At 65.8% G+C, this 55,291-nt stretch carries 57 protein-coding genes (2 of these 57 only partly in view); 17 read left to right on the forward strand and 40 right to left on the reverse strand.

What is annotated here, in order from left to right; translation table 11 throughout:
* On the reverse strand, positions 1–220 hold the 5' portion of the coding sequence (locus tag HW466_RS20465; RefSeq protein WP_151006351.1) for a right-handed parallel beta-helix repeat-containing protein. The gene continues 1,100 nt to the left of window position 1, outside the view; 220 of the gene's 1,320 nt are visible here — the first part of the coding sequence; the start codon lies at positions 218–220; the stop codon falls past the left edge of the window.
* A gap of 558 nt (positions 221–778) precedes the next feature.
* Positions 779–1,663: a LysR family transcriptional regulator gene (locus HW466_RS20470; RefSeq protein WP_174905609.1), complete on the reverse strand. Its 885-nt coding sequence runs from the start codon at positions 1,661–1,663 to the stop codon at positions 779–781.
* A gap of 76 nt (positions 1,664–1,739) precedes the next feature.
* On the opposite strand from HW466_RS20470, the gene HW466_RS20475 reads away from it, so the two are divergent.
* Positions 1,740–3,041 carry an aspartate aminotransferase family protein gene (locus tag HW466_RS20475; protein ID WP_151006349.1) on the forward strand — a complete coding sequence of 434 codons (1,302 nt, stop codon included), beginning with the start codon at positions 1,740–1,742 and terminating at the stop codon, positions 3,039–3,041.
* A 92-nt stretch (positions 3,042–3,133) separates the two neighbouring features.
* Here the strand turns inward: HW466_RS20475 and HW466_RS20480 are convergent, their stop codons facing one another.
* Positions 3,134–3,883 carry an SDR family oxidoreductase gene (locus HW466_RS20480; protein ID WP_151007097.1) on the reverse strand — a complete coding sequence of 250 codons (750 nt, stop codon included), beginning with the start codon at positions 3,881–3,883 and terminating at the stop codon, positions 3,134–3,136.
* A 41-nt stretch (positions 3,884–3,924) separates the two neighbouring features.
* On the opposite strand from HW466_RS20480, the gene HW466_RS20485 reads away from it, so the two are divergent.
* The 3 genes from HW466_RS20485 to HW466_RS20495 all read left to right on the forward strand — a co-directional run bounded on the left by HW466_RS20485 (position 3,925) and on the right by HW466_RS20495 (position 6,366).
* Positions 3,925–4,902 carry an AraC family transcriptional regulator gene (locus HW466_RS20485; RefSeq protein WP_059808919.1) on the forward strand — a complete coding sequence of 326 codons (978 nt, stop codon included), beginning with the start codon at positions 3,925–3,927 and terminating at the stop codon, positions 4,900–4,902.
* A 154-nt stretch (positions 4,903–5,056) separates the two neighbouring features.
* On the forward strand, positions 5,057–5,914 hold the full coding sequence (locus tag HW466_RS20490; protein WP_174905608.1) for an AraC family transcriptional regulator: 858 nt from the start codon (positions 5,057–5,059) through the stop codon (positions 5,912–5,914).
* Positions 5,915–5,958: 44 nt separating this feature from the next.
* The gene (locus HW466_RS20495; RefSeq protein WP_060297348.1) at positions 5,959–6,366 is read left to right on the forward strand and encodes a DUF2000 family protein; all 408 of its coding nucleotides are present in this window, start codon (positions 5,959–5,961) and stop codon (positions 6,364–6,366) included.
* A 117-nt stretch (positions 6,367–6,483) separates the two neighbouring features.
* On the opposite strand, the gene HW466_RS20500 is transcribed toward HW466_RS20495, so the two are convergent.
* From HW466_RS20500 to HW466_RS20525, 6 genes are all read right to left on the reverse strand, one after another.
* Positions 6,484–7,185 (reverse strand): ABC transporter ATP-binding protein, encoded by a 702-nt coding sequence (locus HW466_RS20500; RefSeq protein WP_151004863.1) that lies wholly within the window; start codon positions 7,183–7,185, stop codon positions 6,484–6,486.
* Positions 7,185–7,958 (reverse strand): high-affinity branched-chain amino acid ABC transporter ATP-binding protein LivG, encoded by a 774-nt coding sequence (livG, locus tag HW466_RS20505; RefSeq protein ID WP_059447698.1) that lies wholly within the window; start codon positions 7,956–7,958, stop codon positions 7,185–7,187. The genes HW466_RS20500 and livG overlap by 1 nt, the downstream gene beginning before the upstream one ends.
* Positions 7,955–9,226, reverse strand: coding sequence for a high-affinity branched-chain amino acid ABC transporter permease LivM (locus HW466_RS20510; protein WP_059791362.1), 1,272 nt, complete (start codon positions 9,224–9,226; stop codon positions 7,955–7,957). Before HW466_RS20510 ends, livG begins: the two co-directional genes overlap by 4 nt.
* A gap of 11 nt (positions 9,227–9,237) precedes the next feature.
* Positions 9,238–10,164, reverse strand: a complete 927-nt coding sequence (gene livH, locus HW466_RS20515; protein ID WP_034204313.1) for a high-affinity branched-chain amino acid ABC transporter permease LivH — start codon at positions 10,162–10,164, stop codon at positions 9,238–9,240.
* 194 nt (positions 10,165–10,358) lie between these two features.
* Complete coding sequence (locus HW466_RS20520; RefSeq protein ID WP_059447700.1) at positions 10,359–11,477, reverse strand: branched-chain amino acid ABC transporter substrate-binding protein; 1,119 nt, start codon at positions 11,475–11,477, stop codon at positions 10,359–10,361.
* Positions 11,478–11,916: 439 nt separating this feature from the next.
* The gene (locus tag HW466_RS20525; protein WP_170296672.1) at positions 11,917–12,300 is read right to left on the reverse strand and encodes a hypothetical protein; all 384 of its coding nucleotides are present in this window, start codon (positions 12,298–12,300) and stop codon (positions 11,917–11,919) included.
* Here HW466_RS20525 and HW466_RS20530 point away from each other — a divergent pair.
* Positions 12,292–12,912 (forward strand): hypothetical protein, encoded by a 621-nt coding sequence (locus HW466_RS20530; RefSeq protein ID WP_151004865.1) that lies wholly within the window; start codon positions 12,292–12,294, stop codon positions 12,910–12,912. The two genes, HW466_RS20525 and HW466_RS20530, sit on opposite strands and share 9 nt — an antisense overlap.
* A 142-nt stretch (positions 12,913–13,054) precedes the next feature.
* On the opposite strand, the gene yfiB is transcribed toward HW466_RS20530, so the two are convergent.
* The 8 genes from yfiB to HW466_RS20570 form a co-directional block, all read right to left on the reverse strand.
* Entirely contained in the window at positions 13,055–13,564 is a 510-nt protein-coding gene (yfiB, locus tag HW466_RS20535; protein ID WP_059447702.1) for an outer membrane lipoprotein YfiB, read from the reverse strand.
* A gap of 82 nt (positions 13,565–13,646) precedes the next feature.
* Positions 13,647–14,915 carry a diguanylate cyclase DgcN/YfiN gene (gene dgcN / locus HW466_RS20540; RefSeq protein WP_059868036.1) on the reverse strand — a complete coding sequence of 423 codons (1,269 nt, stop codon included), beginning with the start codon at positions 14,913–14,915 and terminating at the stop codon, positions 13,647–13,649.
* On the reverse strand, positions 14,912–15,619 hold the full coding sequence (gene yfiR, locus HW466_RS20545) for a regulatory sequestration protein YfiR (protein WP_059769092.1): 708 nt from the start codon (positions 15,617–15,619) through the stop codon (positions 14,912–14,914). The genes dgcN and yfiR overlap by 4 nt, the downstream gene beginning before the upstream one ends.
* 223 nt (positions 15,620–15,842) lie before the next feature.
* Positions 15,843–16,568, reverse strand: coding sequence for an SMI1/KNR4 family protein (locus HW466_RS20550; protein WP_151004867.1), 726 nt, complete (start codon positions 16,566–16,568; stop codon positions 15,843–15,845).
* A gap of 33 nt (positions 16,569–16,601) precedes the next feature.
* The gene (locus tag HW466_RS20555; protein WP_059504126.1) at positions 16,602–17,903 is read right to left on the reverse strand and encodes a PAAR domain-containing protein; all 1,302 of its coding nucleotides are present in this window, start codon (positions 17,901–17,903) and stop codon (positions 16,602–16,604) included.
* Positions 17,900–18,685: a DUF1795 domain-containing protein gene (locus tag HW466_RS20560; RefSeq protein ID WP_170296756.1), complete on the reverse strand. Its 786-nt coding sequence runs from the start codon at positions 18,683–18,685 to the stop codon at positions 17,900–17,902. Before HW466_RS20560 ends, HW466_RS20555 begins: the two co-directional genes overlap by 4 nt.
* A gap of 77 nt (positions 18,686–18,762) precedes the next feature.
* A complete protein-coding gene (locus tag HW466_RS20565) occupies positions 18,763–19,329 on the reverse strand; it encodes a hypothetical protein (RefSeq protein WP_151006888.1) in 567 nt (188 codons plus the stop codon).
* The gene (locus HW466_RS20570) at positions 19,304–22,150 is read right to left on the reverse strand and encodes a type VI secretion system Vgr family protein (RefSeq protein ID WP_174905607.1); all 2,847 of its coding nucleotides are present in this window, start codon (positions 22,148–22,150) and stop codon (positions 19,304–19,306) included. Before HW466_RS20570 ends, HW466_RS20565 begins: the two co-directional genes overlap by 26 nt.
* Here HW466_RS20570 and HW466_RS20575 point away from each other — a divergent pair.
* Positions 22,149–22,649, forward strand: a complete 501-nt coding sequence (locus HW466_RS20575; protein ID WP_174905606.1) for a hypothetical protein — start codon at positions 22,149–22,151, stop codon at positions 22,647–22,649. The genes HW466_RS20570 and HW466_RS20575 overlap by 2 nt on opposite strands.
* An 84-nt stretch (positions 22,650–22,733) precedes the next feature.
* Here the strand turns inward: HW466_RS20575 and HW466_RS20580 are convergent, their stop codons facing one another.
* Positions 22,734–22,967: a hypothetical protein gene (locus tag HW466_RS20580; RefSeq protein WP_151007077.1), complete on the reverse strand. Its 234-nt coding sequence runs from the start codon at positions 22,965–22,967 to the stop codon at positions 22,734–22,736.
* A gap of 152 nt (positions 22,968–23,119) precedes the next feature.
* On the opposite strand from HW466_RS20580, the gene HW466_RS20585 reads away from it, so the two are divergent.
* Entirely contained in the window at positions 23,120–24,361 is a 1,242-nt protein-coding gene (locus tag HW466_RS20585) for an NAD(P)/FAD-dependent oxidoreductase (RefSeq protein WP_174905605.1), read from the forward strand.
* Between the two features lie 10 nt (positions 24,362–24,371).
* On the opposite strand, the gene HW466_RS20590 is transcribed toward HW466_RS20585, so the two are convergent.
* The 9 genes from HW466_RS20590 to HW466_RS20630 all read right to left on the reverse strand — a co-directional run bounded on the left by HW466_RS20590 (position 24,372) and on the right by HW466_RS20630 (position 33,593).
* On the reverse strand, positions 24,372–25,133 hold the full coding sequence (locus HW466_RS20590; protein WP_151006158.1) for a FadR/GntR family transcriptional regulator: 762 nt from the start codon (positions 25,131–25,133) through the stop codon (positions 24,372–24,374).
* A 71-nt stretch (positions 25,134–25,204) separates the two neighbouring features.
* The gene (locus HW466_RS20595) at positions 25,205–26,095 is read right to left on the reverse strand and encodes an L-fucono-1,5-lactonase (protein ID WP_059808934.1); all 891 of its coding nucleotides are present in this window, start codon (positions 26,093–26,095) and stop codon (positions 25,205–25,207) included.
* A gap of 43 nt (positions 26,096–26,138) precedes the next feature.
* Positions 26,139–27,080: an ABC transporter substrate-binding protein gene (locus HW466_RS20600; protein ID WP_151006159.1), complete on the reverse strand. Its 942-nt coding sequence runs from the start codon at positions 27,078–27,080 to the stop codon at positions 26,139–26,141.
* A 76-nt stretch (positions 27,081–27,156) separates the two neighbouring features.
* Positions 27,157–28,194: an ABC transporter permease gene (locus HW466_RS20605; RefSeq protein ID WP_059447715.1), complete on the reverse strand. Its 1,038-nt coding sequence runs from the start codon at positions 28,192–28,194 to the stop codon at positions 27,157–27,159.
* 30 nt (positions 28,195–28,224) lie between these two features.
* Positions 28,225–29,775, reverse strand: a complete 1,551-nt coding sequence (locus HW466_RS20610; protein ID WP_059950403.1) for a sugar ABC transporter ATP-binding protein — start codon at positions 29,773–29,775, stop codon at positions 28,225–28,227.
* Between the two features lie 12 nt (positions 29,776–29,787).
* Positions 29,788–30,564, reverse strand: coding sequence for an SDR family oxidoreductase (locus HW466_RS20615; protein WP_151005914.1), 777 nt, complete (start codon positions 30,562–30,564; stop codon positions 29,788–29,790).
* A 74-nt stretch (positions 30,565–30,638) separates the two neighbouring features.
* On the reverse strand, positions 30,639–31,916 hold the full coding sequence (locus HW466_RS20620; RefSeq protein ID WP_059504143.1) for an L-fuconate dehydratase: 1,278 nt from the start codon (positions 31,914–31,916) through the stop codon (positions 30,639–30,641).
* Positions 31,917–31,939: 23 nt separating this feature from the next.
* On the reverse strand, positions 31,940–32,782 hold the full coding sequence (locus HW466_RS20625) for an ureidoglycolate lyase (RefSeq protein WP_059769078.1): 843 nt from the start codon (positions 32,780–32,782) through the stop codon (positions 31,940–31,942).
* A gap of 46 nt (positions 32,783–32,828) precedes the next feature.
* Entirely contained in the window at positions 32,829–33,593 is a 765-nt protein-coding gene (locus tag HW466_RS20630; RefSeq protein ID WP_059447720.1) for an SDR family oxidoreductase, read from the reverse strand.
* Between the two features lie 675 nt (positions 33,594–34,268).
* Here HW466_RS20630 and HW466_RS20635 point away from each other — a divergent pair.
* The 3 genes from HW466_RS20635 to HW466_RS20645 all read left to right on the forward strand — a co-directional run bounded on the left by HW466_RS20635 (position 34,269) and on the right by HW466_RS20645 (position 36,207).
* Positions 34,269–34,559 (forward strand): DUF3331 domain-containing protein, encoded by a 291-nt coding sequence (locus HW466_RS20635; RefSeq protein ID WP_044847789.1) that lies wholly within the window; start codon positions 34,269–34,271, stop codon positions 34,557–34,559.
* A gap of 143 nt (positions 34,560–34,702) precedes the next feature.
* A complete protein-coding gene (locus tag HW466_RS20640; RefSeq protein ID WP_174905604.1) occupies positions 34,703–35,689 on the forward strand; it encodes an oxidoreductase in 987 nt (328 codons plus the stop codon).
* 215 nt (positions 35,690–35,904) lie between these two features.
* The gene (locus tag HW466_RS20645; protein ID WP_059447722.1) at positions 35,905–36,207 is read left to right on the forward strand and encodes a DUF4148 domain-containing protein; all 303 of its coding nucleotides are present in this window, start codon (positions 35,905–35,907) and stop codon (positions 36,205–36,207) included.
* Positions 36,208–36,398: 191 nt separating this feature from the next.
* Here the strand turns inward: HW466_RS20645 and HW466_RS20650 are convergent, their stop codons facing one another.
* The 7 genes from HW466_RS20650 to HW466_RS20680 all read right to left on the reverse strand — a co-directional run bounded on the left by HW466_RS20650 (position 36,399) and on the right by HW466_RS20680 (position 43,442).
* Positions 36,399–37,595, reverse strand: coding sequence for a TauD/TfdA family dioxygenase (locus HW466_RS20650; protein ID WP_059504149.1), 1,197 nt, complete (start codon positions 37,593–37,595; stop codon positions 36,399–36,401).
* Between the two features lie 22 nt (positions 37,596–37,617).
* A complete protein-coding gene (locus HW466_RS20655) occupies positions 37,618–38,574 on the reverse strand; it encodes an alpha/beta hydrolase (RefSeq protein ID WP_174905603.1) in 957 nt (318 codons plus the stop codon).
* 43 nt (positions 38,575–38,617) lie between these two features.
* A complete protein-coding gene (locus HW466_RS20660; protein WP_059447725.1) occupies positions 38,618–39,106 on the reverse strand; it encodes a thioesterase family protein in 489 nt (162 codons plus the stop codon).
* A 6-nt stretch (positions 39,107–39,112) separates the two neighbouring features.
* Positions 39,113–40,078, reverse strand: a complete 966-nt coding sequence (locus tag HW466_RS20665; protein ID WP_151003603.1) for an L-carnitine dehydrogenase — start codon at positions 40,076–40,078, stop codon at positions 39,113–39,115.
* Positions 40,079–40,165: 87 nt separating this feature from the next.
* Entirely contained in the window at positions 40,166–41,095 is a 930-nt protein-coding gene (gene cdhC, locus HW466_RS20670) for a 3-dehydrocarnitine:acetyl-CoA trimethylamine transferase CdhC (protein WP_059504157.1), read from the reverse strand.
* Positions 41,096–41,198: 103 nt separating this feature from the next.
* A complete protein-coding gene (locus HW466_RS20675) occupies positions 41,199–42,152 on the reverse strand; it encodes a choline ABC transporter substrate-binding protein (RefSeq protein ID WP_151003601.1) in 954 nt (317 codons plus the stop codon).
* A gap of 318 nt (positions 42,153–42,470) precedes the next feature.
* A complete protein-coding gene (locus HW466_RS20680) occupies positions 42,471–43,442 on the reverse strand; it encodes a LysR substrate-binding domain-containing protein (protein WP_059544296.1) in 972 nt (323 codons plus the stop codon).
* A gap of 135 nt (positions 43,443–43,577) precedes the next feature.
* Between HW466_RS20680 and HW466_RS20685 the strand changes: the two genes are divergently transcribed.
* From HW466_RS20685 to HW466_RS20710, 6 genes are all read left to right on the forward strand, one after another.
* Positions 43,578–45,878 (forward strand): NADP-dependent malic enzyme, encoded by a 2,301-nt coding sequence (locus HW466_RS20685; RefSeq protein WP_151003597.1) that lies wholly within the window; start codon positions 43,578–43,580, stop codon positions 45,876–45,878.
* 125 nt (positions 45,879–46,003) lie between these two features.
* Positions 46,004–46,732, forward strand: coding sequence for a transporter substrate-binding domain-containing protein (locus tag HW466_RS20690; RefSeq protein WP_151003595.1), 729 nt, complete (start codon positions 46,004–46,006; stop codon positions 46,730–46,732).
* A 15-nt stretch (positions 46,733–46,747) separates the two neighbouring features.
* A complete protein-coding gene (locus tag HW466_RS20695; protein WP_151003593.1) occupies positions 46,748–47,008 on the forward strand; it encodes a hypothetical protein in 261 nt (86 codons plus the stop codon).
* A complete protein-coding gene (locus HW466_RS20700; protein ID WP_151003591.1) occupies positions 47,005–47,562 on the forward strand; it encodes a DUF6891 domain-containing protein in 558 nt (185 codons plus the stop codon). Before HW466_RS20695 ends, HW466_RS20700 begins: the two co-directional genes overlap by 4 nt.
* A gap of 290 nt (positions 47,563–47,852) precedes the next feature.
* On the forward strand, positions 47,853–48,056 hold the full coding sequence (locus HW466_RS20705) for a hypothetical protein (protein ID WP_151003589.1): 204 nt from the start codon (positions 47,853–47,855) through the stop codon (positions 48,054–48,056).
* A gap of 35 nt (positions 48,057–48,091) precedes the next feature.
* Positions 48,092–49,516 carry a radical SAM/SPASM domain-containing protein gene (locus HW466_RS20710; protein WP_151003587.1) on the forward strand — a complete coding sequence of 475 codons (1,425 nt, stop codon included), beginning with the start codon at positions 48,092–48,094 and terminating at the stop codon, positions 49,514–49,516.
* A gap of 235 nt (positions 49,517–49,751) precedes the next feature.
* Here HW466_RS20710 and HW466_RS20715 read toward each other — a convergent pair whose 3' ends face one another.
* Together HW466_RS20715 and HW466_RS20720 are read right to left on the reverse strand one after the other, a co-directional pair.
* On the reverse strand, positions 49,752–50,879 hold the full coding sequence (locus HW466_RS20715) for an aminotransferase class V-fold PLP-dependent enzyme (protein ID WP_059447756.1): 1,128 nt from the start codon (positions 50,877–50,879) through the stop codon (positions 49,752–49,754).
* Between the two features lie 188 nt (positions 50,880–51,067).
* A complete protein-coding gene (locus HW466_RS20720) occupies positions 51,068–51,304 on the reverse strand; it encodes a hypothetical protein (RefSeq protein ID WP_151003585.1) in 237 nt (78 codons plus the stop codon).
* Between the two features lie 171 nt (positions 51,305–51,475).
* Here HW466_RS20720 and HW466_RS20725 point away from each other — a divergent pair, with 171 nt between their 5' ends.
* Complete coding sequence (locus HW466_RS20725) at positions 51,476–53,263, forward strand: SulP family inorganic anion transporter (RefSeq protein ID WP_151003583.1); 1,788 nt, start codon at positions 51,476–51,478, stop codon at positions 53,261–53,263.
* A gap of 248 nt (positions 53,264–53,511) precedes the next feature.
* Here HW466_RS20725 and HW466_RS20730 read toward each other — a convergent pair whose 3' ends face one another.
* The 4 genes from HW466_RS20730 to mauD form a co-directional block, all read right to left on the reverse strand.
* Positions 53,512–53,949 (reverse strand): c-type cytochrome, encoded by a 438-nt coding sequence (locus HW466_RS20730; protein ID WP_147957369.1) that lies wholly within the window; start codon positions 53,947–53,949, stop codon positions 53,512–53,514.
* Between the two features lie 89 nt (positions 53,950–54,038).
* The gene (locus tag HW466_RS20735) at positions 54,039–54,542 is read right to left on the reverse strand and encodes a c-type cytochrome (RefSeq protein ID WP_151003581.1); all 504 of its coding nucleotides are present in this window, start codon (positions 54,540–54,542) and stop codon (positions 54,039–54,041) included.
* The gene (locus HW466_RS20740; protein ID WP_059447743.1) at positions 54,539–55,084 is read right to left on the reverse strand and encodes a methylamine dehydrogenase light chain; all 546 of its coding nucleotides are present in this window, start codon (positions 55,082–55,084) and stop codon (positions 54,539–54,541) included. Before HW466_RS20740 ends, HW466_RS20735 begins: the two co-directional genes overlap by 4 nt.
* Before the next feature lie 38 nt (positions 55,085–55,122).
* Positions 55,123–55,291: the 3' portion of a methylamine dehydrogenase accessory protein MauD gene (gene mauD, locus HW466_RS20745; protein ID WP_059504176.1), read on the reverse strand. The gene runs 467 nt beyond the window's last position; the window shows 169 of its 636 coding nt (coding positions 468–636); the start codon falls outside the window, past its right edge — the gene reads right to left on this strand; the stop codon is at positions 55,123–55,125.

Consider the following 55,291-nt stretch of genomic DNA (forward strand, 5'->3'; position numbering starts at 1 on the left):
CGGCCTGCAATGCATCGGTCTGGTCACTGCCGTCGCTTGCCGGCCTGATCGTCACGGGCGCCGGCGCGGTGATCGCCACCGGTCGCGATCGCGCATGTGCGATACGCCATGGCGCGGCGTAGCCGGCAAGCGTCGCCGCGCGAACCTGAACCTGGAAGCTGGCAGCCCAGCATGCGAATGCGACCACCCCGGCGCTGATGATACGAAATGACCTGGTCATGATGACCTCCTCGATAGACGTCCGCCCGACGCAGCGCGATGCGACGGCACCCGGTCGCGACGCGTCGACGGTCGACCAGCGAGCCGGCACGACACGTGTCGAACATCGGAGCAGAACGATTTCGTGCGGAAGCAGTCGGGCAGCGCCTCATTTCAGGCGAGTGCCCGCTCGTCTGCCGAAACGGACGGGCCGCTCCCCCGAGAGCGGCTCGACGTCGACGGTGCCGGCAGCATGCGACCGTCGAGCGACATAGCGAAGCCCTTGCCAGAGCAATTCGGGCCGGGCGGCTTCGTGTCCGGGCCCATACGATGATTTCGCTCGATTGGAAGTCTATTTCGCCGTCGGCACGCGTAAATCGGACATAAGCCCCGCGACGTCGCGGGACAGGTCGCGAGCCCTGGTCGCATCCGCGATATGGACCGGCTTACGACTGCATGTGGCCGTAGCGGGACGCCGCACCGCGAACGTGGATGCGTTCGAGCGACGAGCCTCGCGTCGATAATTCGGATTACCGATTACCTATGTCGCGCGAACGCACATCGCCCCCCGCGCCGTGCGTCAAAGCAACGGCAGCATGAGCCGAATATGCTCCGCGAACGCCGCCGTAAGATGCGAAGGCCGCTTCCGATCGAATCGCAGCGTGATACCGACCGCCGGCAACGACGGCAGCCCCCGGTCCGCGGCGAGGATCGCCAGATCCGCCGGCACCGCCGTTTGCGTCATCACCGCGAATGCCTGCCCGGAGCGCACGAGCGCGATGAGTCCGGCGAGACTGCTGCTCGCGTACGCGACGCGATAGTCGCGCCGTGCGCGCGTCAACGCGTCGCGAGCCGCGATGTGATCGAGCGTATCCGGATCGGACAGCGCGAGCGGCAACGGCTCGAACTGCGCGGCATCGAGCCCCGGATAGCCGATCCAGACCAGTTGCTCGCGGCGGATGAAATCGTCGTCCGAAGCATCGTCCGGCACGGAAATCATCGCCAGGTCGACCGCCCGCTTGTCGAGATGCTCAAGCAACCGCGGCGTCGGTCCGCACACGACCTCGACGATCGCCTGCGGATGCTGCATCGAGAACTGCCGCAACAGCGAAGGCAGAAACACGGCCGCGTAATCGTCCGGACAGCCGAACCGGATCGTGCCCGACAATCCCGTGCCGCACAGGTCGGCCATCGCCTCGTCGTGCCGGCGCAGGATGCGCTGCGCATGCACGAGCAGCCGCTCGCCGGGATGCGTCAGCACCACGCCGCGGCCGGTGCGCTGGAACAGCGGCTGGTCGACGCTTTCCTCGAGCCGCCGCATCTGCTGGCTCAGCGCGGACTGCGTGCGGCCGACGCGCGCCGCCGCGCGGCTGAGCGAGCGCATCTCGGCGATGACGACGAACGAGCGCAACAGGTCGATTTCGAGCGAACGTCCCAAGGTATTAGCTCCTTTTCTACCTTGCATAAGAACTATTCGTTTCCATAAGACCAGACCGGCGCCTAGACTGCAAGCGATCGCCGCCCTTGTCCGGAGAAGCCCGATGTCCCTGAACGACGACGCAACCTTCTGGCACAACGCCAGGCAGCACCTGATCCGCTACGGCGGCACGTTCGAGCCGATGATCGTCGAGCGCGCGCAAGGCAGTTTCGTCTACGACGCCGACGGCCGCGCGATCCTCGACTTCACGTCGGGGCAAATGAGCGCGGTGCTCGGGCACTGCCATCCGGAGATCGTCTCCGTCATCGGCGAATACGCGGGCAAGCTCGATCATCTGTTCAGCGGGATGCTGTCGCGTCCGGTCGTCGATCTCGCGACGCGCCTCGCCGACATCACGCCGCCCGGGCTCGATCGCGCGCTGCTGCTGAGCACCGGCGCGGAATCGAACGAAGCGGCGATCAGGATGGCGAAACTTGTCACCGGCAAGTACGAGATCGTCGGTTTCGCGCAGTCGTGGCACGGGATGACGGGCGCGGCGGCATCCGCCACGTACAGCGCCGGGCGCAAGGGCGTCGGTCCGGCCGCGGTCGGCTCGTTCGCGATTCCGGCGCCGTTTTCGTATCGGCCGCGCTTCGAGCACGACGGCAGCTACGATCCGCTCGCCGAACTCGACTACGCATTCGACCTGATCGATCGCCAGTCGAGCGGCAGCCTTGCCGCGTTCATCGCGGAGCCGATCCTCAGCTCGGGCGGCATCATCGAACTGCCGGAAGGCTACATGGCGGCGCTCAAGCGCAAGTGCGACGAGCGCGGGATGCTGCTGATCCTCGACGAGGCGCAAACCGGTGTCGGACGCACCGGCACGATGTTCGCGTGCCAGCGCGACGGCGTGACGCCCGACATCCTCACGCTGTCGAAGACGCTCGGCGCGGGGCTGCCGCTCGCGGCCGTCGTCACGTCCGCGCGGATCGAGGAGCGCGCGCACGAACTCGGCTACCTGTTCTATACGACGCACGTGTCGGATCCGCTGCCGGCCGCGGTCGGCCTGCGCGTGCTCGACGTGGTGCAGCGCGACGGCCTCGTCGAGCGGGCGAACGTGATGGGCGCGCGGCTCCGGCGCGGGCTGCTCGACCTGATGGAGCGCTTCGAGTGCATCGGCGACGTGCGCGGACGCGGATTGCTGCTCGGCGTCGAGATCGTCAAGGATCGGCGGACGAAGGAGCCGGCCGACGGGCTCGGCGCGAAGATCACGCGCGAATGCATGAACCTCGGGCTCAGCATGAACATCGTGCAGTTGCCGGGCATGGGCGGCGTGTTCCGGATCGCGCCGCCGCTCACCGTCAGCGAAGCGGAGATCGATCTCGGGCTGTCGTTGCTGGAACAGGCGATCGGGCGCGCGCTGTAGCGGCGCTCGGCAACGCGCCTCGCTGCGTCACGCGCGCCGTCGCGCCGATTCGACCGGCCCGCGCGCCGAAGCGCGGCCCGGGTCCCCGCCGCTCAGTGCGCGTCGGCGGCCCACGCTTCGGCGTCGGCGCCGGCCGGGATGCGCAGCGGGCTCGACGGATCGGTCGCCGCACGCCACACGGCGTCGGCAACGTCCTGCGCATGGGTAGTCGGCGCGGACGCATCGAGCATGCGCGCGACGGCCTGCCGGACAAACTCCGCATATGCTTCGTGCTCGAAGCCCAGCATGTTTGCGCGCGCGTTGTCGGCGAAACGCGTGTCGGGCGCGCGCCCGGGCAACACCAGATGCACACGCACACCGAACGGTTCGAGTTCGCCGGCTATCGATTCCGTATACGCGTTGACCGCCGCCTTGCTCGCGCGGTATGCGCTGACCAGCGGCAACGCCTTCAGCGTAACGCTCGACGTGACGTTCACGACCACGCCGGCCCCGCGCTGCCGAAACTGCGGCAGCACCGCCTGCGTGACGGCCATCGTGCCGAACGTGTTGGTCTCGAACAGTGCGCGCACCGTGTCGACCGGCGTCAGCTCCGCCGGCGCGGCCGCCCCGATGCCCGCGTTGTTCACGAGTACGTCGATCGGTCCGGCGGCGTCGATCGCGGCACGGATGCTGTCCGGTTTCGTCACGTCGAGCGCCAGCACGCGCAGACGTTCCGACGGCGGCAGCACGTCCTCGCGCGGCGTGCGCATCGTCGCGACGACCTGCCAGTCGCGGGCCAGGAAATGGCGCGCGATCTCGAGGCCGAAGCCGGAGGAACAACCGGTGATCAGTACGGTTTTCATGCGAACTCCCGTGATGTGTTGAGCATGTGTGCGTACGATAGATGGCCGAACCCGTATTCGCTACAATCGAAAGTCCGCTTTTCTTTTGCAAAAGTCCGGCGATGATCGACCCGCTAACCGAAGTCGTGACGCTGCTGAAACCGGGCGCACGGCACTCCAAGTTCGTTCACGGCGCGAGCCCCTGGGCGATCAGCCGCACGGTCGCGGGCGAGCCGTTCTATTGCGCGATCCTCGACGGCGGGTGCCGGGTCGCGATCGACGGGCACGCACCGGTCGAGCTGCAGCCCGGCGATTTCGTGCTGATTCCGGCGGCCTACGGCGTCGCGATGTCGAGCCTCGAACCGCCGCCGTCCGGTGTCGAAACCGCGCCGCCGGTCGCGCTCGACAACGGCGAATACCGGATCGGCGACGCCCGCAACCCGATCGACATGCGGATGATGGCCGGCAACTGCAGCTTTGCTTCGCCCGACGCCGCGCTGCTGGTGTCGCTGCTGCCGCAATGCGTGCACGTGCGCGGCGAACCGCGCCTCACCACGCTCGTGCAGCTCGTGCGGGACGAATCTCGCGCGCAGCGGCCCGCGCGCGAAATCGTGCTGTCGCGCCTCGTGGAAGTGCTGCTGATCGAGGCCCTGCGATTCTCGACCGGCACGGACGCATCGCCCGGCCTCGTGCGCGGGCTCGCCGACAGCCGCCTCGCGGCCGCGATCCGCGGCATGCACGCGCGCCCCGCGCACCCGTGGACGGTCGCCGAGCTCGCGAAAGAGGCGGCGCTATCGCGCTCGACCTTCTTCGAGCGTTTCAGCCGCGCGGTTGGCGTCGCGCCGATGGAATACCTGCTCACGTGGCGAATGGCGCTCGCCAAAAACCTGCTCCGCCGCAATGACGCACGCATCGCCGAAATCGCCGGGCGCGTCGGCTACAGTTCCGCGAGCACCTTCAGCGTCGCGTTCGCGCGGCATGTCGGCCGGCCGCCCGCGCAATACGCGCGCGATGAACGGACGACGGCACTCGACGAATGAACCGGGTGCACTGGCCACCGCGGGCGCCACGCGGCCCATCGGCCATGCGCCCCCGCTTTCGCCCGCGGCATCGCGCGATCGCCGGCCGCGCGGCCAGCGAGCCGCACCCGGCTTGCGTACACTACGGCGCAGATGACGACCCGCGAGGCAAGCCATGACGACAACGACTCACGGTGCGGTCGAGCCCGGCAACTGGCTCGACGCGCAGCGCGATCCGGAAACGGGGATCGAGAGCCTGCGCGCGCATTTCAGCGGCCACGCGTACGATCCGCACGATCACGACGACATGCTGATCGGTTTTACGGAACAAGGCGTGCAGCGTTTCCAGTGCCACCGGTCGCTGCATACGAGCGTGCCGGGCCGCGCGATCCTGATCGAGCCGGGCGCGCTGCACGACGGCCATGCGCCCGACGAAGGCGGCTTTACCTACGGGATGCTGTACCTGCCGCTACCGTGGGTCGAACAGGCCGCGCACCGGCTGGGCCTGCCGGGCCTCGGCAGTGTCGAAGCCTCCTTCGGCCATACGCTCGTCGACGACCGCGACCTCGTCCACGCGATCCGGCAGGCCATTCTCGCGATTCATGGCAATGAGGGCCGGCTTGCGCGCGATCAGACGCTCGACCGCCTGCTGACGCGGCTCGGCGGTGAGCTGCGTGGCCCGCTCGCGACGCGCGAGCTTGCCGTACCGCCCGCGATCGCGCGCGTGCGCGACCTGCTTCACGCGCATATGGATGGCAACCTCGGGCTCGACGAACTCGCGGCGCACGCCGGCATCGACCGCTTCCGGCTGACGCGACTGTTCCAGCGCGCGTTCGGCACGTCGCCGCACGCATACCTGGTGCGCTTGCGCCTGCGCGCCGCGCGCCGGCTGCTGGCAGCCGGCCGCACACCCGCGCAAGCCGCGGCGGACGTCGGTTTCGCCGACCAGAGCCACCTGGGCCGCTGGTTCCGGCGCGCGTACCGGATGACGCCGGCCGCGTACCGGCGGATGTGCACAAACGTTCCAGACTGATTGCGCGCGTCGCCCGATCATGAGCGCTTCAACGAGGAGCACTCATGTTCGATACGAAAGTGGCATTGATCGTGCGCGACGATCTCGCGACGTGGCAGAAACTCAATGTGGTCGCGTTTCTCGCGACGGGCATCGCTTCCGGCGCGCCGGAAGCGCTCGGCGAGCCTTACGAGGATGCGGCCGGGAATCGCTACGCGCGCATGTTCGGCCAGCCGATGCTGGTGTTCGCGGCCGACCTGGACGGTCTGCAGGCCGCGCATCGGCATGCCCTGTCGCGCGAAGTCAGGATCGTGCCGTACGTGCGCGCGATGTTCTCGACGGGGCACGATGCGGCCAATCGCGAAGTGTTTCGCGCCGAGGATCCGGCGAATCCGGATCTGGTCGGCCTGGCATTGCACGGACCGAAGAAAGCCGTGGACAAGGCGGTGAAGGGATTGACGCTGCACGCGTGAGCGCGGCGGGCGGAGGATTCGACGGGTGTCGATTCGGCTTCGATCGAAACCGAATCGACGATGGATTTTCCCCGGACGGCGCGCTGCCGGTCCGCTCCGGACCGGCAGCGCGTGAAATCAACCGCCGAGATACGCCTGCTTGATCCGGTCGTTCGCGAGCAGGTTCGCGCCCGTATCGGCAAGCACCACGCGCCCCGTTTCGAGCACGTAGCCGCGATCGGCCACACCCAGCGCCTTGTTCGCGTTCTGCTCGACCAGGAACACCGTGACGCCCTCGTCGCGAATCGTGCGGATGATGTCGAAGATCTGCGCGATCACCAGCGGCGCGAGACCGAGCGTCGGCTCGTCGAGCAACAGCAGGCGTGGCTTGCTCATCAGCGCACGGCCGATCGCCAGCATCTGCTGCTCGCCGCCCGACATCGTGCCGGCCCGCTGCGTCGCGCGCTCCTTCAGGCGCGGAAACAGCTTGAACACGTGCTCGATGCCGTCGTCGATCTCGTGACGGTTCGCGAAGAACCCGCCCATCTTCAGGTTCTCGAGCACCGTCAGGCTCGGGAATACGCGCCGCCCCTCCGGCGAGATCGCCATCCCCTGCCGCATGATCTGGTGCGTCGACATCGCGGTGATGTCGGTGCCCTCGAACAGCACGCGGCCCGACGATGCGCGCGGCGTGCCGCACACCGTCATCATCAGCGTCGTCTTGCCGGCACCGTTGCTGCCGATCAGCGTGACGATCTCGCCCTTGTTCACCTCGATCGACACGCCCGCGAGCGCCTCGACGGCGCCGTAGTGCGTGTGGACCTGTTCCAGCTTCAGCATCACTCTTCCCCCAGATACGCCTTGATCACGCGCGGGTCGTTGCGGACCGCTTCCGGCGTGCCGATCACGATCGGCCGGCCGTGCTCCATCACGAGGATGCGGTCGGACACGCCCATCACGAGGCTCATGTCGTGCTCGATCAGCAGCACCGATACGCCGAACTCGCGGCGCAACTTGTCGATCAGGTGCTGCAGCTCGATCTTTTCCTGCGGGTTGAGGCCGGCCGCCGGCTCGTCCAGCATCAGCAGGCGCGGCTCGGTGATCATGCAGCGCGCGATCTCCAGGCGCCGCTGGTGCCCGTACGACAGCGTGCCCGCCGGCCGGTTCGCGACCGACGTCAAGCCCATCCGTTCGAGCCATACGGCCGCGCGTTCGAGTGCCTCCTTCTCCGCGCGACGATACGCGGGGGTCGCGAACAGGCCGTGCAGCATCCCCGACTTCACCTTGCGATGCTGCGCGACGAGCAGGTTCTCGACGACCGTCAGCGACTTGAACAGGCGGATGTTCTGGAACGTGCGCACGAGACCCTTCAACGCGATCTTGTGGCTCGGCAGCCCGGCGATCGCGTGACCGTCGAGCACGACGTCGCCGCCGGTCGGCTTGTAGAAGCCGCCGACGCAGTTGAACACCGTGGTCTTGCCCGCGCCGTTCGGCCCGATGATCGCGAACACCTCGTTGCGGCGCACGTCGAAATCGATGCCGTCCACCGCGAGCAACCCGCCGAAGCGCATCTGCAGCCCGGCGACCTTCAACAATTCTGCATTCGCGCTCATTGCGGCAGCTCCACGTGAGGACGGCTCGCGGGCAACAGGCCCTGCGGACGCCACATCATCATCAACACCATCACCAGGCCGAAGATCAGCATCCGGTACTCGGCGAAGCCGCGCGCGACTTCCGGCAGCACGGTCAGCAGGATCGCCGCGAGAATCACGCCGAGCTGCGAGCCCATCCCGCCGAGCACGACGATCGCGAGGATCAGCGCCGATTCGATGAAGGTGAACGATTCAGGATTCACGAGGCCCTGACGCGCCGCGAAGAATGCGCCGCCGATGCCCGCGAACGCCGCGCCGAGCGTGAACGCCGACAGCTTGATGCGCGTCGGGTTCAGCCCCAGCGAACGGCATGCGATCTCGTCGTCGCGCAGCGCTTCCCATGCACGGCCCATCGGCATGCGGATCAGGCGGCTCGTCACGAACAGCGTGAAGCCGACCAGCACCAGCGCGATCAGGTACAGGAAGATCACCATGTGCTCGCCGCTGTATTCCAGCCCGATCAGTTCATGGAACGTCTTCGCGCCCTCGACGCTCGCCGAGCGCGCCATCTCGAAGCCGAACACCGTCGGCTTCGGAATGCTCGAGATGCCGTCCGGGCCGCCGGTGAGGCTCGTCAGGTTGTTCGCGAGCAGGCGAATGATTTCGCCGAAGCCGAGCGTGACGATCGCGAGATAGTCGCCGCGCAGCCGCAGCACCGGGAAACCGAGCAGGAAGCCGAACGTCGCCGACGCGATCGCCGCGATCGGCAGACACTCCCAGAACGACAGCCCGAAATACTGGTTCAGCATCGCGTACGTGTAGCCGCCGACCGCGTAGAACCCGACATAGCCGAGATCGAGCAGCCCCGCGAAACCGACCACGATGTTCAGCCCGAGGCCGAGGATCACGTAGATCAGCGCGAGCGTCGCGACGTCGACGGCACCGCGCGAACCGAAGAACGGCCACACGAGCCCGACCGCGAGCAGCACCCAGATGATCGCGCGCTGCTGCTGCGCGCCCATCGCGGGCATCGCCGGCAGCTTGACCACGGATTTCGCGCGCACGAGCCACGGCTTGAACAACTGGAACAGGAACACGGCCGCGACCGCGATCCACACCGGGCGCCAGTGCGGCGTCAGCACGACCTGATAGCCGTCGAGCTTCAGCTGCAGGCCGAGCACCGGGATCGTGAGAATCGCCGTGAGCAGCGCGGCGGCCGCGGCATTCTTCAGCGCCTGGCCGATCGACGCGTCGGCGGCCGGACGGCGAACGGAAATGACTTGACTCATCTGCGTCTCCCTCAAACCTTTTCGATGTCCGACTTGCCGAGCAGGCCGGTCGGGCGGAAGAGCAGGATCAGCACGAGCAGGCCGAACGCGACGACGTCCTTGTACTCGGCCGGCATGTAGCCTGCGGCGAAGGTTTCGGCGAGGCCCAGCAGCACGCCGCCGAGCATCGCGCCCGGGATGCTGCCGATCCCGCCCAGCACCGCGGCGGTGAACGCCTTGATGCCCGCGACGAAGCCGATATACGGATTCAGCTTGCCGATCGTCAGCCCGATCAGCACGCCGCCGACGGCCGCCAGCATCGCGCCGAGCACGAACGTGAACGAGATCACGCGGTTCGTGTCGATGCCGAGCAGGTTCGCCATCTTCATGTCCTCCGCGCACGCGCGGCATGCACGGCCCATCCGCGAATGCGAGATGAACAGCGTGAGCGCGATCATCAGCACGAGCGTCACGCAGACGATCAGCAGACGCGCGTACGGAATCGTCACGTCGTAGTCGCCGCCGAGGTGGATGTCGAATGCGCCGGAGATCAGCACCGGCACGGACACGTCGCGCGCGCCCTGGCCGATCTGAACGTAGTTCTGCAGGAAGATCGACATGCCGATCGCGGAAATCAGCGGCACGAGGCGCGGGCCGCCGCGCAGCGGGCGATACGCGACGCGTTCGACCGCGAAGCCGTACAGGCCGGTGACGATCACCGACACGATCAGTGCGGCGCCGAGCACGAGCGGCAGCGGATAGCCGGCGGAGATGCCGATGGCCGTGAGAGTCACGAGGCCCACGTATGCGCCGATCATGTAGATCTCGCCGTGGGCGAAGTTGATCATGCCGATGATGCCGTAGACCATCGAATAGCCGATGGCGATCAACGCATAGATCGCACCCAGCGTCAGGCCGTTGACCAGCTGCTGGGCGAATTGAGGAAAGAAGTCAGTCATGTGCGGGAAGCTCCCGTTGGCGCTGGGTCGCATGCCGTCGCCGGATCACGGCGTTCGGCCGCGCGCAACGCACGGTGTCGTCTCGGGCCGCCCGTTGGCCGGGCAATGGGCCAATACTCGCCACTGCCCGGCCAATGCGCGCCCGCCCCGTCCGGGTCTCGGACAGGGCGGGCGCGCGGGCGGATACTCCGTTGTTACTTGGCGGCGGTCTTCGTCGCGTCCTTGTGCCACGTGTAGACGACGAACTTGAACGCCTTCAGGTCGCCCTGTGCGTCATACGCGACCTTGCCGATCGGCGTGTCGAACGTCGTCTTGTGCATGTACGCGGCGACCTTCGTCGGGTCGGTCGTCTTCGCGCCCGCGATCGCGTCGGCAATGATCTTCACCGCTGCGTACGCCGGCATCTGGAACGGGCCGTTCGGGTCGCGCTTCTTGTCCGCGAATGCCTTCACGAGCGCCGCGTTGGCCGGGTCGGCCGAGAAGTCGGCCGGCAGCGTGACCAGCATGCCTTCCGAAGCCGGGCCGGCGATCGCCGTCACGTCCTTGTTGCCCACGCCTTCAGGGCCCATGAACGTGGCCTTCACGCCCTGCTCGCGCGCCTGGCGCATCAGCAGGCCCATTTCCGGGTGATAGCCGCCGAAGTAGACGAAATCGACGCCTTGCGACTTCAGCTTCGTGATGATCGCCGAGTAGTCCGAATCGCCGGCGTTGATGCCTTCGAACAGCACGACCGGGATCTTCGCGGCTTCGAGGTCCTTCTTCACCGACGACGCGATGCCCTGGCCGTACGACTGCTTGTCGTGCAGGACCGCGACCTTCTTCGGCTTCACATTGTTGATGATGTAGTGCGCGGCGGCCGGGCCTTGCTGGTCGTCACGGCCGATCGTGCGGAAGATGAAGTGGCGCTTCTTGCCTTCCGTCAGCTGCGGCGCGGTGGCCGACGGCGTGACCATCACGATGCCTTCGTTTTCGTAGATGTCGGATGCGGGAATCGTCGAACCCGAGCACACGTGGCCGATCACGTACTTGATCTTCTGGCTGACGATCTTGTTCGCGACGGCGACGGCCTGCTTCGGTTCGCATGCGTCGTCCATCTGCACGACTTCGAACTTGTTGCCGCCCGCACCGCCGGCCGCGTTGATCTGTTCGATCGCGGTCAGCGCGCCGGCCTTGACCATGTCGCCGTACTGGGCGACCGAGCCGCTCATCGGACCAGCGATGGCGATCTTCACGGTTTCCGCTTGCGCGGCGGCGGCGCCGGCGGCGAACAGCACGGCGGCGACGGAAATGGACGTAAGACGGGACAGCGTCATCTGGGAGCTCCTCGATGTTGTTTAGTCATACGGGCAAAGGCGGCATGACTTGCGCAATCGAACAGCACCCGGGGCGAGGACATGGGACACGCCCGAGACACATGAAGACGGACCTGCGGAGGGATGTTGCGTAGCGGGGCCCGGCTCTTGCAGTCCCCCAAGGGGGACGTCTGGTTCGGAAAGACATCGTGATGCGTCTTGCATTGCGCAAGCGTTTCGCCTGCCCCGCTTGCCAACTGCTCGTTCGGAGGGATGGTCCGACAGCCGTTGGCAAGGCAGTCGAAATTATATGGGTGTTTTTAAATCGTCTGTCAAAAATGCCGCCTCCATGAGGGAAAACACGGAGAAACTTGGCGCGCGACGGGTGGCGATCCGGGAGCAACTGTGGCGGGCGGAGAACGTTTGCGGAAGGTGCAATTCGGTTGCGATTTTGGGCGGGTTAGCGGGGAGATGCCTTGAGGGGTTTGGGTTTCGGCGATCTCGCTGTTGCGCGCGGCATGCTTTTTCGGATGCTTGGGGCCGGATCGTCCAGGATCAATCGGCTGACGATTGCGCCCGCGTATATCGAGGCCTGGTGCTGCATCGGCGCAGTCAATCCTTCTGTTTGCCGACGTCGCGCCGATGTGTGAAAGCTGTTCGTTATTTTTGTGAAATAATGCGAACTCGCTTCAGCAATCCAGCCAGCCTTACCGCGAGTCGCACACTCCGCGATTCGCAGCCGCTTCAGGGCCGCTTCGACGCCCACACGTCCGCCGAGCCGCCAGCCAGTGATCTGCCGTTTTTTCTCGTTGCACGTCACCTGGTTCGGATCCCGATGAATCATCCTCTCCGTCTTTCCTCCGCCGCAGCGCTTGCGTGTGCGCTTTCCGTTTCTGTTGCCGACGCTGCGGGCCGCGATTCGCTGGTCGATCGTTCCGGGAGCGCCAATGCGTTTCGTTCGGAACGTCGGGCGGTGGTCAGCAATGGTGCGCGCGCGGCGCTGCCGACGCAGCGGGAGAAATATGCACCTCCGGTTGAACGTAGCCCGTTCGATACGCCGGATACGCGGCCGTTGCGCGTCTCGGGCGATACGCTCGAGCCCCAGCCTTCGGTTGAACACGGAGCAGGCGATCCTGCATGGCCTTCGAATCGCGTTGCGCTCGGCGCGGGCGGCAGCGACAGCCTCGGTCGCGCGCTGCCCCGATACGAACAGCGCGCGCAGAACTGGACCGATTATCTGAGGGCCAACGGATCACACGCGCCTGGCGGCAGGCATTCGTATGCGCCCATGCGGCCTTTCGATACCGCGCGCGGTCCGCACGGTGCGCCAAATCCGTACGATCCGTCAGTGCCGCAGCCAGAGACGCGGAAGTTCTATGACAACGGCGCGGGTTCGAACTGCACGGTGACCGGCGGTGCTGGAGCGTCGCGCTCGTCTTGCAATATTGCCTGGTGATGCAGGGCGGCCGGCAACGGCCTCACACTGCAGGCTGTGCAATCTCGCCGAGTGCATCCGCGTCCTGCGGCGGCTTGCCGTTCCGCTCCCGATGGTCCGTCGCCGCGTGCAGCGCCGAACGCCGACATCGCGCGAGCGCCCGTCACCTCGGCGAAACCACAATCGCCGCCCGCCGATTCTGCGCCCGCCCGGCCGGCGTCCGGTTGTCGCCCACCGGATCGCTCTTGCCCTTCCCCACCACCGCGATGCGCTTCCCGTCGAGCCCGACATCCACGAGCTCGATCGCCACCACCTCCGCCCGCCGCCGGGACAACTCGAGATCGTAGGCAGCCTCCCCTTCCTCGTCGGAGTATCCGTAAACCCGCACGCCATTGATGCCCGCCGACCTCAACGTCCTGCCGATTCGCTCGACGATCCGCCTGACATCCGGCTTGAGGTTGTACCGGTCGAAATCGAACAGAATCGGTCCTGTCGACCCGAACTCGAACCCTTGTTCGGTCTCCTGAAATCCGGCCGACTTCAGTGCCGTGACCTGGGTCTGCGTCAGTCCCCGATGAAGCGGCGGCGTCTTGCACCCGCCAAGCAGCAGGCATAGAAGCACCGCGCTCGCGACGCACATCCTCCCAATGCTCACAGGCAACGCGTGATCCATGATCGTCCCCTTCGTACGCGCTCGCTTCGCGCGCTTATTATCCCGCCGCCGCGGCCTCGCACACGGCGCGAAACGATAGACATCAAACCCGTCCCGCCACGCCCTCCGCCACCTGCCACGACCCCGGGCGCGCACGCTTGGCGCGGTACATCGCGGCATCCGCCGCGCGCAGCAAGCCGCCCGCGTCGGACGCATGATCGGGATACAGCGCAATACCGGCACTCATCATGGTGGCCACCATGCGTCCGTCGGGCAACTCGATCGACGGCTCCATGCCGGACAGAATCTCGTCGGCGATCCGGCACACGCTGTCGGTATCGCGCACGGCCGTCAGCATCACCGCGAATTCGTCGCCGCCCAGCCGGGCGACGAGATCGGTCTCGCGCACCTGCGTGCGCAACCGCGCCGCGACACCGATCAGCACCGCGTCGCCCGCATCGTGGCCAAGGCCGTCGTTGATTTCCTTGAAGCGATCGCAGTCGAGATACAGGATGGCGACCCGCTGCCCCGTCACCACGGCATCGCAAAGCGCAAGCGACAGCCGCGACTCGAACTGCATGCGGTTGGGCAGCCCCGTGAGCGCGTCGTGCGTCGCCTTGTGTTCGAGCGACGCGTTTTCGTCGCGCAGCGTGTTCTGCCAGTCTTCGAACTCGTCGAGCAACGCGTTGAAGTCGTCGCCGAGCTCGTTCAGTTCGGCAATCGCCACCGGCTCGACGCGCCGCGCGAACGCACGCTCGCGCCGCACCGCATGCGCGACGCCGGCCAGCGCGCGCAGCGGCGCAACGATGTTGCGCAGCAAGCGCTTCGAGCTGACGTACGCGCCGAGCACGCTGACGGCCAGGCCACCGAGAATGCCGCCGATGCTGCCAAGCAGGAATCCGAAGAATTGATGCCCGCGGCCGCGCACGATGACGTGGCCGATGACGATGCCGTCGTGCATCACCGGTGCGCTCACGGGCCCGGGCAGCGCCAGTGCGGCGACCCCGCGCTCGAGCCTGGCGATGCGCCCTTCGACGGGCAGTTTCCACGTCGCGAACAACTGGCCCCGGCCATCGGTGACCACCACCTGCGCGACGTCCTCGTCGTTGGCGATCGTCGCGATCGCCTCGTTCGCCGCGACGCGGTCGCCGAACACGAGCGCGGCCTCGACCGTGTAACCGAGCGAGCGCGCCAGCAGGTTCAGGTTGTTGCCGGCATACGCGCGCAACGCAATCACCGCGACGACGATCAGCAACACGGCGGCCATCGCGACCGCGACGAACGCGAGACGCAAATGCGCGCGGCGCAACACGCTTTGCAGCGTCGGGCGCGGCACGCGCGTAGGCGAAACGGACGGCGCAGAGCGTGTCATGGCGTCAGCGTCCGCCGCGCAAGATTGAGCACGTTCGGATGCACGCGCACGCCGCTGCGCGCGACGGCATCGAGATTGATGTCGAACGTGACGTGTTCGCCCTCGACCGTGAGACAGAACATGCTGCCCGCGGTGCATGACGGATCGTGCTCGCCGATGGTCAGCACCGGATGGCCGGCCAGCGCGGCTCTCACCCGCTTTCGCTCATCGGTTCCGAGCGCGCCGAGATACACGACGTCGCACGCGAGGCCGAGCGCGGGATCGTCCACACGAATGCGCTGCACGTCGAGCACGGTCGAGCCTGCCTGCATCGTGTCGGTCAACTCGCCCGCGTAGTCGGGCCGGCCCGTCACGCACAGATGCAGCCGAACGGGCGTCGTCGGCCAGCGCGTGAAACTGACGATGCCGAGCACGACCTGGCGCACGGCGGAGTCGTGTGACGAAAAGGCGGGACTGGCAGGACCGGCGGGTGTCGTGGTGGCGGCGAGCTGCACCGTTTCGTTCGGTGCGTCGGCATCGGCAGGCGCGCCGGCAAGCACCGCGGGAACAACGCTCAGAACGCAAACGATTGCGATGAACGCGTGGCGCAATCGGGTGACTCGGCCTGTTCGGCCGGACGCCGTCCGTGCGGCGATTGCCGCCGCGCCCACTGGCGTCGGTGCGGCCGCATGATTCGCGGCCGCCGCGCACACACTCGCATCCATGATGGAAACATCTGCCGCAGTCGTTCCCGCGCTGCCTCCTGCCTGCCATGCGCGCGCAGGCACCGTATCGCGCGCACGAATGCTTCCATCTTAGGTAAAAATCTGCATCCCGAACCAGTGGGAAACACCCGACAGTAACGTCATAAGGTACGCGGAAACGATGCCGTGCGCGACGATGCGCGTGGGCCTGCATGCGGCATCCTCGTGCGCCGCGCGTGTCGGATCACCGCTTGTCGGCTTCCTCGACGAATATCTCGAACCACGCATTCATGACGGCCCAGAAATCCACCGGCTCGAGTTCGGTCGGATTCTCGTGCCACCAGAGACGTCCTGCCGCGCTGCCGTCGCCGGCACTGTCGCGCAGATCCAGGCAAAGATAGTCGCCGCTGCCGTTCTGAAATATCGTCCATACGAGATCGGGGTTCACGCCGAGCTTGCGCGTCTCGTCGGGTGTCAGGTCGAGCTTGGCCGTCAGCGCGGTCTGGTCGCCGATCGGCATCGGTCCCATCGAGTTGGCGGGAAAGAACGTCCAGCCGTTGTGCGTGAACTGATAGAAGCTGCGCAGATCGTCAGGCAGCGCACGCCACAGCGACATGTCGTCCGACACGAGATCACCGAGCTGCGGATGGCCGATGAAGAAGTTCAGGTCGTCGCCTTCGACCGTGTACGGATAGAGCAGGCACAGGTCACCGTTTTCCTTCTGGAACACGGCAGGTCGACGCAGCTTCTCGGCGAAGAACGTCTCGACCGCGGGCAGGCGGCCGATGACGCCTGCCCACATCTTCGCGAGCCAGTTTCCGAGCGCGGCGTCGGGCGTATCGAGCAGCGCGCGCCACGCGGTCGGCACCTGGACGTCGGCGGGAATTTCGTTCGACGCGAGCCAGACCTGCCCTCGCAACCGGAAGCGCTGCAGTTCGGCGGTGTAAGTCTTCGCGGATAGCTCAATCATTGCCAGTCACCATTGAATTCGTCATCGGGAATTCTACTTCGGCTGAGTGCCGAGCAACTCGTTGATCTGCTGCTGCAGCAGCGTCCGGTTGTCGGCTTCGCGCTGCATCATCTTCTGTCGGAACCCTTCGTCCACCTTGATGCCGCCCTTCTTGTATTCAGTCCAATCGGCATAGGACTTCGATCCCTTCGACGTATTGGCGGTCTCGCTGAGACCCACGAAATTGTCCGGGTTGTTGAGCACCTTGACCTGGTTGTCGAAGGACAGATCCTTGAACCCGGGCATCTCGGTGATCTCCTTCATCGACACGATGTGATCCGCATGCAACGGCTTGTCGATCTTGAGGCCCGGCAGCGCGGGATCGTCCATGCCCGGCTCGAAATTCTCGTTGACCATCTTCTGGATCTTCGAACTCGGCGTCTTGGACCGCAACTGCTCGTAGAGCGTGCGCGGCACGCCCTTGGTCGTGACCCGAATGTTGCCGCCGTTCGAGCCGAGCGTGTTCGGCTCGATTTCCACCTTGGTCCGGTTCAACACATCGACGGCGTTCTTCGCGGCTTCGGTATCGGCACCCTTCGCCCCCAGCCCGAGCAACGCGAACCCCGCCACGCCGACCATGATGTCGCCGTAGCCGGGACCCAGCGATTCGCCCCATGAATGCAGCGCATTCAGGCCGACGTTGGCGCCGATCACCGTCCCAGCGAACAGCGCGGTGGCACCGGCGCCTGCCGCGAGCGCGCCCAGGCCGGCCGCGCCAAGCGCAACGAAGCCGAGCACCTCGAGGGCCGTCTCGACCATCGCCTCGGTATCGTGGATGGCGACGACGGTGACGGTCTCTCCGCCGACCGTCACGTTGTCGCTCGCGGTCTTGATGACGGCACCGCACTCCATCTTCATCGAAAGACGTGCCATCGGCTTGCCGTTGACGGTCACGGTCCGCGAGCCCTGCGCCACGAGCAGTTTCGGCTTGGGGAAGTGATTGAACGGCAGGCCGTTGCATTCGTCGGCAAAATCGACGCCGGCGCGCAGCGCGGTACGACTGTTGACCGTGACGTTCGACGATCCGCGATGAAGCATGCCGGTGGTTGGACCGGATATGTTGGCCGCCTTCTGTATGCCGCGCACGAGCGCGCCGCCGGCGAGGCCGCCGCCCGCCACGCAGCCGCCGACGATCGCGACGAGCGCGAGACCGCCCGTGGCCGCGGTCGCCGTCACGATGGCGGCGGCGACGACCGCGCCGACCACGGCGCCGGCGATCATCCCGAGCAGGCCGAAGCCATGCGCGATCTCGTCGCCCATGCGGGCGGCGCGCAGGGCCGCCTCGGCACCGCTCATGACGACGCGCCGTCCGCGCGCTGCAGCCGCAGATGCGCTTCGATGTCCTGCATCGTCAGCAGCGGCGGCACGCCTTCCACGGCAGTCACCGCGTTGAGACGGCGCCGCAATTCGAGCCCCGAATAGCCGGGATCGGGACGCAGCTCGTAGCGACCGTCCGCCTTGAACAGCCCGTGACGGCTACGCTGTACGATCGTCGGCGCGAGCGGCGAACCGTCGCTTGCGAAAAACACCCAGTCGTGACTTTCGACTTCGCGCGCGCTGATGCGCTCGCATGCCGCGCGAAGATCCGGATAGACGCGCAGCACGCGCGTCTTCGCCGACAGCGCGAACACGTGCGGCAGGACTTCGCTCGGCGCGGCCTGCACATCGCCGTCGTCCGGCGCGGGCGGCATCACGACGAACGACGACAGGATCGCCGTCCATGCGGGAATGTGCCGCTCGAAATCCTCGACACGCGCATTGAGCGTGAACACCAGCATCGCATCGTCGAGCCTGACCATTGCCTGTCGTTGCCGCAGCAGCGTCTTGTCGCTGCGCCATTGATAGTCGAGCATGAGGCCGGGACGCCCGTCGATCGTGACGGGCTCGCGCGCGAGCGGCTTGTATGCGGGAAACTGGCGCTTGAATGCCGTCTGCTGCGCATCCGCGTATGCGCCCACATCGTCGAGCGGCGTGTCGTAGTCGCGCGTGACCACGAACGCCACGTCCTTGCGGCCGGACGCGTCGGGCAAGTGGAACACGTTCATGGTCTGGTCTCGCCAGCCATCGGGCAAGACCATGCACCCCTCGTGCAATCGATAAACCGCCATTCCGTTCTTCCTTTCGTTGATCCGGACGCATGCGTCCCGGCGGCGCGTTACTTCGTCTTCTCGCCGAAGCCGACGCTCGACAGGCAATCGGGGTTGCGCTCCGCGAACCCGAACACGAGTTCGCCCCATGCGGTCTCCGAGCGGAATGTCGTTTCCTCGTTCGGCGAGCGGCCCGACGGCGCGCCGGCGATGCGCATCCCGGCAAAACGCCCCTTCACGTCGTCGCGGCGGATGCAACGGCCGGACAGCGTCAACGTGAGCGCCCCGCGCGCGTCGCCTTCGTTGCTCGTCCGCAGCACGATTCGCTCGATCCGCGTGCCGTCGTCGAGCGCGATCGGGGCCCCGTCGCCGTTGCTCCAGAACGTGAAGTAATCGTTGCTCGATTCGGTACGGGCGAGCGTCGTGTGAAGCAGGTGCTCGACGGGCTCGCGCCGGATCGGCTGTTGGGCACCGAGCTGGTCGATCAATTGCCAGAGACTGAGTTGAACAGTTGTGTGCATCTTCTTCGATCCCTCCGAACAGGCCGGCGTCACGCCCAGCGACAGTGCGAGCAACAGCGGTGCGACGATCGCCGCGCCACGGCCGCGCTTAGTGGGACGGGTAGTTACGGTCATACCAGCTTCCGTAGTAGGTTTGATAATTGACATACTGGCCGTTGACCGGCACGGACGCATATTCTCCGGTGCCGTAGACATGCCCGATCGCGGCGCGCGCCGCGCTTGCGTCGCCGTCATGCAGGAACCGGTTGTACGCTGCGTTGTAGGCCGGCGCATTGTCCGGATTGCCGGCGATACTGATGTTCGGGCCGCCGTGCGCGAGAATTTCCCGCTGCACCTTGATGTTGTTCATCGTGGCCGCGCCTTCATCCGCCAGTTCGCTATTGACGTAGCTGGTTCTGGATGAATAGTCCGGCGTGCCCTGATACAGCGCGTGGCCGGTTTCATGCGCGAGCCCCTGGACCACGGCCTTCGGATTCTCGCGGTCGGCGCCGTCGATCACGATCGTCGGCGGTTGTCCGCTCTTGTTCGTGGACGAGCCCTTGTTCGCGGGGCCATACTCGATGTGCCAGCCGTCCTTCTGCAGTTTCGCGATGTCATGTTCGAGCGTAGGCGATTTCGCGGCGAGCTGGTCGACACCGGGGCCCAGCCCGGTCGTCACGGCCTTCTTCCCCGCGGCCTTTCCGTGCTTCTTCCCATGACGGGGCGCAGCCGCCGCGGCACCACCACCGCCGCCACCGCCGCCTCCTCCGGCCACCGGCGCCGCGAGATCGGGCGCCGGCGTGCTCGGGTCGGTGACGGGCACGAGCGGCGGCGATGCCGGCCCGGTCGCACCGTCGGGATTCAGGTCGACGCTTTGCGAACCGAGCACGACGACGCGCGTGCCGTCGATCACGATCTGTCCGTCTGCCGACAGCGTGATCTTCGCCTTTCCGCATTCGAGGATGATCGATTGCGAGCCCTTCACATGCACGTGCTCGGTATCGGATTCGATCTGCACGGGGCCCTTCGCCTTGAGCGCCATGTGCTGTTCCTGCGCATGCAGGATCACGGCCGTCTTTGCGGTGTGCTGAATGTGCTCGTCCTGCGACTGCACGGAAATCGCCTTGCGCACGATGTTCGCGTGCTGGCCCTGCGAGACGATATTCGTCTGGTTCGGGCCGTTTACGACCGTCACGTGATTGTTCTGGACGGTCGTGGCCATATCCTTCTGACTATGGATATTGACCAGTTCGTCGCCCTTCCTGTCGTGGATCACGATCTCGCAGAACCCGCCTCCGCCCGGCGTGGAATTGCTGTGGAAGCCCATCTGGTGCGCGCCGTCGGGTAACGCATACGGCGGCGTCTGCTCGGCGTTGAACATGCGGCCGACGATGATCGGCCGATCCGGGTCGCCGTTCAGGAAGTCGACGATGACTTCCTGGTTTACGCGCGGAATCGCGACGGTTCCCCAGCCGCGTCCCGCCCACGGCTGCGACACGCGGATCCAGCAGGAACTCTCGTGGTCGTTCTTGCCGTAGCGGTCCCACGGAAACTGGACCTTGATGCGGCCCATCCCGTCCGTATGGATTTCCTGCCCCTTCGGGCCGACCACGATCGCGCTCTGCGGTCCGGGCATGATCGGCTTCTCATGCTGCCGCACCGGACGATACGGAATCTTGCTGCGGATCAGCGTGAGCGTGCTGCGGAAACTGCCGGGTTGCGTCGACGCATCGTCGAAATTGTTCTTGGCGTCGATCTCGAGGCCGACGACGAGGAATTCGTTGTCGTCCTGCTTGGCCGGATCGAACCAGAAGTGCCCGTCGATCCTGAACTTGCGGCCGACGGTGAGCCCGCGGCATCCCGATTCGCCCCGGAACACCTTGGCCTGCCACTCGTACACTTCGAGCCGGCGCTTGGCTTCCGCCTCGCCCTCGCTGGCGTCCTTGTACGCGAATGCGGAATTACCGTCGTATACCTCGAGCTTCGGCGCGTTGCCCTGGTCGGCCAGCGTCGGCAACTCGACGTATGGCCGGCTCTTCGGGTGCTTGTAGTCGAAGGTATGCAGCGCGACCACGCCCGGCTGGGTTTCCCGGCTGGCCGACAGCGCGGTCAGCCGGTCGGCCTGCTGCACGCCGCTCGCCGCGTTGTAGGTGACGACGGGATCGTGCGCCTGATCGGGACACGACGTCGAGTCGTCGGCGATCACGAGCGTGTGACCGTCCTGCCGATATTCGAAGTAGTAGAACAGCCCGTGCCGCTCGAGCAGCCGGCTGACGAAATTCAGGTCGCTCTCCTGGAACTGGACGACGTAATCCTCGGACTTCAGTTCCTGCTTGATGTGCGTCTGGTAATCGACCAGCGCGCCGTAATCGGCGAAAACCTTGCGCAACACGTCGAGCACCGTGACCTGCTGATAGATGCGACTGTTGACCCGCTTGCCGAGATACCACAGCCACGGCACCAGCTCGCCGCGGTAATGCGCGATGCCGCCGTCGTTGCGTTCGAACCCGAACCGCACCAGATAGCCGTGGATCTGCCGCTCCGATCCGTCCCGCAGCATGATATTGACGGCGACCGCCTGATTCAGCACGTCCTTCAGATCGATCGACGGATTTTGCGTGATCAGATCCAGCGTGTAGCTCGGCATCTGCGACAGCGCTTCGCCGCCCTTGATCGCCGCGATCGACAGCGCGCGGGAGCCGGTCAGCGACGACTGGAATCGAAGCAGACGGGTCGTCTCGCTGAACGGCAACGCCGATGCCGCGGCGGCGGACGGGCCGGGCGCCTGGCCCGGCATGAAGAATTGCGGCTCGGAGGCCAGGTCGGAAAGCGGTTGCCCGGACAGCGGGTGATCGTCGGGCGGCGCGGCGGCGGCCATCGGCGACGGCGAGGCAAGCGCCGCGCCCATGCCGGACATCGCGCCGGAAGCGAGTTGCCCGGCGAGCGGATTCAGCATGCCTGCCGCCGGGGCGGCCATCGACGCCGCAATCTGGGCCGGATTGCCGCCGGCGGCCAGCGCCTGCATGACGGCCGACGCGGTCGGCGCGATCTTGCCGACCACGGGATTCGCCGCCGACGCCATTTGCATCGCGCCGGATGTCAGCGCGCCGGCAAGCGGAGACGATCCCGCGGATTCGGCTACCCCGACGCTTCCTGGCATCTCTTTCATGGGCCCTCTCGCTTTCTTATTTCTGGTTACCGCGACGCATGCGGCGCGGTTTTACTGCACTGCATGTCGATCCGAAATGATCATTTCGAAACTGACGTTCGCCGGGATATGTTTCTTCGAATTTTTCCGCGATCTTCGAAACAGCATTCGCCAATACAACGGCATCGGAGCAAACCGATATTTCCCGCTCGATATATGTCTCTTTTGTGGCGGAGATTATCTGTCTCTCCAGACAAGCGGCGCCATCATAACGGCACGACTCACACCCGTCCATACTTTCAATTAAGCTTCCCACTCGAATATTTCCGTGTTTTCACGACGCGTAATTTTGACGTTTCCGCAATGCGGCACGGCATAATTTTCCGAACGCTCAAATGATCGCGCGCCAGCGATTCAGAAAACTCGCGACCCATGAGCATCGCACCAGCGCATCCGTGATTTCCGAAATCACGAGAAAGTCAAAATCGCGGCGCATGGCATCGACTGCATGCGCCGGCGATGAATTCTTCTCCCTGGAAACGCACGATCCGATTTTCTCCGCCGAATATGTCGGGTAATCCAGCGATGCCCTGAAATTCAATTTGCCCGCACCGCCGGCCTTCACGCTGCGCGCCGGCGCGCACCGTACGTGTCGTGTGCGACTGACGATCGTTGCGTCGCCCGCGCCCGGCGGAGGTATCCTTGGGTTCCGAACCGCATTCGCGTCAAAACGAAACGCGGCCCTCTTCGCCCAACCATTGCATCTCGGCATCCTCCATGGACTTCGACGTCATCGTTCTAGGCGCGGGCATCATCGGCGTCTCCGCCGCGCTGCACCTGCAGGATCGCGGCCGCAAGGTCGCCCTCGTCGATCGCGGCGCGCCCGGCGAAGGCACGAGCTTCGGCAATGCGGGGCTGATCGAACGCTCGTCGATCGAACCGTATCCGTTCCCGCGCAGCCCGTTCACGCTGATGCGCTACGCGCTCAACCGCTCCACCGATCTCTACTGGCACAGCGCGTCGCTGCCCGCATTCGCGCCTTGGCTTGCGCGTTTCTGGTGGGAATCGGCGCCGCTGCGCCATGCGGCGGCGTCGCGCGACATGCTGCCGCTGATCGAGCGCTGCATCGTCGAGCACGACGCGCTGATCGCGCGCGCCGGCGCCGGGGAGCTGGTGCGCGCCAGCGGCTGGATGGAAGCGTTCCGCACGCCGGCCGCGTTCGAACGCGCGGTCGCCGATGCCGGACTCACCGCGCGCCGCCACGGGCTCGGCATCACGCCGCTCGACGCCGCTACGCTTCGCGCACGGGAGCCGAGCCTCGCGGCGGGCTTCTGCGGTGCGCTGCACTGGCTCGATCCGAAAAGCGTCGTCGATCCGTCCGCGCTCGTCAAAAGCTATGCGCAACTGTTCGTGCAAGGCGGCGGCACGCTGCTCACCGGCGACGCCGCGAGCCTCGACGCACTGTCGCCCGGCTGGCAGGTCGCCACCGACGAAGGCGAGGTCGCCGCGCCGGCCGTGGTCGTCGCGCTCGGCCCGTGGTCCGACACGGTGTTCGGCAAGTTCGGCTACAAGATTCCGCTGCGCGAGAAGCGCGGCTATCACATGCACTACGCGCCGTCCGCGCGCGGCACGCCGTCGGCGCCGATCGTCGATCGCGAATACGGCTACGTGATCGCGCCGATGCGGCGCGGATTGCGGCTGACCACCGGCGTCGAGATCGCGCGCCGCGGCGTGCCGCCAACCGGCGTGCAGCTCGATCGCGCGGAACGCATCGCGTGCCCGGTGTTCGGCTTCGGCGAACGGCTCGACCCGCATCCGTGGCTCGGCTTCCGCCCGTGCACGCCGGACATGCGGCCGGTGATCGGCCCCGCGCCCGCGCATCGCGGGCTATGGTTCTCGTTCGGGCACAACCATCACGGGCTGACGCTCGGGCCCGTCTCCGGCCGCCTGCTGGCCGAGATGATGACCGGCGAAACGCCGTTCACCGATCCGGCGCCTTACCGCGCCGACCGGTTCTGACTCGGCGCACTCAGTCGAGCGCGCGACCGAAGATCCGGATCACTTCGTCGAGATGCTCGGCCATCGCGCGGCGCGCGGCCTCCGGGTCGCGCGCGCGGATTGCATCGAGGATCGCGCGGTGTTCGAGCTCGGACCGATGCGGCATGTCGTTCGGCATGTACAGCGACTGCAGCCGCTGGAACATCAGGTCGTACTTGTGCGCGAGCAGTTGCTTGATCATCAGCGCATAAGCGGGGTTGTCGCTCGCTTCCGCGATACGGATATGGAACAGCCGGTCGCCCGGATGCGTGAGCGAGCCGCTGCGGTTGTCTTCCTGGTTGCGCAGGAACGCCGCGTGAATCCCTTCGATCTGCGCGTCCGAGCCGTGTTTGGCGGCGAGCGACGCGGCTTCCGGCTCGATCAATCGGCGCGCCTGCAGCAGCGCGAACGGCGGGATTTCGGTATCGAGGTCGATCGCGATGCCCAGCTCCGGATCGATCTCGACGATCGAGAACGGCGCGACCGTCGTGCCGATTCGCGATTCCGGCGCGCTGGCCGCTTCGGGTTGCCGCACCTTCACGCCGTCGCCGACGCGCACGCTGACGAGACCGTTCACCTCGAGCGCGATCAGCGCCTCGCGCACCGATGTGCGCGACACGCCGAACTGCTCGGCCAGTTCGCGCTCGGGTGGCAAATAACTGCCCGGCGGGAAATCGCCTGACTCGATCATCGCGCTGAGCTTGTCGGCGATCTGCTGGTAGAGGCGGCGGTTCTGAATCGGCTGGATGGACATACGTCGATACGGATAAGCGGTTGCGTTGCGGACGGTCTGACGAATGCAGCATCAGGCCGCTCGCGCCTATTCTATATGCCGGGCTTCGTATCGCCCGGCACCGCGTAGCACCGCGCGGCCGTGCCGCCCCACAACGCATCGCGCTCGGCCGCCGACAACCGCGCCTCCGCCCAGCGCTCGATCAGCGACGCGACTTCGTCGTACGATGCCGCGAGCAGGCATACGGGCCAGTCCGATCCGAACATCAGCCGCTGCGGGCCGAACGCATCGAGCGCCGCATCGAGGCATTGCTCGATGTGGCGAATGTCCTGCCCGCGCAGGCCGCGCCGCCAATCCGTCTCCGTCACGAGCCCGGACAGCTTGCACACGACATGCGGCAGCGCACCCAGTTCGCGCAACCGGGCCCGCCAGCGTGCGAGCGCGGTGTCGTCGCGATCGAACGCCGCGAGCGCCGGCTTGCCCGCATGATCGAGCACGAGCCAGTGCGCATCGTGCCGCGCGCAGAACGCGCGCACGTCGGGCAACTGACGTTCGAACACGAGCACGTCGTACACGTAACCGTTCGCCTGCAACCATTCGACGCCGCGATTGAACGCGGGATCCGCGACGAACGCGCCGACGTCGGCTTCGTCCTGCAGCTGGTGGCGAAAGCCGCGCAGCTTCGGGCTACCCCATTCGGCGACGCGCTCGGCAAGCGCCGGCGCACCGAGATCCTCCCAGCCGACCACCGCCGCGATACGCGCGTCGTTGCGGGCTAGATCGAGCAGGAATGCCGTCTCGTCGCGTCCGGCACGCGCCTGCACCGCGATCGACGCACCGAGCGCCTGCGCATGCATCTGCGGCCACAGCGCGTCGGGCAGGTAGTCGCGGGCGAGCACGCTCATCCCCGGGCCGATCCACGGATAGTCGGCCGCGCGGTAACGCCAGAAATGCTGGTGGGAATCGATACGCACTGCGCCCATGGTGCCCTCGTGTTTCATCGTCGTGCGTCGCGTTTTGCGACGCTCAGTCGTACAACACCGCCGTGATCTTCGGGTCGTCGATGTTGGTCTTGTCATACCAGTAGAAACCGGTATCGATGACCTTCGGCAGCCTCTCGCCCTTGGTCGCCTTCACGGCCGCCTCGACCGTCTTGTAGCCGATGCCGACCGGGTTCTGCGTGATCGCGCCGGCCATCAGCCCGTTGCGGATCGCGTCCTTCTGTTGCTTGCCGGAATCGTAGCCGACGATCACGACCTTGCGCTTCATCTCGCGCACACCGTTCACCACGCCGATCGCCGAGCCCTCGTTGGTGCCGAACAGGCCCTTGAGCTTCGGATACGCCTGCAGGATCGACTTCGTCACCTCGGTCGACTTCAGCTGGTCGCCTTCGCCGTACTGCACGGTCACGACCTGCACCTTCGGGTGCGCCGCTTTCATCCGTTCGAGAAAACCGTCGCGGCGGTCGATGCCGGTGCGGCTCGTCTGGTCGTGCGCGACCACGGCCACCTCGCCCTCGTCGCCGATCAGCGCGGCGAGCTTGTCGGCGGCGAGCGCGGCGGCGGCCTTGTTGTTGGTCGCGGCCGTCGTCACCGGAATGTCGCTGTCGACGCCCGAGTCGAACGCGATGACCGGGATCTTCTCGGCCTGCGCCTTCTTCAGGAGCGGCAGCGCGGCCTTGCTGTCGAGCGCCGCGAAGCCGAGCGCCGCCGGCTTCTTCGCGATCGCGGCGGACAGCATGTCGATCTGCTTGTCGACCATCGCCTCGGTTTCGGGGCCTTCGAACGTCACCTTCACCTTGTAGTCCTTCGCGGCCTGCATCGCGCCCGCCTTCACGGCCTGCCAGAACTGATGCTGGAAGCCCTTCGAAATCAGCGGAATATAGGCTTCCTGCGCGTGCGCGCCGGCCGTGACGCCGACGGCGAACGTCAGCCCGACGATCGCGTTCAACACCTTGCTCCTGATCACTTCGCGTCTCCTTGGTTGGTATCGACTGAAATGCCGGCCCGGCCGGCGGTGAAGCGCATGTGCGTTCGTGCGTTCGTCAGCGGCGACGCCGGCGCAGGATGTCCACGTAGACGGCGAGGATGATGATCACGCCCGTCACGACCGTCTGCCATTCCTGCGCGACCGACATGATGCGCAGGCCGTTGGTCAGCACGCTCATGATGAACGCGCCGATGATGGTGCCGACGATGCTGCCCGCGCCGCCCGACAGCGACGTGCCGCCGATCACGACGGCCGCGATCGCGTCGAGCTCGTAGCCTTGCCCGAGCGCGGGCTGCGCGGAATTCAGCCGCGATGCGATCAGCAGCCCCGCGATCCCGCACACCGCGCCGCTGAACGTGTAGACGGCGATCTTCCATGCGTCGACGTTCACGCCGGACAGCCGCAGCGCCTCCTCGTTGCTGCCGAGCGCGAACGTGTAGCGGCCGAAGATGGTCCGGTTCAGCACGATCGACGCGCCGACCGCGACGAGGAACAGGATCAGCACCGCGTTCGGGATCGGCAGCGCGGGCACCAGGCTGCCGATCAGCGAATCCTGCGCGATCGACGTGAAGCCGGGCGTGTCGTTGAAGTAGATCGGCCGCGTGCCCGAGATCACGAGCGACAGTCCCTTGAGCAACATCATCATTCCGAGCGTCGCGATGAACGGCGGCACCTTCATCTTCGCGATCACGAAGCCCGATACGCTGCCCGACAGCGCGCCGAAGCACAGCGCGGCCAGGATCCCGAGCGGCAGCGGCATCCCCCAGTTCGTCAGGACGACGCCGGCCATCACCGCGCAGAACGTCATCAGCGTGCCGACCGACAGGTCGATGCCCGACGTGATGATCACGTACGTACATGCGACCGCCAGCACGCCGTTCACGGCGGTGGCCTGCAGGATCGCGACGAGGTTGTCGACTTCGAGGAAGTTCGACGACGCGAAGCTGAAGAACACGATCAGCAGCACGAGGCTCGCGAACGCGAGCAGCTTCTGCCGCGCGGCCGGATTGAAGAAGCGCGACCGCAGGCTCGATGCGGCGGCCGGCGTGTCGCCGGAAGCGAGGGGCGGAACGGGATGCGTATCGTTGGACATGGTCGGTAGGCGTATGGATCGGCGTCCGAATCAGGACAATACGGTCGACTCGCGCTGCGTCGCGAGCTGCATGATCTTTTCCTGCGTGGCGTCGGCCGCGCGCAGCTCGCCGGTCACGCGCCCTTCGCACATCACGAGAATCCGGTGGCTCATGCGCAGCACCTCGGGCAACTCCGACGAGATCATCACGATCGCCTTGCCGTCGGCGGCGAGCGCGTCGAGCAGCTTGTAAATCTCGCTTTTCGCGCCGACGTCGATGCCGCGCGTGGGCTCGTCGAAGAACAGGATGTCGCAGTCGCGCAGCAGCCACTTCGCGATCACGATCTTCTGCTGGTTGCCGCCCGACAGCAGGCGTACCGGCTGCGCGACCGACGGCGTGCGGATCGCGAGCTGCCGCACGTAAGACTGCGCGGTGTCGCGCATCCCGCGCGCATCGAGAAACATGCCGCGGCGCACGAAGCGCTGCATGCTCGACAGCGCGATGTTGTTCTGCACGTCCATGCCGACCGCGAGCCCGAAGTGCTTGCGGTCCTCCGACAGGTAGCCGATGCCGTGCGCGACCGCGTCGGCCGGCGTGCGGATCGTCACGGCCTTGCCGTGCACGCGAATCTCGCCCGCGTCGACCGGGTCCGCGCCGAACACCGCGCGCGCGACCTCGGTGCGGCCCGCGCCCATCAGCCCCGCGAAGCCGAGAATCTCGCCGCGCCGCACCGTGAAGCCGACGTCGCGGATCGCGCGGCCGCGCGACAGCCCGCGCACTTCGAGCGCGACCTCGTTGGCCGACGTGTCGGGCGGCGTGCGGAATCCCGTATCGAGCTGGCGGCCGACCATCATCGCGATGATCGCGTCCATCGACGTGTCCGCCATCGGCACGGTCGCGACGTACTTGCCGTCGCGCATCACCGTCACGCGATCGGCGATCCGGCGCAGTTCGTCCATCTTGTGCGAGATGTAGACGATGCCGACGCCGTGCGCGCGCAGGTCGCCGATGATGCGGAACAGCTCGGCGATCTCCGCGTCGTTCAGCGCGGCGGTCGGTTCGTCCATGATCAGCACGCGCGAGTCGAACGACAGTGCCTTCGCGATCTCGACCATCTGCTGCTTCGCGACCGTCAGCCGGCCGACCTGCGTGCGCGGATCGAGATCGAGCCGCATCCGCGCGAAGATGGCGGCCGCGTCGCGGTTGAGCTTTTCTTCGTCGACGAACACGCCGAAGCGGCCGCGCGGCTCTCGCCCGATGAAGATGTTCTGCGCGACGCTCAGGTGGTTCATCAGGTTCAGTTCCTGATGGATGATGCCGATGCCGAGCGCCTGCGCGGCGCGCGGATCGTCGATCTCCACCGTGCGGCCGTCCATCCGGATCTCGCCTTCGTCCTTCTGATAAACGCCGGCGAGAATCTTCATCAACGTCGACTTGCCGGCACCGTTCTCGCCCATCAGCGCGTGGACTTCGCCGGCATGCAGGTCGAACCGGCAATCGTCGAGCGCCTGCACGCCCGGAAAGCGCTTGCCGATGCCGGTCAGCTCGATCAGCGCGGCGGGTGCGACGGGTGCGGCGCTCGGGTTCGGATCGGGTTGCATGGCTCGATGCCCTCAGTCGATCGCGCGATCGAGATGCGTATAGCCGCCATCGACGAACAGCCACTGGCCCGTCGTGTGCGACGCACGTTCCGACAGCAGGAACACGGCCGTGTCGGCAATCTCGTCGGCGCTCGTGAAGCGCTTGCCGAGCGGCACCTTGCCGGCGATTTCCGCGAGCTTCGCGTCCGGGTCGTCGAAACCGGCGATCCAGCTCTGGTAGAGCGGCGTCATCACCTCGGCCGGAATCACCGCGTTCACGCGCACGCCGTCGTTGCGCAATGCGACCGCCCATTCGCGTGTCAGCGCGAGTTGCGCGCCCTTCGACGCGCAATAGCCGCTCGTATTGCCCTGCCCGGTCACGGCCGTCTTCGACGAGATATTGACGATCGCGCCGCGTGTCGCCTTCAGGTGCGGCACGCAGTAATGCGCCATCACGTAGTAGTGGATCAGGTTGCGCTCGAGCGATGCGACGAACGCGTCGCGCCCGGCATCGAGCCCGATGCCGTCGTTGATGCCCGCATTGTTGACGAGGCCGTCGATGCGGCCGAACCGCGCGACGGTATGCGCGACCGCATCGCGGCATTGCGCGTCTTCCTGCAGTTCGACGGACACGCACGCGGCGCGCGGCTGCGTGTGCGCGAGTGCGCGCCAGAAGCCGTCGTCCGGCGTGTGGCGCGCGAACACCACCGGAATCGCGCCTTCGCGGGCCAGCCGCATCGAGATCGCGGCGCCGATGCCCGACGCGCCGCCGGTCACGATCACGACCTTGTCTTGCAGATTCAAATCCACTTCGCGTCTCCGTCGTTCATGTCGTCGCCGCGCGGGCTGCGCGCGGCGCATCGTGCGTCGCCGTACCGCGTGCGTCAGCCGCGGAACCGATACTGCGCGAGCGATTCGGGCTTCATCTCGATCGAAAATCCGGGTGCCGTCGGCGGCATGTACGCCGCGCCGCGCACGACGCACGGTTCGACGAAATGCTCGTGCAGGTGATCGACGTATTCGACCACGCGCCCTTCCTTGGTGCCGGAAATGCACACGTAGTCAATCATCGACAGATGCTGCACGTATTCGCACAGCCCGACGCCGCCCGCATGCGGACACACCGGCAGCCCGTACTTCGCGGCGAGCAGCATCACCGCGAGAATCTCGTTCACGCCGCCGAGCCGGCACGCGTCGATCTGCACGACGTCGATCGCGCCGCGCGCGATGAACTGCTTGAACAGCACGCGGTTCTGGCACATCTCGCCGGTCGCGACCTGCACCGGCGCGATCGCCTCGCGGATCTTGCGGTGCCCTTCGACGTCGTCGGGGCTCGTCGGCTCCTCGATGAACCACGGCTTCGCGAATGCCAGCTCGCGTACCCAGTCGATCGCGACGTCGACCTCCCACACCTGGTTCGCATCGATCATCAGCTTGCGGTCCGGGCCGATCGCTTCGCGCGCGATCGTCACGCGGCGGATGTCGTCCTCCAGGTTCGCGCCAACCTTCAGCTTCACGTGGTCGAAACCGGCGTCCACCGCTTCTCGACAGAGCCGGCGCAGCTTGTCGTCACTGTAGCCAAGCCAGCCCGCCGACGTCGTGTAGCACGGGTAGCCGTCGCGCTCGAGCGTCGCGATCCGCTCGGCCTTGCCCGGCACCTGCCGCCGCAGCAGGTCGAGCGCTTCGTCCCGCGTCAGGCAATCGGTCAGGTAGCGGAAATCGATCGCGCGCACGATTTCCTCGGGGCTCATGTCCGCGACGAGCCGCCATAGCGGCTTGGCCTCGGCCTTCGCCCACAGGTCCCACACCGCATTGACGACGGCGCCCGTCGCCAGGTGAATCGCGCCCTTGTCGGGGCCGATCCAGCGCAACTGGCTGTCGGACGTCACGTGCCGCCAGAAGCGGCCCATGTCCTCGCGAATCCAGTCGAGGTCGAGGCCGACCACGAGGTGACGCATCGCGTCGATCGCCGCGCAGCAGATTTCGTTGCCGCGCCCGATCGTGAACGTCAGCCCGTGGCCCTCGAGCCCGTCGTGGTCGGTTTCGAGCACGACATACGCGGCCGAATAGTCCGGGTCCGGATTCATCGCATCGGAGCCGTCGAGCTGCCGCGAAGTCGGGAAGCGCACGTCGAGGACGCGCATCGATCGAATGATAGGCATGACGAACCGTCCGTAAAAGGAAATCAGGCCTGCACGGTGCGCTGGCGCTGCTCGCCGAGCCCGTCGATACCGAGCGTGATCACCTGCCCGGCGCGCAGATAAACCGGCGGCTTCTGCCCGAGGCCGACGCCCGGCGGCGTGCCGGTCGAGATCACGTCGCCCGGCTGCAGGCTCATGAAACGGCTCAGGTAACTGATCAGGTGCGGCACGCGGAACACCATCGTCGCGGTCGTGCCGTTCTGGTAGCGGTGGCCGTCCACCTCCAGCCACAGCCGCAGCGCGTGCGGGTCGGGTACTTCGTCCGCCGTCACGAGCCAGGGCCCGAGCGGGCCGAACGTGTCGTTGCCCTTGCCCTTGTCCCACGTGCCGCCGCGCTCGAGCTGGTATTCGCGCTCGGATACGTCGTTCACCACGCAGTAGCCGGCGACGTGCGACAACGCGTCGGCTTCGTCGATGTAGCGGCCACCCTGGCCGATCACCACGCCGAGCTCGACTTCCCAGTCGGTCTTCTCCGAGCCGCGCGGAATCTCGACGTCGTCGTTCGGCCCCGAGATCGCGCTCGTCCATTTGCCGAACACGACCGGCTCCTTCGGGACTTCCATCCCCGATTCAGCCGCGTGGTCGGAATAGTTGAGCCCGATGCAGATGAACTTGCCGACGCGGCCGACGCACGCGCCGAGCCGCGGCGTGCCTTCGACGAGCGGCAGCGACGACGGGTCGATGTCGCGCAGCCGCGCGAGCGACGCGGGTACGAGCGCATCGCCGGCGATGTCGTCGATCACGCCCGACAGATCGCGAATCTTTCCCTGCGCATCGAGCAGGCCCGGTTTTTCATGGTGTTTTTCGCCAAATCTCAGCAGTTTCATGTCGTGTGAACGGAAACGGAAAGTGAAAATGAATGGGAACGCATGGTCAGTTCGACCAGCCGCCATCGATCAGGTGAATCGCGCCGGTGGTGAACGAAGATTCGTCCGACGCAAGATACAGCGCGAGTGCGGCCACTTCGTCCGCGGTGCCGATGCGGCCCATCGGCTGACGCGCGACGAACGCCTCGCGCACGGTGTCGGTCGACACCTGGCGCGTACGCGCCTGCTCGGCGATCCGCTGTTCCAGCGACGGCGACTCGATCGTGCCCGGGCAGATCGCATTGCAACGGATGCGCCGCTCGACGAAATCGGCGGCGACCGCCTTGGTCAGGCCGATCACGGCCGCCTTGGTGGTGCCGTAGACGAAGCGGTTCGGCACGCCCTTCACGCTCGACGCGGCCGACGCCATGTTGATGATCGACGCGCCGCCCGCTGCCAGCATCGCCGGCAGCAGCGCGCGGATCAGCCGGTACATGGACGTGACGTTGAGGTTCAGCGAGAACGCCCACGCGGCCTCGTCGCAATCGAGAATCGTGCCGTGGTGCACGAACCCTGCGCAGTTGAAGAGCACGTCGAACGCGCGCTCTTGCGCGGCGAGTGCCGATACGTCGGCTGCATCGGTCACATCGAGCCGCCGCGTGGCCAGCGCGCCGCCGGCGCGTTCGGCGTCGGCCGCGAGTTGCGCGAGCGCGGCTTCATTGATGTCGGTCGCCAGCACGTCGGCGCCCTCGCTCGCGAACCGCAGCGCGGTCGCGCGGCCGATACCCTGCCCGGCCGCCGTCACCAGCGCACGCTTGCCCTGCAATCTCATGAGCAGCACTCCTGTAGAAGCCGGCCGCGCCGACTGATTGGCACAAAGGACTAAAGGTCCAACCAATCATAGGAAGTGATTCCGGATTTGTCACGATCGCGTGATTCAGTATTTTCCCGAGCAGCAGAATCGCGGCGGCGGCCGTGTCGCGGACTTCGCTTGCCGTTTTCTTCCGATTTCCGCAATCGACCGCTTGTCCCGCAGAGCCAATGCCGGCGCGGGTTTGCGCCGGCCTCGCGCGTGCAGGACGTGTCGCCGCAGAGCGAAACTGACAAAAAAGTCATGTTCCCGTCAGGGTGTCAACGGGGGGCGCGCGCGATCATGGTGTCGCCGGACCGCGCCTCCCGGATCACCGCACCCGCCCGTCGCCGATCCTTGACGGGCACCTCCGTCCCCCGCGGTTGTCCACGTGACTGAGCGAGCAGACACGGTGGCGCGGTCCGCTTTTCCGCCCCGGGCGTTCGCGTCCGGGGCGCTTTTGTCGTTGGTTTTTCAAGAAAATGCGCGTCGATTGTTTCTAAATCGGCAAAAGGTAATTTGAGCCAGACAGGATGTTTTTTCCGGTCACAGACGCTTACATTTAGCGCACCACTCATGGAAACCGCTACGGAATCGCCGTTGGGTAGTGACATCCACTGCCACCGCCGAAACCGCACGAGCTTTAGGAAACGGCAAATGAAGGCCTCCAAATCCCTGCCTGTGCTCGATCCCGCCGACGTCCACGTCGAAATTCTGGAACGCTCCGATACGCTGCTCGTCGTCCGCTGGGTCGAACCGGGCCGCTGCCACTACGGCGAACAGCGCTGGCGCCGCCGCTTCGCACAGCGCACCGGCACCTGCGCGCTGTCGCGCCAGGTCATCCAGCGCGGCGACGAAGTTTTCCGCCCGGCCGAGCGCCCGGCGCCGGCGAACGCGGCCGCGATGATCTCCGCCGCCGAAGTACTCGCGCTGGCCGGCAGCCGGTAACGCGCGACGCCGACGCGCAAGCCGGCCCTAGAATTGCCGGTCTAGTTCCCCCGCTTGTCTGCCCCGCCCGCGCGGACTATCGTTACATCACTCAATGTAACGATAGCGCGTCGCGGCCCGCCGCCGCGCCGATGGAGGCAGACATGCATGCATGGAGCGCGCGCCACGTCCCGGCGCAAGGCGGCAAGGTCGCGATCGTGACCGGCGCGAACAGCGGCCTCGGCTGGCACATCGCGGAAACGCTGGCCGCCAAGGGCGCGACCGTCGTGATGGGCTGTCGCGATGCCGCCCGCGCCGCGCAAGCCGCCAATGCGATCCGCCGGTTCCATCCCGCCGCACGGGTCGAAGTCGAGCCGCTCGACCTCGCCGATCTCGCGTCGATCCAGCGCTTCGCTGCGGACGTCTCCGACCGCCACGGCCGCGTCGACATCCTCTGCAACAACGCCGGCGTAATGTTCCTGCCGCTGCGCCACACGCGCGACGGCTTCGAGATGCAGTTCGGCACCAACCATCTCGGCCATTTCGCGTTGACCGGTCATCTGCTGCCCGCATTGCGCGCCGCGCGGCGCGCGCGGGTCGTGACGATGTCGAGCGGCTTCAATCGCGGCGGCCGCATCCGCGTCGACGATTTGCGGGCCGAACACCGCTACAACCGTTACCTCGCCTACTGCGACAGCAAGCTCGCGAACCTGGTGTTCGCGATCGAACTCCAGCGCCGCTTCCAGCGTGCGGCGTTCGCGGGCATCAGCGTCGCCGCGCATCCCGGCTACGCGGCGACCAATCTGCAGTTCGCGGGCCCCGCGATGGACGGTTCGCCCACGCGCGCCGCGCTGATGCGCGCGGCGAACCGTTATCTCGCACAACCGGCCGACCAGGGCGCGCTTCCCGCGATCCACGCGGCGACGTCGCCCGACCTCACCGGTGGCTCGTATATCGGACCGTCCGGCTGGTTCGAGTCGCGCGGGCTGCCGGCGCCGGCAAGCGTGCCGCGCGCGGCGCGCGACGTGGCGGTCGCCGCGCTGCTGTGGGAGGCATCCGAAGCCGCGACGGGCGTGCGTTTCCTGAGTTCGGGCGCGGCCGTTGCCCGGTCGGCCGCCAAGCCGCTCGACGCGGCGGCCGGAGTGCGCTGAGTCGCGCGCCACCCAGCCACCGCATTCATCAGACTTATTACATTTACAGAAAAGAAAGCTCAATGAAAGATTGTTGAGGCCGCCAACTGTTACCAGTCCGGAAACAATCTATCGTCAAAATCAGCGTTTACCCTGAACGACCCGGTGACTAAGATTTAGTCAATCGCTGCAGACATGGTGTCGAAAGCGAACCCAATAAAACACCGGAGGTCATCATGAAATCGCTCGTTTCCGCAGTTGTTGCCGCTGTCGCCCTGTCCGCTTCGTTCGGCGCTTTCGCACAAAGCACCGTGACCCGCGCACAGGTCCGCAACGAACTGGTTCAGCTTGAACAAGCCGGCTACAAGCCGGGCGTGTCGAGCCCGTACTACCCGAACGACATCCAGTCGGCGGAAGCGCGAGTGCATGGTGCCGACGCCAGCGGCTACGGCGCGCAGCCGGCTCCGGTCGTCCACTCGGGCGCCCCGGCTGCCGCCGCGTCGTCGAACGCGCGCGACTCGATCTTCTTCGGCCAGTAAGCCGATGCGCCCACGCGGGCGCACGCGCACCGCGCGAAGAAACGGTACCCGGACGAGCCCGTGATGCGGGCTCGTCTTTTTTTGCGGAACGCATACCTCCGCCGCCCCGCAACGGGTGGCTTCGCCCGGGCGCACTGCGTCCGGGCGCTTTTTCCGCCGCGACGCATGCGTCGCGACCCGGTATGCGGTGGTCAACGCGCGGCGGCTGCCGCAGTCGCCGCACGCGACAGCACACGCCAGCGCGACAGCAGTTCGTCGCGATCGACATAGCAGCCCTGCAGATGCCGGCGGCCCGTCGACGGGTCGAACTCGGTGCGTGCATGCAGCACGCGCCGGTTGTCGAACGCCCACATGTCGCCCGCCCGCAGCCGGCGCTGCACCCGGAAACGCGGCTCGCGCGCGAGCGCGAGGAACCGCCGGTACGCGCGATAGACGGCCGCGACCGATCCGGCCGGCGCATCGAGCGGCCCGCGCAGGAAATTCGCGACGCGCACTTCCGCGACGTTGCCGCGCGCATCGAGCCCGATCACCGGCGCCGAACACCGGTAGTCGCTGTTCGCACTCTTGTTCCAGAATTCGAACGGTGTCGACGCAAGGCATTCGAAATCGGCCGGATAGTCGCGCCGCAGCGCATCGGCGAGTGCAAAGCCGTCGAGAAAAATGCTGTCTCCACCGGTTGCGTCGTTCGCGAGACAGTGCAGGAACTGCACGCCCGGCTGCAATTCGCGCGTCGGCAGGTCGGTGTGCGGCGGCAGGTTGAGCGACGTATAAGCATTGCTGTCCGGTCGCGGCTTCGATTCGACATCGAACAGCACACCGAAATTGCTTTCGCGGATCAGGCCGACACGACGCGCGATCTGGTCGACCCGGCCGCGTTCGGGCGGCACACCCTCGACGAGCGTCAAACCGGTGCGCTGCAACGCGGCGAGCCATGCGCGCAACGCGTCGTCGTCTTCCATCACGTCACGCCACGCGAACACGCCGATCGCCGTCGCATCGTCGCCGGCCCATACGTGCCGCCCGTGCGCGGCCTGGCGTTCCGCGCGCGACGCATCGTCGTATGCATGCGCGCGCAACCATCCTGGCGACCACGTACTGCGATGCCCGTCGTTCCACTCGACGTGCAGCGCGCCGTCGGTTTCGACATGCACGGCAAGCGCCGCCAGATCCTCGCGCGCATCGGCGATCTCGAACACCTGTTCGCGCGTGAGTGCATGCACGCATGCGGAACACGCGCAGTTGTCGCGCAGCCAGTCGAAGTGAAACGGCGATCGTCGCGCGTCGCTCCACTCGATGTCCACCGCTCCATCGCCGATCGTCGCCGCCGCAATGGATGCGTCGGCGGAAAAGGTCCGCCAGTCCTCGATACGGTGTTGCGCTGCCTGCATCGTTGCCTCCCGGAAACGCCCGCTACGCGTGTGGTGCGAGCAGAAACCCGCCGATCATCCGGTGCATCCGCGCTGCCTGCGGGCTCGTTCCGAGCGCGCGCCAGCAGCCGTGCACCAGCCCCTGTCCCCTCCAGTAACGCGCGGCGCCACCGGCCGCGAGAATGCATTCGACATAGACGCGCGCATCGTCGCGCAGCGGATCGTGTTCGGCACCGATCGCGAGCACGGGCGGCAGCCCGTCGAAGCGCGACGCCGCGAGCGGCACCGATGCGCGCAGCAGCGGATCGTCGTGCAACGCGGTTTCGTCCACATCGCCCCAATACAGCGCGCGATAGCGATGAACGTCGTCGAGCGTCAGCATCGGCGCGTGCGCTTCCGTCTCGCGCGTCGGCGATCGCGGTTCGAACCCGAGCATCGGATACACGAGTGCGATCCCGTCGATGCCGCGTTCGCCCGCATCGCGCAGCGCAGTCGCGACGGCCGCCGCGAGATTGCCGCCCGCGCTGTCGCCCGCGAGCGTCAGCGGCCGTGCGTACGGGCCGAACGGCCAGCCCGCCGCGTCGCGCGCGGCACGCGTGACGGCCAGGCAATCCTCGAGCGCGGCCGGTGCGCGGTGCTCGGGCGCGAGCCGGTAGTCGACCGCGATCACGGCAAGGCCCGTGTCGGCCGCCAGTTGCGCGGTGATGAGCGCGTGACTGTCGAGCGAGCCGACGACGAAACCGCCGCCGTGAAAGAACAGCACCGTGCCGCGCGGCTCGCCGTGCGCGGGCGCGTAGCGCCGGAGCGCGATCGCGCGGCCGTCCGGTGCATGCCATACGGCATCCTGCTGCACGATGCCGGCCGGCAGTGTTGCGGGCGTCCATGCGGCCGCGAAACGATCGTAGACGCGGCGTTGCTCGACGGGCGAGCGCGCCGCCGCATCGGCCGGATACCAGGCGTCGACGGCCGCGACGAACGCCTCGATTTCCGGTTCGAGCATCGTATGCGCTCCGCTGTGGAAGGTCGAAAGTTGAACGTCGATGCTAACGACGCGGCGGCAGCCCGATCACGCGCCCCGCATACGCAGGCGCCGCGCAATCGCGCTGCAACGCGTGCAGTTCGGCCACGCGCGCGGCGACGTCGTCGTCGAACGGCGCCGACTTCGCGCCGTCGCGCGTGGCGACGTGCAGCAGCATCTGCTCGCTCGCCGATACCGCGCCGTCATGGCCGTCCGCAAAGAGTTCGAGGTACAGATGCAGCCGCTTCGCGTCGTGCGCGAACACCCGCGCGTCGACGCGCACGCGCGTGCCTTCCTTGATCTCCTGCAGATAGTTCACGTGCGCTTCGAGCGTGTAGACCGAGCGGCCCCGCTCGCGACGCGCGGCATCGTCGAGACCGATGCGGTCGAGCAGCGCATCGGTCGCGAAGCTGAAGATCAGCAGATAGAACGCGTCGCGCAGATGGCCGTTGTAGTCGACCCATTCGGGCCGCACGACGTCGTGATAAATCGTCAGCGGGGTATCGCCGGTCATGTTCGCTCAGTCCTCGAATCGCATCCCGTGCCGCGCCTTCACCGCGGCGATCGCCTTCAGCACCTCGGTGATGCACTCGTCGCGATAGCGTTCGAGTTCCTTGATGCTGCGCGTGCCCTGCTGCGCGCTCGTGCCCTCGACGACGCTGTCGATCAGCTCGTCGGTCAGCTTCGGCGCGACCAGCTTCGTCCATGGCAGTTCGAGCGCGGGGCCGAACTGCTGCATGAAGTGTCGCATGCCCGCGTCGCCGCCGGCCAGCGTATAGGTCAGGAACGTGCCCATGAACGACCAGCGGATGCCCGCGCCGAAGCGGATCGCATCGTCGATCTCGCCGGTCGTCGCGACGCCTTCATTGACGAGATGCAGCGCCTCGCGCCACAGCGCTTCGAGCAGCCGGTCCGCGATGAAGCCCGGCACCTCCTTGCGCACGTGCAGCGGCCGCATGCCGAGCTTGCGATAGATCGCCATCGCCGCGTCGACCGCTTCCGGCGACGTGCGCGCGCCGCCGAGCACCTCGACGAGCGGCAACAGGTAGACCGGATTGAACGGATGGCCGACCACGCAGCGCTCCGGATGCGTCGCACGCGCGTAGAAGTCGGTCGGCAGCAGCCCCGACGTCGACGACGCGATGATTGCGTCGGGCTTCGCCGCGCGGCTGATCTGTTCGTGCAGTTCGAGCTTCAGCGTCTCGCGTTCCGGCGCGCTTTCCTGGATGAAATCCGCGTCGGCGACGCAGGCCTCGATCGTCGACTCGAAGCGCAGCCGCGCGGGATCGGCGCCCGGCGCGAGACCGACGCGTTCGAGCGCGGGCCATGCGTTCGCGACGTTCGCCCGCAACCGCTCCTCCGCGCCCGGCGCCGGGTCCCAGACGACCACGTCGAGACCGTGCGCGAGCGCACGGCAAATCCATCCACTGCCGATCACGCCGGTGCCGATCGCGGCGAACGTCTTGATGTCGGTCTTCACTGCCATGTCAACGCATCCTTCAAATCGAGGGAAATCGGACGGCGGCCGCGCTCGTGCGCGCCGCCGCATTGAATCGGAATCCGCGTTGGAAACTCACGCGAATTCGGTCGCCGCGCGGCGTTCGAGCGGACGCTCGCCGCGCGCCGGCAGGCCGAGCTTGCGACGCCCTTCGGCCGGCGTCAGCACGCGGCCGCCGAGGCGTTCGACGATTTCCCGCGCACGCTCGACGAGCGTGCCGTTGGTCGCATGCACGCCGCGATCGAGCCAGATGTTGTCTTCGAGACCGACGCGCACGTGACCGCCGAGCAGCATCGCCTGCGCGACCATCGGCATCTGCATGCGGCCGATCCCGAAGCCGGCCCAATGCGCGCCCGGCGGCAGGTTGTCGACCATCGCCTTCATCGTGCCGGTGTCGGCCGGCGCGCCCCACGGAATGCCGAGGCAAAGCTGGAACAGCGGCGGATCGTCGAGCAGCCCTTCCTTCAGCAACTGCTTCGCGAACCAAAGATGGCCCGTATCGAAGATTTCCAGCTCGGGCTTCACGCCGAGTTCCTGGATGCGTTTCGCGCCGGCGCGCAGTTGCGCGGGCGTCGACACGTAGATGTAGTCGCCGTCGCCGAAATTCAGCGTGCCGCAGTCGAGCGTGCAGATTTCCGGCAGCAGTTCCTCGACGTGCACGAGCCGCGTGAGCCCGCCGACGAGATCGGTGCCCTTGCCGAAGCGCATCGGGTCCTCGCCCGGGCCGATCTCCAGATCGCCGCCCATGCCGGCCGTCAGGTTGATGATCACGTCGACGTCCGCCGAGCGGATCCGGTCGACCACTTCGCGGTACAGGTTCGGGTCGCGGCTGCCGCGGCCTGTCTGGGGGTCGCGCACGTGGCAGTGCGCAACCGTCGCGCCGGCCTTCGCCGCTTCGATCGCGGCGGCCGCGATCTCCTTCGGCGTGACCGGAATCGCCGGATGCTTGCCGACCGTGTCGCCCGCGCCGGTGACCGCGCAGGTGATGATGACTTCGTTGTTCATGCCGTGAGCCCTCGCTTGATTCGATGTGTATCGTTCGGTTTCCGTCGTACTACAGATGATTTTTCGCTGCGCGCCGCCGCACGGCGACGGCGCGCACGGGCCGTTACAGGCCGAGATACGCCTTCACGGCGGGCAGCCCGTCCTTGCCGTCGAACGTCTTGACGCCGGCCAGCCACGCATCGAGCACCTGCGGGTTCTTCTTCAGATACGCCTTCGCGGCCTCCGACGGTTTCGTCTTGTTCATCACCGACTGCATCAGCTGGTTCTCCAGCTGCGTCGTGAAGCGCAGGTTCTCGACGAGCTTGCCCGCGTTCGGGCAGCGCGAGATGAAGTCGGGCGCCGTCAGCGTGTACACGCGCGCTTCGCCGTAGTTCGGGCCGAACGCCGCATCGCCGCCGGACAGGTAGTTCATGCTGATCTGGATGTTCATCGGATGCGGTTCCCAGCCGAGGAACACGACCCACTTCTTCTCGCGGATCGCGCGCTCGACCGTCACGAGCATCCCGGCCTCGCTCGATTCGACCAGCTTGAAGCCGCCGAGGCCGTATTGATTCGTGTCGATCATCTTCTGGATCGTCGCGTTCGCGCTGCTGCCCGGCTCGATCCCGTAGATCTTGCCGTCGAGTTCCGCGCGGTGTTTCGCGATGTCGTCGAAAGTCTTCAGGCCGGCCTGGTATTCGTAGCTCGGCACCGCGAGCGTCGCCTTCGCCCCCGACAGGTTCGGCGGTTCGACCACGTTGATCGACTTGCTGTCGAGGAACGGCTGAAGCTGCTTTTGCTGCACCGGCCACCAGTAGCCGAGCGAAACGTCGAGCTGCTTGCTCTTCAGGCCGGCGAACGAGATCGGCACCGATGCGATCGTCGTCGTCGGCTTGTAGCCGAGCCCTTCGAACACCGTCGACGCGAGCGCCGTGGTCGACGTGATGTCGGTCCAGCCGATATCCGCGAAGCGTACGTTGCGGCAGGTCGCGGCATCCGTTTCGGCGTGCGCCGCGGTCGCGAATGCGCCGGTCGCCAGCACGGCCGCGGCGAACGCGGCGATCTTTGTCGACTTCATGGTTTCTCTCCCGATTGGACCGATGTCCGACGGGTTCGCGGAAGTGCGCCCCGGCCTGCATCGTGGGAGTAAAAGTAACGAGCCATATTGGTCGAAAGACGACCGGCGGCGACCTTTTCTTGACTATTTGCGACTATCGGTGGAAACCACTACGCGCGGGCAATGGCTTGTGCGGCGGGGGTTTGAGGCGAATTCCCGGGGAGCGGGGTTTGTCCGGATGCGGCGTTCCCGATGCTGCGGAGCGCGTGTCGGCGGCGATGCCGGAACACGCGCGGCGCCGATGCCGGCCGCAGCGGTGGCGGGCCGGCGCCCGACGCGTCATCGCGGCACTTCGACGTAGGTTTCCCGGCAGATCTCGCGCAGCGCCTGGACGAGCAGATCGCGCGTCGGCGCATGCGATTCGGCGGAGCGGGTAAACAGCGCGATGGGCGGCAGCGTCCAGACCAGCGAGTAAGGCACGATCGCCACGCCAGCGATGCGCACCATTTCTTCCGCGATATCGGCCGGCACGATCGACACGGCGTCGTCGCTCGACGCGATCATTTCGCCGATCAGCTTCGACGAGTAGCTTTCGACGATCGGCACCGGCGGCGCGATGCCGGCCGACAGGAACAGGTCGGTCACCTGCTCGCGCATCGGCGTATGCGGCGCGCCGAGAATCCAGTCGAGCGCGTGCAGCTTCTCCCAGTCGAGCTTCATGCGGGCCAGTTTGGCGGCGAGGCGCCGGCTCGCGATCATCCGCGGCTGTTGCTGGTAAAGGACTTCGAACGAGACCTGCCCCAGGTCGACCGCCGACGACGCCCGCCCGATCACGAGATCCACGCTGTGATCCTTGAGCTGGAGCAGCAGCTGGTCGCTGGTGCCTTCGTGAATCGTCACGGTCAGGCGCCGCTCCATCCGCGATTGCAGCCGCTTGAGCGCGGCCGACAGCATCTGGCCCGAAATAAACGGAATCACGCCGATATGCAGATGCGCCGCGTGGCCGGCGGCCACCGCTTCCATCTCGCGGGCGAGATGGTCGAGATCCTTCAGCATCGCCCTGGCGCGCTCGAGCACGACCGAACCGAGCGCGGTCGGCCGCATCCCGCGCGACGAGCGTTCGAACAGCGGCGTGCCGAACATGCTTTCCAGCTCGGACAGCGCGTTCGTCACGGCGGGCTGGCTGCTGGCCATGTGTTCCGCGACGCGCGTCAGCGACCCGTGCTGCTGGATCTGCAGCAGCAGCATCAGATGCCGCATCTTCAGCCGCGCGCCGAGCCGCCGGACCACGTCGTTCGCGTCGAATGTCATTGCCGGACCGCCGTACCATCATAAAAAAGTGATGGCCCGATATTAAAACAGAATCATCTCCTTATGGCCGATCCCTAGAATCAGCTCATGGATCGCGTCGGGACTGGCCTGGCGCGCACGCCCGGACCAAAAGCCATGAAACAGACAGAGACCCAGCAGCAAGCCGCGTACGACTATCACGAGTTTCCGACCCCGGGGAAGATCTCCGTCGTCGCCAGCAAGCCGCTCGTGACGCAGCGCGATCTCGCGCTCGCCTACACGCCCGGCGTCGCCAGCGTGTGCGAGTCGATCGCCGCCGAGCCGCTGAACGCGCATCGCTTCACGAGCCGCGGGAATCTGGTGGGCGTCATCACCAACGGCACCGCGGTGCTGGGTCTGGGCAACATCGGCGCGCTCGCGTCGAAGCCGGTCATGGAAGGCAAGGCCGTGCTGTTCAAGAAGTTCGCCGGGATCGACGTGTTCGACATCGAGATCAACGAAACCGATCCGGACAAGCTCGTCGACATCATCGCGGGCCTCGAGCCGACCTTCGGCGGGATCAACCTCGAGGACATCAAGGCGCCGGAGTGCTTCACCGTCGAGCGCAAGCTGCGCGAACGCATGAAGATCCCCGTCTTCCACGACGACCAGCACGGCACCGCCATCACGGTCGCCGCCGCGTTCATCAACGGGCTGAAGGTGGTCGGGAAGTCGATCAAGGAAGTGAAGGTCGTGACGTCGGGCGCCGGTGCGGCCGCACTGGCCTGCCTTGACCTGCTCGTCGACCTCGGTCTGCCGGTCTCGAACATCTGGGCGACGGATATCGAAGGCGTCGTCTATCGCGGCCGCACCACGTTGATGGATCCGGCCAAGGAACGCTTCGCGCAGGAAACCGACGCGCGCACGCTGTCCGACGTGATCGGCGGCGCCGACGTGTTCCTCGGCCTGTCGGTCGGCGGCATCCTGAAGCCGGAGATGCTGAAGGCAATGGCCGCGCGCCCGCTGATTCTCGCGCTCGCCAATCCGACGCCGGAAATTTTCCCCGAGCTCGCCCACGCGACGCGCGACGACGTCGTGATCGCGACGGGCCGCTCGGATTTCCCGAACCAGGTCAACAACGTTCTGTGCTTCCCGTACATTTTCCGCGGTGCGCTGGACGTGGGTGCAACGACGATCACCCGCGAGATGGAAATCGCCGCGGTTCACGCGATCGCCGGCCTCGCGCAGGAAGAGCAGAACGACATCGTCGCGGCAGCCTATGGCGGCGATGAAGTGTCGTTCGGTCCGCAATACCTGATTCCGAAGCCGTTCGATCCGCGCCTGATCGTGCGCATCGCGCCGGCCGTGGCCAAGGCCGCGATCGAAGGCGGCGTGGCGACGCGCCCGATCGCGGATCTCGACGCGTATGTCGAGCAGTTGCAGCAGTTCGTCTACCACTCGGGCGCATTCATGAAGCCGCTGTTCGCGAGCGCGCGTCAGCTCGTGCGTGACGGCGGCAAGGCACGCATCGTGTTCACCGAGGGTGAAGACGAGCGCGTGTTGCGCGCGGTGCAGGTGATCGTCGACGAGAAGCTCGCGCGCCCGATCCTGGTCGGGCGTCCGGAGGTGCTGCTCGCGCGTATCGAGCGGTTCGGCCTGCGCCTGCGTCTCGGTCAGGATGTCGAAGTCACGAACCCGGAATATGACGAACGCTTCCCGCAATACTGGACGACGTATTGGGAACTGCGCTGCCGCGACGGCATCTCGAAGGAAATGGCACGCGTCGAGATGCGGCGCCGCTTGACGCTGATCGGCGCGATGATGGTGCGGCTCGGCGATGCGGACGGGATGATCTGCGGGACGGTCGGCGAGTATCACAATCACCTGCGCTTCGTCGATGAAGTGATCGGCAAGAAACCCGATGCATCGACCTATGCGGCGATGAACATCCTGCTGCTCAATCAGCGGACGGTCGCGCTGGTCGACACGCACGTCAACGACAACCCGGATGCGGAGCAGATCGCGGAATTCACCATCGCGGCCGCGCGGCAGATGGAGTGGCTGAATCTCTCGCCGAAGGTTGCGTTGCTGTCGCGTTCGAACTTCGGGTCGGGTAGCGCGGCGTCCGGCGCGAAGATGCGCAAGGCGCTCGAGATCATTCGCGCGCACGCGCCCGATATCGAGGCGGACGGTGAAATGCATGGCGACTGTGCGCTCGACGAGTCGCTGCGCGCGCGGCTGCTGCCGATGTCGCCGCTCAAGGGTGCGGCGAACCTGCTCGTGTGTCCGAACGTCGATGCAGGGAATATCGCCTATAACCTGCTCAAGACGGAAGCCGGCAGCAACGTCGCGGTCGGGCCGTTCCTGCTGGGCGTCAATGCGCCGGTGAACATTCTCACGTCGAGCGCGACCGTGCGGCGGATCGTGAACATGACGGCGTTGACCGTGATCGAGGCGAATCGGAACGCGGCGGGGTGAGCGTGGCCCATGTGGTCGCATGATGGGGGCCGGCTGCGGCCGGCCCTTGTCCTGCGAGCACTGTATTAGAATCGTCGGCAATCGGCTCCCGATTCGGCGGCCGTCCCTGCCGGCGAGAAGAAGCGATGAAGGTAACGATTGCATACCTCGACGAACCGCCATTTGGATGGACGCAACCGGATGGCACGGCAACCGGCGCCGACCTCGATCTCGCCGGCGAGATCCTTCGGGCGATCGGTGTCACGCGGATCGAACATCACCTGACGACGTTCAGTGAACTGCTGCCCGGTGTCGCCGCAGGCCGCTGGGACATGAACGTTCCGCTCTTCGTTACGCCGGAACGCGCCGCCATGGTCGCGTTCAGCGTACCCGTATGGGGAATCTCGGACGGCTTTCTCGTTCGCGCCGGAAACCCGAAGCAACTCACCCGCTATGCGTCGCTTGCCGCGCGTCCGGATGCACGCGTTGGCATCATTACCGGACAGGTACAGCACGACTCGGCGAAAGCCGCGGGCGTGGGCGAGCATCAGATCACCCTGTTCGACCGGCAAGTCGATGCGATCGAGGCGGTACGCGCCGGCACGGTCGACGCGTACGCCAGTACTGCGCTCGGGCTTCGGATCGTGGCGAAGCGCATGGACGGCGCAGGGTTAGAGGCCGTCGCGCATGAACCGCCAGCGGACCGGATACACCAGCGGCCGCCGCTGGGTGCCTTCTCGTTCAATCGACAAAACAGCGAGCTGCTCGATGCGGTCAACCGGCAGCTGCGCTCGTATCTGGGCTCACCGGCGCATCGCGCGCGCATGGCGGAATTCGGATTGAGCAGTGCCGAAATCGATCCCGCCCTCCGCTGAGACGATGCCGCGACGATGAGCACCGGCAACTGGATAAAACGCATTCGACGTGGTGACGCGGGATGCTGCGCATCGCGCACACTTGTGCTCGTGCTCGCGAAAACGGGCGACGCGGCTGGCACGCGTCGAGACACCGAACCGTTTTCCGGAGGGACGCTCGCCGTTCGACACGGTTTCGGTGCGCCGGTGCGAGCTGCCGAGCAAGACTGTCGCTGGCAGGTCACGGCCGGCAGCGGCGTTGAATATCGAAGACGACACCTGGAGGCCACGACGTGACGGATAACGAACAATACGTGATGGAATGCATCACCAAATGGATCTGGTCGGGCTTTAACGACCCCGATGATGTCCGGGAAATGATGGAGGACATCCTGGAGCCGGACTGCGACACGGATCGGCTGGAAGGTTTCATCAAGTCGGAATTCGAGCGCAAGGCTGCGGCAGAACGGTCCTGGCCTCGGGAGACGGATTGCGATCGACTGGACCGCGTGTTCGATGAACTGGACGGCAACGGCATTTGCGCGCTGTCGAACGCCGGATACACGATGTCGGATGGCCACTCGGACGTTTCGGAAGCCGTGCAGGACGCGCCGCACGGACACTACCACGGGTACTGCTTTTATCACGGACAGGATGTCGAAAGAGCGCTGGATGGACACGGCCTCACGATTGCCTTCGGCGACCTCGCCGGCGACGACGCGCGCGGTGCGGTAGTGGGCCGCCAGGTCGCGGAAGCGCTTGCGCGTGGCGGGTTCGAAACGTCCTGGAACGGGTCTGTCCGCAGTCGTATCGAGCTTCCATCGTTCGACTGGAAGAGACGCTATCGGTAGCGGCGGGTGTATGGGCCGAGATCTGGTCTGTCGGTCAACGTCAGGTCAGATCAGGTCTCGGATGATGCGATCGCTTGTTGCCAATGGCGGTGGTCGACCCGCAGCGGTCGTACCCGGCTTCGGAAGCACTACGACCGTTTTCAAGAACCATCGGCCATCCGCTGGTTCTTGCCCGCGAGCGATGAATGCCGCCATTGCTTACGCGGGATTTCCGGTAAGCGTCACTCTTCCTTGACTTTCCAGCGCCTTAGCCCATTCTTTATCTACTTCTTCTAATCGGGAGGCCAACCATGACGCCGGAATTGAAAGCTGAACTGAAGGACGTACTTAAAAAATTTGCGACGATGACAACCGAAAAAGAGAAGCAAGAGGCACTCAACGACTTGCAACGAGTCGGGTCCAAGCTGGACGTCAAAAAGCTTAAGGCAGTTATCGCTTGTGGGTGTGGGCCAAGTGGCGAGCGCGGAGTCGAAGACGGCCTTTGCTCGACGTGAAAAGTACCCCGTGGGCGTCCGCAGGAGAAAATGAGATGCTTCAGGCTATCGATCAGAAATCAGATCCGCTGCTTTCCGAGGTCTGGGACAGACGAAGAGATGCAGTTGATGTTCGCATGCTGCAAGTATCCGGCCACAACTACGCGTATCACATTCCAACCAATAGCATATTCAATATCAGCTCACCTGTCGGGGCGCTACTTTCTAAATTACTAGACGGCCGAATCACGTCTCTGGATCAATTCGGCGAATCTGACTTTGCGGCGGCCAAACAGCTTGTCGCCCTCCGAAGCGTGAAGCGCCTTCCGCTCGACGAAGCGAACCTACCAATTACCCACCTTGCAATAAGCCCCACACTCAAATGTAATCTGCGATGCACCTACTGCTACAATTTTCAGGAGGCAGCCGAGACGGAGATTCGCAAGACGCAGGACATTGACAAAGACGCGATTGGGAAGATTCTGTGCACGCTAGGACAATTAAGCGTGGGAGATCGGGTTAATCTCGCGTTCATCGGCGGGGAACCGTTTCTCTATCCTCGGTTATTGGATAAGCTAGCGATATTTGCACGTGCAAAAGCACGAGCAAATAACAAGTCGCTGATCCTTTTGGTAACAACTAACGGGTTGAACCTTGGAAAGGAACGAGTTAAACGAAGCATTATTCGCAACGACCTCCGCGTCTCACTTAGCCTTGATGGGCCTCCAGCCTGGCACAATCAGACCAGGAAGTTACTGAATGGAAGCGGGAGCTTCGGTGCGATTCAACGCAATATCGATCAGTTCTTCGAATACTACCCGCACCCAATACGGGCCGCTCGAGCGACATATAAATTGACACCGGGAAGGCTGATAACTACGTATCGATTTTTGAGAGACCTAGGATTTAACGATATATCCACTGGGTCTCACGAATTTGAAGTTGGCGCGGTAGATGAATTTCTGCGTGACGAGCTTCTATCGGAAGTCGACGATTTGGCGAGCGAAATTGAGAGTGACTTTATCGGAGGCCGCATCGTGCGTCATGCATGGTTTTCTGAAGTAATTTCGAACCTTGCGCTGGGCCGGGTAAAGGACGTCGTGTGCGGAGCAACGCGAAACCATATCGCATTTGACGTATACGGCCGCATGCAGGCCTGTCACCGCTATCTCGGCAACGAAGCCTACGAATTGTTCCCTGAGGACATCAATAAGTCCCAGAAATCGGTCCGCGTCGCAGAAATCCGCGCACCGGGGAAGACGTCACACTGCACCGAATGCTGGGCACGTTCACTATGCGGCGGCGAATGCTTTCATGTCGGGAAAGAAATCGAGAAGCAACCTGATCACGCAGAAAGGCAGCTGTTTCTCTGTGACTACAAGCGAAAAAAATATGAGGCGGCGACCCGCATATTCGTACGGTTGGCCGAAAACCATCCGGAAGTACTTGCGCGGATCGTCAATCCGATTTCCCGCCCATAAGGGTCTTTCCGCCGATACTCGCGTCGGAACTCCATTAGCGGCATTGGGCTAGCAGTCCTCGCGTCCGTTGTCCGGGAAGGAGCGAACGTCCACACGTCCGCGAGGGAGGGCGAATGAACGGCCGTCAATGGCCGGCTACCGCCCCGCGCGGTCGACTGTCACCGACCCATTGCCGATATCGCGAGGCGGAACCAACAGGCGGTAGCCTCTTGTTCGGCCACCCGCTCGAAACGCGCTACAGCACCCGCTCCAGCGCACTCGCAAACCGCCCGACCGCCGCATCGACGTCATGCAACTTGTCGAGCCCGAACAAGCCGATCCGGAACGTCTTGAAATCCGCCGGCTCGTCGCATTGCAACGGCACGCCCGCCGCGATCTGCATCCCGACATCGGCGAATTTCTTGCCGGACCGGATATCGTCATCGTCGGTGTAGCACACCACGACACCCGGCGCCTCGAAGCCTTCCGCCGCAACGCTCCGGAATCCGTTCTGCGCCAGCAACGCACGAATCCGCGTGCCGAGCTCGAGTTGTTCCGCCCGCACCTTGTCGAAGCCGTAAGCTGCCGTTTCCTTGATCACGTCGCGCAGCGTCGCAAGGCTGTCGGTCGGCATCGTCGCGTGGTACGCGAAACCGCCGCCTTCGTACGCCTCCATGATCTGCAGCCACTTGCGCAGATCGCACGCGAAACTGGTGCTGGTCGTCGCATCGATGCGCTCGCGTGCAAGCGGACTCATCATCACCAGCGCACAGCCGGGCGACGCGCTCCAGCCCTTTTGTGGCGCGCTGATCAGCACGTCGACACCGCTCGCCTCCATGTCGACCCAGATCGTCCCGGACGCGATGCAGTCGAGCACGAACATCCCGCCGACCGCATGCACGGCGTCCGCCACCGCACGCAGATACGCATCGGGGAGCATCATCCCCGACGCGGTTTCGACGTGCGGCGCGAACACCAGATCCGGCTTGTGCTCGCGAATCGCGGCAACGACTTCATCGATCGGCGCCGGCGCAAAGGCGGCCTGTCTGCCCGCTTCGACCGGACGCGCCTTCAGCACGATCGACTCGGCCGGAATGCGGCCCATGTCGAAAATCTGCGACCAGCGGAAACTGAACCAGCCATTGCGGATGACCAGACACTTCTTGTCCGTCGCGAACTGGCGCGCAACGGCTTCCATGCCGAACGTCCCGCTGCCCGGGACGATCGCGACCGCCTTCGCGTTGTAAACCTTCTTCAGCGCCGCGGAAATATCTCGCATGACACCTTGAAAGCGCTGCGACATGTGATTGATCGACCGGTCGGTGTACACCACCGAATATTCGAGAAGCCCGTCGCGGTCGACATCGGGAAGTAATCCTGGCACGTTCGCCTCCGGTAAAGGACATGAGATGAGCGCGAGCGGTGTTCATGAGCGGATGCCGCTGCGCCGATGCAACGCTGCTTTGCTCTGATAGACGACCGATTCTAACGAAAGCTGTCCGTTCGTTGGAAATTTCGGCGGTTGCCTCATTCACCGCACATCCGGTGCCGTTCGCGCGACGGGTCGACGCGCTATGGACGCGAAGCCAGCAACCTGATTCCCGCGATCCCGAATACGACGGCCAGACCCCCGTCCAGTGCCTTGTGGGTTCGCATGTAGATCCTTCGAACCGGCGCCACGGAAAACAGCCATGCATAACCGGCGAACACGCCGCACCCGATGGCCGCACAACCCAAAACGAGTGCACCTTGTGACGGCCGCGTGCCGCCAGGCGATTCCACCGCACCGCCGATCATCACTTCGTCCATCGCCAGCCTGGCTCGAACCAGCGTTCAGCAAAGTAGCCGGACAGTCGGACCGGCACATCGAAACGCAACATCGTGAAACCGGGCTTGCGGTCCGAGGGCACGGGAACGTAATCTTTAACGATACCGGCGGACGTAACGAACGATTCCGCCGAGGTTCCCTGACGTCCTGCGATGAACATCAAAAGCCGTGCCCGCCAGCACACGGCCCGCCCGCCCCGCAAGCCCGATGCCGGCCTGCTGCGGTGGATCAACGGACTCGCCGCGGCGCGCACCTATCGATTGCATTGGCTGCCGCACGATCTGCTGGCCGGCGTCACGCTCAGTGCCGTGCTCGTGCCCGCCGGCATGGCCTATGCGAACGCAGCCGGCCTGCCCGCCGTCAACGGGCTCTATGCGTCGCTTGCGGCGCTGCTCGCGTATGCGCTGTTCGGCCCGAGCCGCATCCTCGTCCTCGGCCCCGACTCCGCGCTGGTCGCGCTGATCGCCGCAAGCATCGCGCCGCTTGCTCACGGCGATGCCGCGCATGCGCTGGCCGTTGCCGGCGCGCTCGCGATACTCGCGGGCGCGATCTGCATCGCGGTCGGAGTGCTCAGGCTCGGGTTCGTCACCGAGCTGCTGTCGCTGCCCATCCGGTACGGTTTTCTGAACGGCATCATGCTGACGATCAGCATCGGGCAATTGCCCAAGCTCCTCGGCTACAAGGGCAACGGCGAATCGTTCATCGAGCAGGTGCGCGACGTGGTCGCCGGCATCGCGGCGTCGAAGGTGAACGCAACGTCGTTCGCACTCGGTGTCGCCTCCCTCGCGCTGATACTCGCGTGCAAACGGCTCTGGCCCAGGATGCCGGGTGTACTGCTCGCCGTGGCTGGCGCGACGGCGTCGGTGATGTGGTTCGATCTGTCGACGCGCGCCGGCGTTGCAACCGTCGGTGCGGTTCCGCAAGGCCTGCCGGTGCCGCGCATCCCCGACGTGAACCTCGACGGCTGGCTGCGTCTCGCGGGAAGCGCAGCGGCGATCGCGCTCGTATCGCTCACGGATATCAGCGTGCTGTCCCGCACCTACGAACTGCGCAACGACACCCGCGTGGACCGGAATCACGAATGCATCGCGCTCGGGCTGTCGAACCTCGCCGCCGGCCTGATGCAAGGGTTCGCGGTAAGCGCGAGCGGGTCACGCACGCCCGTCGCGGAAGCGGCCGGCGCGAAGACGCAGGCAACGGGTGTGGTGGCTGCCGCCGTCGTTGCCGCGTTGCTGCTGTTCGCGCCGCGCGCGCTTGCGCATACGCCGCAATCCGTGCTGGCCGCCGTCGTGATCGCGGCATGCGTGAACATGATCGAGGTGCCCGGCGTCGTGCGGCTATATCGGCTCCGCAAAAGCGAATTCATGCAGGCCGTGGCGTGCTTCGTCGGCGTTGCCGCCGTCGGGGTCGTGAACGGCATTGCGCTGGCACTGCTGCTCACCGTGCTGTCGTTTTTGTGGCGCGCGTGGCGGCCTTACGATGCCGTACTCGGGCGCGTCGACGGCCGGAAGGGCTATCACGACGTGTCGCGCCATCCGGACGCGCGGCGCGTGCCCGGGCTCGTGCTGCTGCGCTGGGATGCGCCGCTCTTTTTTGCGAATGGCGAAATCTTTCGGGAACGCGTGTTGCGCGCCGTCGATGAATCGCCCGAGCCGGCACGCTGGATCGTCATCGCGGCGGAGCCCGTGACCGACATCGACCTCACGGCTGCCGATGTCCTCGAACGGCTGCATCGCGAACTTGCCGCGCGGCAGGTCAAGCTGGTGTTCGCGGAGCTGAAAGGCCCCGTCAAGGACAGCCTCAAGCATTACCGCATGTACAGCATGTTCGGCGACGACAACTTCTTTCCGACGATCGGCGAAGCGGTAAGCCGTTATGTGGACATGCATCGAATCGAGTGGCACGACTGGGAAGACGCCCGCGGCTCGGGCGGGGTCTGATGGCCGGCAACATATCGGCGGCGGTATGGAGCGAGCGCTGACGCTGCGGGGGGCACTGCAAAGCATCTCGACACGTTGCGCCACGCGCCGATCCTTGCGCAGTCCAATGGGCGCCAGCGCGACTCAACAGTTGACAAGCACGTACTTCGACACTGCCACGCTCGCATTTGACCGGTGCGCGGCTTCCCTGCGGATGCGTGCGGGCGCAACCGCAGAAGCTACACGCATCGTCGCCCCGTCGTCGCCAATCAGTAGCGCTCGGACACACCATCGATCCCGCGCTCGTGCAATTCGCGCACGAGCCTCGCTCGCACCGTCGCGACATCGGAAAACGCAGGCCGTCGATGCGCGGCAATTTCGTCAGCCGTATAAGGCTTGAAATCGCGCGGCAGCGCATCGCGATTCATCGTCGTGAGCACCCAGTTCAGTACGTCGGCGAGATCCTGGTCCGACAGCGCCGAGTTCGACGCGCCGGGCACGCGCATCACGTACTCGCGCCCCGCAGGCAGATGCGTGAAATAACCGAGCGAATTCGCGAGCGGCGGCACCTTGCCCGGAATGCCGTCGCCCGTCGCCGTATGGCAGCCCATGCAGTTGAGCACCCAGTGCTGCCGCGCGAGCGTCGTGTCGGTCACGCCGTCGGCATGCGCCGGCACGCCAATCGCGCATGAGGCGGCAGCGGCCATCAGCGCCCGGTGCAGACGGCGCGTCGCGGACGCCCTGATCCTCGACGCAACCGCGCGTCGACCTTCGTCATGCGGAATGCGCGCGGCTTTCACAGCCCCAGCCCCTTCGTCACGACCGCACGTTGCGCATGAACGGCCGCGCCGTCCATCTCCTTCGCCCGCGCCGCGCGAATGTCTGCGGCGGTGAACGGTTTCGCGTCACCTTGCCTGTCGTTGAGATCGAACACGACGTAGTTGAGCACGTTCGCGATATCGTCATCGCTCGCACTCGCGAATGAAGGCATCTTGAAGTTGTAGCTCTTGTCGTGCACCCTGATTTCGCCGAACATCCCGTGCAACAGCGTCGCGACGAGCTGCGCACGGCCGGCGTCGGCCGCCGCGTACTTGCCCGGGTATTCGGTCAACGGCGGCGCGAGGCCGTCCTGCCCCTTGCCGCCCGCCTGGTGACACACTGCGCACTGCGCATCGAACAGGCTCTTGCCCGCCGGGTAATGAACGGTCTGCTGCGCACCGGCCACGCCCGGCAGCATCAGAAATCCGGCGGAAGCCGCCACGCATGCGGCCACGATCTTTCCAGCTTGCTTCACTTTCATTGCTTGGCCGCTCCCAGCAGGACCGAAACGGAACAGTGGTAATTCGAATTGCCGTTTGCCATGCACCAGTTGATGTCGTTGTTCAGCGACAGCTTGTACAGCGGTTTCTCGCGCTCGTTGCGGTTGCAGAAGCACTTGCCGCACGACGTCTTGCCGCAGCAGTCGTTGTACGACACGATGTAGTCCGAACCGTCGTGCGGATTGCGGCAGGTGCCGATCCACGTGATCGGCGAAGGCGTGGTGCCTGGCGGGCAGCTACTCGACGTACCGCCGCAGCAACTGCACAGCCAGCCGTCGATCGCGCAGTATTTCCAGTAATCGCAGCTCGTCGGATCGTCGCTCGCGCCCGATGCGCCGGCACCGGACGCCGCCGATGCACCCGAGGCCGCGTCGGCCGCATACGCGGTGCGATCGACCGGCAGGAGCGGCAGCATCGCCGATCCGACCAGCACCTTCCCAAGCTTCGCCATCGCGCTGCGCCGCGAACTATGCTGCGCGACGCCGCGCGCCGACCGTTCGAACCATGAATCAAACAGGCCCATTCCGTTGCTCCCGTTAACGTTGAAGGAAGATCGGCCGCTCACGCGTGCTGCGCATGCGCTTGATGGCCGTCGTGGGCGTGACCGCCATGCACGAACTGCTGCAGCGATGCGACGCCACGCTCTTTCGCTTCGAACAGGCTCTCGAGATGCTCGCGCGTATTGACGAGCCCCTTCGCGCGCACGGTGCCGGTGTCGTCGAGCAGCACC

Origin of the sequence: Burkholderia territorii (genome assembly GCF_902833055.1) — a bacterium.
GTDB classification, from domain to species: domain Bacteria; phylum Pseudomonadota; class Gammaproteobacteria; order Burkholderiales; family Burkholderiaceae; genus Burkholderia; species Burkholderia territorii.

What these genes read in the sequence shown, in the direction of transcription:
- HW466_RS20645 (WP_059447722.1), top strand. Translation starts at nt 35,905, where the DNA reads ATGAAATCGCTCGTTTCCGCAGTTGTTGCCGCTGTCGCCCTGTCCGCT.
- HW466_RS20585 (WP_174905605.1), top strand. Translation starts at nt 23,120, where the DNA reads ATGGACTTCGACGTCATCGTTCTAGGCGCGGGCATCATCGGCGTCTCC.
- HW466_RS20710 (WP_151003587.1), top strand. Translation starts at nt 48,092, where the DNA reads ATGCTTCAGGCTATCGATCAGAAATCAGATCCGCTGCTTTCCGAGGTC.
- HW466_RS20685 (WP_151003597.1), top strand. Translation starts at nt 43,578, where the DNA reads ATGAAACAGACAGAGACCCAGCAGCAAGCCGCGTACGACTATCACGAG.
- HW466_RS20480 (WP_151007097.1), bottom strand. Translation starts at nt 3,883, where the DNA reads ATGAAAACCGTACTGATCACCGGTTGTTCCTCCGGCTTCGGCCTCGAG.
- HW466_RS20565 (WP_151006888.1), bottom strand. Translation starts at nt 19,329, where the DNA reads ATGACCGTAACTACCCGTCCCACTAAGCGCGGCCGTGGCGCGGCGATC.
- dgcN (WP_059868036.1), bottom strand. Translation starts at nt 14,915, where the DNA reads ATGACACGCTCTGCGCCGTCCGTTTCGCCTACGCGCGTGCCGCGCCCG.
- HW466_RS20620 (WP_059504143.1), bottom strand. Translation starts at nt 31,916, where the DNA reads ATGCCTATCATTCGATCGATGCGCGTCCTCGACGTGCGCTTCCCGACT.
- HW466_RS20720 (WP_151003585.1), bottom strand. Translation starts at nt 51,304, where the DNA reads ATGGACGAAGTGATGATCGGCGGTGCGGTGGAATCGCCTGGCGGCACG.
- HW466_RS20475 (WP_151006349.1), top strand. Translation starts at nt 1,740, where the DNA reads ATGTCCCTGAACGACGACGCAACCTTCTGGCACAACGCCAGGCAGCAC.
- HW466_RS20695 (WP_151003593.1), top strand. Translation starts at nt 46,748, where the DNA reads ATGAGCACCGGCAACTGGATAAAACGCATTCGACGTGGTGACGCGGGA.
- HW466_RS20530 (WP_151004865.1), top strand. Translation starts at nt 12,292, where the DNA reads ATGAATCATCCTCTCCGTCTTTCCTCCGCCGCAGCGCTTGCGTGTGCG.
- HW466_RS20485 (WP_059808919.1), top strand. Translation starts at nt 3,925, where the DNA reads ATGGCCGAACCCGTATTCGCTACAATCGAAAGTCCGCTTTTCTTTTGC.
- HW466_RS20690 (WP_151003595.1), top strand. Translation starts at nt 46,004, where the DNA reads ATGAAGGTAACGATTGCATACCTCGACGAACCGCCATTTGGATGGACG.
- HW466_RS20570 (WP_174905607.1), bottom strand. Translation starts at nt 22,150, where the DNA reads ATGCTGAATCCGCTCGCCGGGCAACTCGCTTCCGGCGCGATGTCCGGC.
- cdhC (WP_059504157.1), bottom strand. Translation starts at nt 41,095, where the DNA reads ATGAACAACGAAGTCATCATCACCTGCGCGGTCACCGGCGCGGGCGAC.
- livG (WP_059447698.1), bottom strand. Translation starts at nt 7,958, where the DNA reads ATGAGCGCGAATGCAGAATTGTTGAAGGTCGCCGGGCTGCAGATGCGC.
- HW466_RS20595 (WP_059808934.1), bottom strand. Translation starts at nt 26,095, where the DNA reads ATGGGCGCAGTGCGTATCGATTCCCACCAGCATTTCTGGCGTTACCGC.
- HW466_RS20495 (WP_060297348.1), top strand. Translation starts at nt 5,959, where the DNA reads ATGTTCGATACGAAAGTGGCATTGATCGTGCGCGACGATCTCGCGACG.
- HW466_RS20605 (WP_059447715.1), bottom strand. Translation starts at nt 28,194, where the DNA reads ATGTCCAACGATACGCATCCCGTTCCGCCCCTCGCTTCCGGCGACACG.
- HW466_RS20635 (WP_044847789.1), top strand. Translation starts at nt 34,269, where the DNA reads ATGAAGGCCTCCAAATCCCTGCCTGTGCTCGATCCCGCCGACGTCCAC.
- HW466_RS20625 (WP_059769078.1), bottom strand. Translation starts at nt 32,782, where the DNA reads ATGAAACTGCTGAGATTTGGCGAAAAACACCATGAAAAACCGGGCCTG.
- HW466_RS20470 (WP_174905609.1), bottom strand. Translation starts at nt 1,663, where the DNA reads ATGCAAGGTAGAAAAGGAGCTAATACCTTGGGACGTTCGCTCGAAATC.
- HW466_RS20640 (WP_174905604.1), top strand. Translation starts at nt 34,703, where the DNA reads ATGCATGCATGGAGCGCGCGCCACGTCCCGGCGCAAGGCGGCAAGGTC.
- HW466_RS20680 (WP_059544296.1), bottom strand. Translation starts at nt 43,442, where the DNA reads ATGACATTCGACGCGAACGACGTGGTCCGGCGGCTCGGCGCGCGGCTG.
- HW466_RS20525 (WP_170296672.1), bottom strand. Translation starts at nt 12,300, where the DNA reads ATGATTCATCGGGATCCGAACCAGGTGACGTGCAACGAGAAAAAACGG.
- HW466_RS20665 (WP_151003603.1), bottom strand. Translation starts at nt 40,078, where the DNA reads ATGGCAGTGAAGACCGACATCAAGACGTTCGCCGCGATCGGCACCGGC.
- HW466_RS20490 (WP_174905608.1), top strand. Translation starts at nt 5,057, where the DNA reads ATGACGACAACGACTCACGGTGCGGTCGAGCCCGGCAACTGGCTCGAC.
- HW466_RS20500 (WP_151004863.1), bottom strand. Translation starts at nt 7,185, where the DNA reads ATGCTGAAGCTGGAACAGGTCCACACGCACTACGGCGCCGTCGAGGCG.
- HW466_RS20590 (WP_151006158.1), bottom strand. Translation starts at nt 25,133, where the DNA reads ATGTCCATCCAGCCGATTCAGAACCGCCGCCTCTACCAGCAGATCGCC.
- HW466_RS20510 (WP_059791362.1), bottom strand. Translation starts at nt 9,226, where the DNA reads ATGAGTCAAGTCATTTCCGTTCGCCGTCCGGCCGCCGACGCGTCGATC.
- HW466_RS20650 (WP_059504149.1), bottom strand. Translation starts at nt 37,595, where the DNA reads ATGCAGGCAGCGCAACACCGTATCGAGGACTGGCGGACCTTTTCCGCC.
- HW466_RS20550 (WP_151004867.1), bottom strand. Translation starts at nt 16,568, where the DNA reads ATGATTGAGCTATCCGCGAAGACTTACACCGCCGAACTGCAGCGCTTC.
- yfiB (WP_059447702.1), bottom strand. Translation starts at nt 13,564, where the DNA reads ATGGATCACGCGTTGCCTGTGAGCATTGGGAGGATGTGCGTCGCGAGC.
- HW466_RS20740 (WP_059447743.1), bottom strand. Translation starts at nt 55,084, where the DNA reads ATGGGCCTGTTTGATTCATGGTTCGAACGGTCGGCGCGCGGCGTCGCG.
- HW466_RS20560 (WP_170296756.1), bottom strand. Translation starts at nt 18,685, where the DNA reads ATGGTCTTGCCCGATGGCTGGCGAGACCAGACCATGAACGTGTTCCAC.
- HW466_RS20575 (WP_174905606.1), top strand. Translation starts at nt 22,149, where the DNA reads ATGCCTGCCGCCGGGGCGGCCATCGACGCCGCAATCTGGGCCGGATTG.
- livH (WP_034204313.1), bottom strand. Translation starts at nt 10,164, where the DNA reads ATGACTGACTTCTTTCCTCAATTCGCCCAGCAGCTGGTCAACGGCCTG.
- HW466_RS20630 (WP_059447720.1), bottom strand. Translation starts at nt 33,593, where the DNA reads ATGAGATTGCAGGGCAAGCGTGCGCTGGTGACGGCGGCCGGGCAGGGT.
- HW466_RS20555 (WP_059504126.1), bottom strand. Translation starts at nt 17,903, where the DNA reads ATGAGCGGTGCCGAGGCGGCCCTGCGCGCCGCCCGCATGGGCGACGAG.
- HW466_RS20730 (WP_147957369.1), bottom strand. Translation starts at nt 53,949, where the DNA reads ATGGCCGCTGCCGCCTCATGCGCGATTGGCGTGCCGGCGCATGCCGAC.
- HW466_RS20705 (WP_151003589.1), top strand. Translation starts at nt 47,853, where the DNA reads ATGACGCCGGAATTGAAAGCTGAACTGAAGGACGTACTTAAAAAATTT.
- HW466_RS20675 (WP_151003601.1), bottom strand. Translation starts at nt 42,152, where the DNA reads ATGAAGTCGACAAAGATCGCCGCGTTCGCCGCGGCCGTGCTGGCGACC.
- HW466_RS20610 (WP_059950403.1), bottom strand. Translation starts at nt 29,775, where the DNA reads ATGCAACCCGATCCGAACCCGAGCGCCGCACCCGTCGCACCCGCCGCG.
- HW466_RS20655 (WP_174905603.1), bottom strand. Translation starts at nt 38,574, where the DNA reads ATGCTCGAACCGGAAATCGAGGCGTTCGTCGCGGCCGTCGACGCCTGG.
- HW466_RS20520 (WP_059447700.1), bottom strand. Translation starts at nt 11,477, where the DNA reads ATGACGCTGTCCCGTCTTACGTCCATTTCCGTCGCCGCCGTGCTGTTC.
- HW466_RS20725 (WP_151003583.1), top strand. Translation starts at nt 51,476, where the DNA reads ATGAACATCAAAAGCCGTGCCCGCCAGCACACGGCCCGCCCGCCCCGC.
- HW466_RS20735 (WP_151003581.1), bottom strand. Translation starts at nt 54,542, where the DNA reads ATGAAAGTGAAGCAAGCTGGAAAGATCGTGGCCGCATGCGTGGCGGCT.
- HW466_RS20660 (WP_059447725.1), bottom strand. Translation starts at nt 39,106, where the DNA reads ATGACCGGCGATACCCCGCTGACGATTTATCACGACGTCGTGCGGCCC.
- yfiR (WP_059769092.1), bottom strand. Translation starts at nt 15,619, where the DNA reads ATGGATGCGAGTGTGTGCGCGGCGGCCGCGAATCATGCGGCCGCACCG.